Origin of the sequence: Cytobacillus massiliigabonensis, assembly GCF_900199725.1 — a bacterium.
Taxonomy (GTDB): Bacteria; Bacillota; Bacilli; order Bacillales; family Cytobacillaceae; genus Cytobacillus; species Cytobacillus massiliigabonensis.
Genome location: NZ_LT904904.1, coordinates 1 through 57,500, shown reverse-complemented (window position 1 = coordinate 57,500; position 57,500 = coordinate 1). Strand labels below are relative to the sequence as shown.

57 protein-coding genes and 2 rRNA genes (1 of these 59 running past the window's edge) are annotated in these 57,500 nt (G+C 38.7%); 57 read left to right on the top strand and 2 right to left on the bottom strand.

All coding sequences use genetic code 11. From position 1 onward, the window contains the following. Positions 1–1,502: ribosomal RNA gene (locus C1726_RS11665) — 23S ribosomal RNA — on the top strand (it extends 1,433 nt beyond the left edge of the window). 68 nt (positions 1,503–1,570) lie between these two features. After that, positions 1,571–1,687: ribosomal RNA gene (gene rrf / locus C1726_RS11660) — 5S ribosomal RNA — on the top strand. Positions 1,688–1,772: 85 nt separating this feature from the next. On the opposite strand, the gene C1726_RS11655 is transcribed toward rrf, so the two are convergent. Then, on the bottom strand, positions 1,773–1,976 hold the full coding sequence (locus C1726_RS11655) for a sigma factor G inhibitor Gin (RefSeq protein WP_102273332.1): 204 nt from the start codon (positions 1,974–1,976) through the stop codon (positions 1,773–1,775). 236 nt (positions 1,977–2,212) lie between these two features. On the opposite strand from C1726_RS11655, the gene C1726_RS11650 reads away from it, so the two are divergent. The 10 genes from C1726_RS11650 to rsmI all read left to right on the top strand — a co-directional run bounded on the left by C1726_RS11650 (position 2,213) and on the right by rsmI (position 9,441). Beyond that, positions 2,213–3,649: an aminotransferase class I/II-fold pyridoxal phosphate-dependent enzyme gene (locus C1726_RS11650; RefSeq protein ID WP_102273331.1), complete on the top strand. Its 1,437-nt coding sequence runs from the start codon at positions 2,213–2,215 to the stop codon at positions 3,647–3,649. A gap of 40 nt (positions 3,650–3,689) precedes the next feature. Further along, positions 3,690–4,346, top strand: a complete 657-nt coding sequence (gene tmk, locus C1726_RS11645) for a dTMP kinase (RefSeq protein ID WP_102273330.1) — start codon at positions 3,690–3,692, stop codon at positions 4,344–4,346. A gap of 129 nt (positions 4,347–4,475) precedes the next feature. After that, positions 4,476–4,805, top strand: coding sequence for a cyclic-di-AMP receptor (locus tag C1726_RS11640; RefSeq protein WP_053479333.1), 330 nt, complete (start codon positions 4,476–4,478; stop codon positions 4,803–4,805). 26 nt (positions 4,806–4,831) lie between these two features. Continuing rightward, entirely contained in the window at positions 4,832–5,272 is a 441-nt protein-coding gene (locus C1726_RS11635) for a YaaR family protein (protein ID WP_102273329.1), read from the top strand. A 12-nt stretch (positions 5,273–5,284) separates the two neighbouring features. Then, positions 5,285–6,292 (top strand): DNA polymerase III subunit delta', encoded by a 1,008-nt coding sequence (gene holB / locus C1726_RS11630; protein ID WP_102273328.1) that lies wholly within the window; start codon positions 5,285–5,287, stop codon positions 6,290–6,292. After that, positions 6,285–7,112 (top strand): PSP1 domain-containing protein, encoded by an 828-nt coding sequence (locus C1726_RS11625; RefSeq protein WP_102273327.1) that lies wholly within the window; start codon positions 6,285–6,287, stop codon positions 7,110–7,112. The genes holB and C1726_RS11625 overlap by 8 nt, the downstream gene beginning before the upstream one ends. A 13-nt stretch (positions 7,113–7,125) precedes the next feature. Next, positions 7,126–7,500 carry a DNA replication initiation control protein YabA gene (yabA, locus tag C1726_RS11620; protein WP_102273326.1) on the top strand — a complete coding sequence of 125 codons (375 nt, stop codon included), beginning with the start codon at positions 7,126–7,128 and terminating at the stop codon, positions 7,498–7,500. A 67-nt stretch (positions 7,501–7,567) separates the two neighbouring features. Next, the gene (locus tag C1726_RS11615; RefSeq protein WP_102273325.1) at positions 7,568–8,308 is read left to right on the top strand and encodes a tRNA1(Val) (adenine(37)-N6)-methyltransferase; all 741 of its coding nucleotides are present in this window, start codon (positions 7,568–7,570) and stop codon (positions 8,306–8,308) included. Beyond that, entirely contained in the window at positions 8,298–8,585 is a 288-nt protein-coding gene (locus tag C1726_RS11610; protein ID WP_102273324.1) for a GIY-YIG nuclease family protein, read from the top strand. Before C1726_RS11615 ends, C1726_RS11610 begins: the two co-directional genes overlap by 11 nt. Next, positions 8,563–9,441 carry a 16S rRNA (cytidine(1402)-2'-O)-methyltransferase gene (gene rsmI / locus C1726_RS11605; protein ID WP_102273323.1) on the top strand — a complete coding sequence of 293 codons (879 nt, stop codon included), beginning with the start codon at positions 8,563–8,565 and terminating at the stop codon, positions 9,439–9,441. Before C1726_RS11610 ends, rsmI begins: the two co-directional genes overlap by 23 nt. Before the next feature lie 33 nt (positions 9,442–9,474). On the opposite strand, the gene C1726_RS11600 is transcribed toward rsmI, so the two are convergent. Further along, positions 9,475–9,756: an AbrB/MazE/SpoVT family DNA-binding domain-containing protein gene (locus tag C1726_RS11600; protein ID WP_102273322.1), complete on the bottom strand. Its 282-nt coding sequence runs from the start codon at positions 9,754–9,756 to the stop codon at positions 9,475–9,477. 625 nt (positions 9,757–10,381) lie between these two features. Here C1726_RS11600 and metG point away from each other — a divergent pair. The 45 genes from metG (at position 10,382) to lysS (ending at position 57,146) form a co-directional block, all read left to right on the top strand. After that, on the top strand, positions 10,382–12,343 hold the full coding sequence (gene metG / locus C1726_RS11595) for a methionine--tRNA ligase (RefSeq protein WP_268877051.1): 1,962 nt from the start codon (positions 10,382–10,384) through the stop codon (positions 12,341–12,343). Positions 12,344–12,591: 248 nt separating this feature from the next. Beyond that, on the top strand, positions 12,592–13,359 hold the full coding sequence (locus C1726_RS11590; RefSeq protein ID WP_102273320.1) for a TatD family hydrolase: 768 nt from the start codon (positions 12,592–12,594) through the stop codon (positions 13,357–13,359). A gap of 331 nt (positions 13,360–13,690) precedes the next feature. Continuing rightward, entirely contained in the window at positions 13,691–14,872 is a 1,182-nt protein-coding gene (locus C1726_RS11585) for a G5 and 3D domain-containing protein (protein ID WP_102273319.1), read from the top strand. 326 nt (positions 14,873–15,198) lie between these two features. Then, positions 15,199–15,759: a ribonuclease M5 gene (gene rnmV / locus C1726_RS11580; RefSeq protein ID WP_102273318.1), complete on the top strand. Its 561-nt coding sequence runs from the start codon at positions 15,199–15,201 to the stop codon at positions 15,757–15,759. After that, entirely contained in the window at positions 15,752–16,630 is an 879-nt protein-coding gene (rsmA, locus tag C1726_RS11575; RefSeq protein ID WP_102273317.1) for a 16S rRNA (adenine(1518)-N(6)/adenine(1519)-N(6))-dimethyltransferase RsmA, read from the top strand. The genes rnmV and rsmA overlap by 8 nt, the downstream gene beginning before the upstream one ends. Before the next feature lie 276 nt (positions 16,631–16,906). Further along, on the top strand, positions 16,907–17,791 hold the full coding sequence (yabG, locus tag C1726_RS11570; RefSeq protein WP_102273316.1) for a sporulation peptidase YabG: 885 nt from the start codon (positions 16,907–16,909) through the stop codon (positions 17,789–17,791). Positions 17,792–18,018: 227 nt separating this feature from the next. Beyond that, on the top strand, positions 18,019–18,282 hold the full coding sequence (gene veg, locus C1726_RS11565) for a biofilm formation stimulator Veg (RefSeq protein ID WP_053479348.1): 264 nt from the start codon (positions 18,019–18,021) through the stop codon (positions 18,280–18,282). A gap of 210 nt (positions 18,283–18,492) precedes the next feature. Further along, the gene (locus tag C1726_RS11560) at positions 18,493–18,669 is read left to right on the top strand and encodes a small, acid-soluble spore protein, alpha/beta type (protein ID WP_102275782.1); all 177 of its coding nucleotides are present in this window, start codon (positions 18,493–18,495) and stop codon (positions 18,667–18,669) included. A gap of 210 nt (positions 18,670–18,879) precedes the next feature. After that, positions 18,880–19,749 carry a 4-(cytidine 5'-diphospho)-2-C-methyl-D-erythritol kinase gene (ispE, locus tag C1726_RS11555; RefSeq protein ID WP_102273315.1) on the top strand — a complete coding sequence of 290 codons (870 nt, stop codon included), beginning with the start codon at positions 18,880–18,882 and terminating at the stop codon, positions 19,747–19,749. 58 nt (positions 19,750–19,807) lie between these two features. After that, the gene (purR, locus tag C1726_RS11550; RefSeq protein WP_102273314.1) at positions 19,808–20,650 is read left to right on the top strand and encodes a pur operon repressor; all 843 of its coding nucleotides are present in this window, start codon (positions 19,808–19,810) and stop codon (positions 20,648–20,650) included. Next, complete coding sequence (gene ridA, locus C1726_RS11545; RefSeq protein WP_102273313.1) at positions 20,647–21,021, top strand: 2-iminobutanoate/2-iminopropanoate deaminase; 375 nt, start codon at positions 20,647–20,649, stop codon at positions 21,019–21,021. Before purR ends, ridA begins: the two co-directional genes overlap by 4 nt. 286 nt (positions 21,022–21,307) lie before the next feature. Continuing rightward, on the top strand, positions 21,308–21,598 hold the full coding sequence (spoVG, locus tag C1726_RS11540) for a septation regulator SpoVG (RefSeq protein ID WP_053479353.1): 291 nt from the start codon (positions 21,308–21,310) through the stop codon (positions 21,596–21,598). A gap of 279 nt (positions 21,599–21,877) precedes the next feature. Continuing rightward, positions 21,878–23,251, top strand: coding sequence for a bifunctional UDP-N-acetylglucosamine diphosphorylase/glucosamine-1-phosphate N-acetyltransferase GlmU (gene glmU, locus C1726_RS11535; RefSeq protein ID WP_102273312.1), 1,374 nt, complete (start codon positions 21,878–21,880; stop codon positions 23,249–23,251). 16 nt (positions 23,252–23,267) lie between these two features. After that, the gene (locus C1726_RS11530; RefSeq protein WP_102273311.1) at positions 23,268–24,224 is read left to right on the top strand and encodes a ribose-phosphate diphosphokinase; all 957 of its coding nucleotides are present in this window, start codon (positions 23,268–23,270) and stop codon (positions 24,222–24,224) included. Between the two features lie 342 nt (positions 24,225–24,566). Continuing rightward, positions 24,567–25,202 (top strand): 50S ribosomal protein L25/general stress protein Ctc, encoded by a 636-nt coding sequence (locus C1726_RS11525; protein WP_102273310.1) that lies wholly within the window; start codon positions 24,567–24,569, stop codon positions 25,200–25,202. Between the two features lie 100 nt (positions 25,203–25,302). After that, positions 25,303–25,863 carry an aminoacyl-tRNA hydrolase gene (gene pth / locus C1726_RS11520; protein WP_102273309.1) on the top strand — a complete coding sequence of 187 codons (561 nt, stop codon included), beginning with the start codon at positions 25,303–25,305 and terminating at the stop codon, positions 25,861–25,863. A 147-nt stretch (positions 25,864–26,010) separates the two neighbouring features. Beyond that, complete coding sequence (locus C1726_RS11515) at positions 26,011–26,241, top strand: anti-sigma-F factor Fin family protein (protein WP_102273308.1); 231 nt, start codon at positions 26,011–26,013, stop codon at positions 26,239–26,241. A gap of 253 nt (positions 26,242–26,494) precedes the next feature. Then, on the top strand, positions 26,495–30,031 hold the full coding sequence (gene mfd / locus C1726_RS11510; protein WP_102273307.1) for a transcription-repair coupling factor: 3,537 nt from the start codon (positions 26,495–26,497) through the stop codon (positions 30,029–30,031). Between the two features lie 273 nt (positions 30,032–30,304). Continuing rightward, a complete protein-coding gene (gene spoVT, locus C1726_RS11505; protein ID WP_102273306.1) occupies positions 30,305–30,841 on the top strand; it encodes a stage V sporulation protein T in 537 nt (178 codons plus the stop codon). Between the two features lie 172 nt (positions 30,842–31,013). Beyond that, entirely contained in the window at positions 31,014–32,615 is a 1,602-nt protein-coding gene (locus C1726_RS11500; RefSeq protein WP_102273305.1) for a putative polysaccharide biosynthesis protein, read from the top strand. Between the two features lie 15 nt (positions 32,616–32,630). Next, the gene (yabN, locus tag C1726_RS11495; protein ID WP_102273304.1) at positions 32,631–34,088 is read left to right on the top strand and encodes a bifunctional methyltransferase/pyrophosphohydrolase YabN; all 1,458 of its coding nucleotides are present in this window, start codon (positions 32,631–32,633) and stop codon (positions 34,086–34,088) included. A 17-nt stretch (positions 34,089–34,105) separates the two neighbouring features. Beyond that, positions 34,106–34,372, top strand: coding sequence for an RNA-binding S4 domain-containing protein (locus tag C1726_RS11490; protein ID WP_102273303.1), 267 nt, complete (start codon positions 34,106–34,108; stop codon positions 34,370–34,372). Positions 34,373–34,717: 345 nt separating this feature from the next. Then, positions 34,718–35,023, top strand: a complete 306-nt coding sequence (gene yabP / locus C1726_RS11485; RefSeq protein ID WP_102273302.1) for a sporulation protein YabP — start codon at positions 34,718–34,720, stop codon at positions 35,021–35,023. Further along, positions 35,020–35,652 (top strand): spore cortex biosynthesis protein YabQ, encoded by a 633-nt coding sequence (gene yabQ / locus C1726_RS11480; protein ID WP_102273301.1) that lies wholly within the window; start codon positions 35,020–35,022, stop codon positions 35,650–35,652. The genes yabP and yabQ overlap by 4 nt, the downstream gene beginning before the upstream one ends. 13 nt (positions 35,653–35,665) lie before the next feature. After that, entirely contained in the window at positions 35,666–36,073 is a 408-nt protein-coding gene (locus tag C1726_RS11475) for an FtsB family cell division protein (RefSeq protein WP_102273300.1), read from the top strand. Between the two features lie 86 nt (positions 36,074–36,159). After that, the gene (locus C1726_RS11470) at positions 36,160–36,618 is read left to right on the top strand and encodes a S1 domain-containing RNA-binding protein (protein WP_053479367.1); all 459 of its coding nucleotides are present in this window, start codon (positions 36,160–36,162) and stop codon (positions 36,616–36,618) included. Positions 36,619–37,044: 426 nt separating this feature from the next. After that, a complete protein-coding gene (gene spoIIE / locus C1726_RS11465) occupies positions 37,045–39,531 on the top strand; it encodes a stage II sporulation protein E (protein ID WP_102273299.1) in 2,487 nt (828 codons plus the stop codon). A gap of 89 nt (positions 39,532–39,620) precedes the next feature. Further along, complete coding sequence (locus C1726_RS11460; protein WP_102273298.1) at positions 39,621–40,358, top strand: vWA domain-containing protein; 738 nt, start codon at positions 39,621–39,623, stop codon at positions 40,356–40,358. Further along, positions 40,327–41,310, top strand: a complete 984-nt coding sequence (locus C1726_RS11455; protein WP_102273297.1) for a serine/threonine protein kinase — start codon at positions 40,327–40,329, stop codon at positions 41,308–41,310. Before C1726_RS11460 ends, C1726_RS11455 begins: the two co-directional genes overlap by 32 nt. A gap of 75 nt (positions 41,311–41,385) precedes the next feature. Then, complete coding sequence (gene tilS / locus C1726_RS11450; protein WP_102273296.1) at positions 41,386–42,774, top strand: tRNA lysidine(34) synthetase TilS; 1,389 nt, start codon at positions 41,386–41,388, stop codon at positions 42,772–42,774. 22 nt (positions 42,775–42,796) lie between these two features. Further along, positions 42,797–43,342 (top strand): hypoxanthine phosphoribosyltransferase, encoded by a 546-nt coding sequence (gene hpt / locus C1726_RS11445; RefSeq protein WP_102273295.1) that lies wholly within the window; start codon positions 42,797–42,799, stop codon positions 43,340–43,342. Positions 43,343–43,488: 146 nt separating this feature from the next. Further along, complete coding sequence (gene ftsH, locus C1726_RS11440) at positions 43,489–45,465, top strand: ATP-dependent zinc metalloprotease FtsH (protein WP_102273294.1); 1,977 nt, start codon at positions 43,489–43,491, stop codon at positions 45,463–45,465. Between the two features lie 147 nt (positions 45,466–45,612). Then, positions 45,613–46,389, top strand: a complete 777-nt coding sequence (locus tag C1726_RS11435; protein ID WP_102273293.1) for a type III pantothenate kinase — start codon at positions 45,613–45,615, stop codon at positions 46,387–46,389. A 37-nt stretch (positions 46,390–46,426) separates the two neighbouring features. Then, entirely contained in the window at positions 46,427–47,305 is an 879-nt protein-coding gene (hslO, locus tag C1726_RS11430) for an Hsp33 family molecular chaperone HslO (protein ID WP_102273292.1), read from the top strand. 29 nt (positions 47,306–47,334) lie between these two features. Further along, positions 47,335–48,231 carry a peptidyl-prolyl cis-trans isomerase gene (locus C1726_RS11425; RefSeq protein ID WP_102273291.1) on the top strand — a complete coding sequence of 299 codons (897 nt, stop codon included), beginning with the start codon at positions 47,335–47,337 and terminating at the stop codon, positions 48,229–48,231. Between the two features lie 233 nt (positions 48,232–48,464). Further along, a complete protein-coding gene (gene cysK / locus C1726_RS11420) occupies positions 48,465–49,394 on the top strand; it encodes a cysteine synthase A (RefSeq protein WP_102273290.1) in 930 nt (309 codons plus the stop codon). 141 nt (positions 49,395–49,535) lie between these two features. Further along, complete coding sequence (locus C1726_RS11415; RefSeq protein ID WP_102273289.1) at positions 49,536–50,951, top strand: anthranilate synthase component I family protein; 1,416 nt, start codon at positions 49,536–49,538, stop codon at positions 50,949–50,951. Further along, positions 50,951–51,541 carry an aminodeoxychorismate/anthranilate synthase component II gene (gene pabA / locus C1726_RS11410; RefSeq protein WP_102273288.1) on the top strand — a complete coding sequence of 197 codons (591 nt, stop codon included), beginning with the start codon at positions 50,951–50,953 and terminating at the stop codon, positions 51,539–51,541. Before C1726_RS11415 ends, pabA begins: the two co-directional genes overlap by 1 nt. Before the next feature lie 7 nt (positions 51,542–51,548). Beyond that, the gene (gene pabC, locus C1726_RS11405; protein WP_102273287.1) at positions 51,549–52,406 is read left to right on the top strand and encodes an aminodeoxychorismate lyase; all 858 of its coding nucleotides are present in this window, start codon (positions 51,549–51,551) and stop codon (positions 52,404–52,406) included. Between the two features lie 16 nt (positions 52,407–52,422). Then, on the top strand, positions 52,423–53,256 hold the full coding sequence (folP, locus tag C1726_RS11400) for a dihydropteroate synthase (RefSeq protein WP_102273286.1): 834 nt from the start codon (positions 52,423–52,425) through the stop codon (positions 53,254–53,256). Continuing rightward, on the top strand, positions 53,249–53,611 hold the full coding sequence (gene folB / locus C1726_RS11395; RefSeq protein WP_102273285.1) for a dihydroneopterin aldolase: 363 nt from the start codon (positions 53,249–53,251) through the stop codon (positions 53,609–53,611). The genes folP and folB overlap by 8 nt, the downstream gene beginning before the upstream one ends. After that, the gene (folK, locus tag C1726_RS11390) at positions 53,611–54,138 is read left to right on the top strand and encodes a 2-amino-4-hydroxy-6-hydroxymethyldihydropteridine diphosphokinase (protein ID WP_102273284.1); all 528 of its coding nucleotides are present in this window, start codon (positions 53,611–53,613) and stop codon (positions 54,136–54,138) included. The genes folB and folK overlap by 1 nt, the downstream gene beginning before the upstream one ends. Further along, positions 54,090–54,308 (top strand): helix-turn-helix domain-containing protein, encoded by a 219-nt coding sequence (locus C1726_RS11385; protein ID WP_102273283.1) that lies wholly within the window; start codon positions 54,090–54,092, stop codon positions 54,306–54,308. The genes folK and C1726_RS11385 overlap by 49 nt, the downstream gene beginning before the upstream one ends. 131 nt (positions 54,309–54,439) lie before the next feature. After that, positions 54,440–55,441 (top strand): tRNA dihydrouridine synthase DusB, encoded by a 1,002-nt coding sequence (dusB, locus tag C1726_RS11380; RefSeq protein WP_102273282.1) that lies wholly within the window; start codon positions 54,440–54,442, stop codon positions 55,439–55,441. A 214-nt stretch (positions 55,442–55,655) separates the two neighbouring features. Further along, a complete protein-coding gene (gene lysS / locus C1726_RS11375; protein ID WP_268877017.1) occupies positions 55,656–57,146 on the top strand; it encodes a lysine--tRNA ligase in 1,491 nt (496 codons plus the stop codon). Positions 57,147–57,500 lie beyond the last annotated feature (354 nt).

Here is a 57,500-nt window from a genome sequence, read left to right as displayed (position 1 = left end):
GTTGATATTCCTGTACCACCAAACTCCGTTTGAGCAATGGGGGGACGCAGGAGGATAGGGTAAGCGCACTGCTGGATATGTGCGTCTAAGCAGTTAGGCTGCAAGCGAGGAAAATCCCGTTTGCGTGAAGGCTGAGCTGTGACAGCGAGGGAAATATAGTACCGAAGTTCCTGATTCCACACTGCCAAGAAAAGCCTCTAGCGAGGATAAGGTGCCCGTACCGCAAACCGACACAGGTAGGCGAGGAGAGAATCCTAAGGTGAGCGAGAGAACTCTCGTTAAGGAACTCGGCAAAATGACCCCGTAACTTCGGGAGAAGGGGTGCTCTTTGGGGTGTTAAAGCCTCGAAGAGCCGCAGTGAATAGGCCCAGGCGACTGTTTAGCAAAAACACAGGTCTCTGCGAAGCCGCAAGGCGAAGTATAGGGGCTGACGCCTGCCCGGTGCTGGAAGGTTAAGAGGAGGGGTTAGCTCACGCGAAGCTCTGAATTGAAGCCCCAGTAAACGGCGGCCGTAACTATAACGGTCCTAAGGTAGCGAAATTCCTTGTCGGGTAAGTTCCGACCCGCACGAAAGGCGTAACGATCTGGGCACTGTCTCAACGAGAGACTCGGTGAAATTATAGTACCTGTGAAGATGCAGGTTACCCGCGACAGGACGGAAAGACCCCGTGGAGCTTTACTGTAGCCTGATATTGAATTTCGGTACAGCTTGTACAGGATAGGTAGGAGCCTTGGAAGCCGGAGCGCCAGCTTCGGTGGAGGCATCGGTGGGATACTACCCTGGCTGTATTGAAATTCTAACCCATGCCCCTGATCGGGGCAGGAGACAGTGTCAGGTGGGCAGTTTGACTGGGGCGGTCGCCTCCTAAAAAGTAACGGAGGCGCCCAAAGGTTCCCTCAGAATGGTTGGAAATCATTCGAAGAGTGTAAAGGCATAAGGGAGCTTGACTGCGAGACCTACAAGTCGAGCAGGGACGAAAGTCGGGCTTAGTGATCCGGTGGTTCCGCATGGAAGGGCCATCGCTCAACGGATAAAAGCTACCCCGGGGATAACAGGCTTATCTCCCCCAAGAGTCCACATCGACGGGGAGGTTTGGCACCTCGATGTCGGCTCATCGCATCCTGGGGCTGTAGTCGGTCCCAAGGGTTGGGCTGTTCGCCCATTAAAGCGGTACGCGAGCTGGGTTCAGAACGTCGTGAGACAGTTCGGTCCCTATCCGTCGTGGGCGCAGGAAATTTGAGAGGAGCTGTCCTTAGTACGAGAGGACCGGGATGGACGCACCGCTGGTGTACCAGTTGTTCTGCCAAGAGCATCGCTGGGTAGCTATGTGCGGAAGGGATAAGTGCTGAAAGCATCTAAGCATGAAGCCCCCCTCGAGATGAGATTTCCCATAGCGTCAAGCTAGTAAGACCCCTGAAAGATGATCAGGTTGATAGGTTTGAGGTGGAAGCGTGGTGACACGTGGAGCTGACAAATACTAATCGGTCGAGGACTTAACCATAAATGATTACTCAACTTCTTCTTTAACATTATCTAGTTTTGAGGGAACAAACTCTCATCATAAATAGGTCTAGTGGCGATAGCGAGAAGGTCACACCCGTTCCCATCCCGAACACGGAAGTTAAGCTTCTCAGCGCCGATGGTAGTTAGGGGCTGTCCCCTTGTGAGAGTAGGACGTCGCTAGGCAAATGAAAAGAGCATCTTTATTGGTGCTCTTTTTATTTTTTATTAAAAATGATGGAAAAATAAAAAAGCCCCATAATGGAGCTGTTCAAGAAAAAATCTCTGGATTTGTTATTTTTTTTAATTGTTTTAAGAAATGTTTATATTTAGGATTGCTTGTATCTGTGGAAACTAAATCATTTTCGCAGTCTGTACAGATAAAAGAAGTGTATAGATGTATTCCTTTTCGTTTTGCTTGCTCGCAAATGACACACTCTTCCCCAATATGCTTCTTTGCCATTAGCATCCCCAACTACTCCACCTCCATACACCTAGTCTGTCCGATTCTTTATTATTGTATACAACCTTTTGAAAATTCAATTTTAAATTCCGTCTATAAACTATTGTATGATTTAAACTTAATTTGGTTGTATGTCTATTATGTAATTCTTTTATTGCATATTAATTTTAATAAATCCTGCAGTATCACTTTAAACGGCTATTTGGTAAAATAAATGGGACTCTAACAAAGATAAATGGTGATTAAAAATGAATCAAACAAGAATGCCTTTATTCGAAAAGTTAAAGAGGCATGCCGATCAAAATCCAGTGTCGTTTCATGTGCCTGGTCATAAATATGGAGAGCTCATTACAGGAGATATAGAAAGATACTATAAACAATTGCTTAGGCTTGACGCAACGGAGATTAATGGATTAGATGATTTGCATTCACCTGAAGGAATTATTAAAGAGGCAGAAGAACTTCTAACTCAATTATATGGAGTGAAAAAAAGCTTTTTCTTAGTAAATGGTTCGACGGTTGGAAACTTAGCAATGATCATGGCAGCAGTTAAGGAAAATGATACGGTTCTTGTGCAAAGAAACTGTCATAAATCCATTCTAAATGGGATCAACCTTGTAAAAGCCACTCCTATTTTTTTAGGTCCAGTTTTTGATGAGGATTGGGGGATTGCAGGAGGGGTGTCTGTAAGCATGGTTAAACAAGCGATAGAACTGTACCCCCATGCAAAGGCGCTCATACTTACGTATCCTAATTACTATGGAATGGTAAATAATTTAGATGAGATTATTAAAATTGCCCATTGCCATCACATTCCTGTTTTAATTGATGAAGCACATGGGGCTCATTTTATTGGGGGAGAATATTTTCCGCCTTCTGCCGTACAGCTGAATGCTGATATTGTTATTCAATCGGCACATAAAACATTGCCTGCAATGACAATGGGAGCGTATTTACATTTTAATAGTGATTTCCTTTCGCTAGTAAATGTAAGCAGTTTTCTTCAGATTTTACAATCTAGCAGCCCTTCCTATCCAATCATGGCTTCTTTAGATATTGCCAGAAACTACTTAGCCACATTTACAGCTAGAGATGCGAAGTCACTTCAGCAAAAGATAACTGAATTTCGAAATGGGCTACAGCAGCTAAAAGAAATTAGGGTGTTAACATATAAAGGGGGGATTGGTGACCCTTTAAAGGTAACAATTCAATCGACTACCTCGTTAAGCGGGTATGATCTCCAAAAATTATTTGAAAGTAAAGGGATATATACAGAAATGGCTGATCCTTCTAATGTTGTTTTTGTATTCCCATTATTAAAATATGAAATGGCATATCCAATAAGGGAAATCATTACGCGCTTGCAGTCTGCATTGAAATCGGCTGCTTATTACGAAATAGGTAAAGAAAAAGTTTCATGCGGTAAGCCTGGTATTTCCAGATTAGCATTAAATGCGGATGAACAAGCAAAAATAGAAAAAGTGAATATCCCGATAGAGGAAGCAATCGGAAAAATATGTGCCCAGTTAATTGTTCCATACCCACCTGGTATTCCCTTATTATTTCCTGGGGAAATAATAAGGGAGGAAGCAATCGAACAGATACAATTACTTAAAGCATCCGGGGCCAGATTTCAAGGTGATGAGATCTTACAAGATGGGAAACTAATTATTTACTCAACTTAGCACATTATTACTATAACTGAATCATCATGGGGGTTAACGAATGAATAAAGGAATTTTTATTACGGCAGAAGGACCGGAGGGAGCAGGAAAGACAACGGTGATTGGGATGATATCGCAAAAGCTTGAGGAAGAAGGATATCCGGTTCTCCTAACAAGAGAACCAGGGGGGATTGAAATTGCTGAGCAAATACGAAGGGTCATTCTAGATAAAAAAAATACTCAAATGGATGCCCGAACAGAAGCATTATTATATGCAGCTGCAAGGAGACAGCATCTAGTTGAGAAGGTTATCCCTGCTCTAGAAAAAGGATATATCGTGCTATGTGATCGATTTATTGATAGTTCCTTGGCCTATCAGGGCTATGCACGAGGGTTAGGAGTAGAAGAGGTGTTTTCCATTAACCGCTTTGCAATAGAAGATATGATGCCTCAGCTGACATTGTATTTTGATATTAAACCAGAGATTGGACTTGAAAGAATTAATAAGCATAAGAATCGGGAAGTTAATCGTCTTGATTTAGAGGATCTTGAATTTCACCATAAGGTTCGAGAAGGATATGCTATGTTATTGAATGAATATCCGAAGCGAATGGTTAAAATAAATGCGTCTCAGCCAGTTGAATCAGTTTTGAAGGAAGCAGAAGGGAGAATAAAAGAGATTATTCAGCTAGAAAGTAACAAGTACCTTAAAGAATAGACTTTAAGGCTTTTTTTCTAGTCCAATAAAATTCCCATTTATCTACAATGAATAAAATATGTTTGTTCCCTTATTAATTGGTATAATGTAGATAGGAATAATCATTGAAAAATGAAGGGGGCTGAAAATATGAAACTTATATTAGCGGTTATTCAAGATCAAGACAGCAATAAATTATTAAAAGCATTGGTGGATCATAACTTTCGTGCGACTAAATTAGCAAGTACAGGCGGTTTCCTTAAGTCAGGAAATACAACTTTCATGATAGGCACAGAGGATATACGTGTTGATAAAGCATTGCAAATAATAAAAGAAAATTGTCAGTCAAGAGACCAGCTAGTTGCCCCAATCTCCCCAATGGGAGGGAATGCAGATTCGTATGTACCATATCCAGTAGAAGTGGAGGTTGGCGGTGCAACCGTATTTGTATTGCCAATTGAAAATTTTCTCCAGTTTTAGATGAATGGATATCGTGGAGGATTATAATGAAAATTAATCAAGAACTTCGTTTGAATTTGGATAAAGCTAGACCTGAACAAAAACATTTAGTCAGTAGTGGTGCTAAGTTTTCTGGTTTAGTTCAAAAACAAGATCAAAAAATGCAAAATATGCAGCTTCAGCAGCTGCTAAAGGATATTAATTTAGCTGGAGACCGGCTTGGACGTTCAAGAACTTTTAAAGATTTAGCTAAATTTAAAACGTTAGTGAAACGATTTGTGAAAGAAGCCGTTGATTATGGGATGGAGTTAAAGCAATCCCACAGCTGGAATCAATTTGGTCAGGGAAGATCATTACGTGTTGTTGAAACAATTGATGATAAGCTAGTAGAGTTAACAGAGGAAGTTATGAAAAAAGAAGAATCTTCTATAGATATATTAGGGAAAATCGGTGAAATAAAAGGGCTTTTGATCAATATATATACGTAAGTGGTGATGAATTTGGCAAAAACATGGGAACAACTTCAAGAAATTCAGCCTGTCGTTTTGAAAATGTTTAAAAATAGTATACTAAAAGGGCGGCTTGCTCATGCCTATTTATTTGAAGGAATGAAGGGGACTGGAAAACGTGAGGGGAGTACGCTCTTGGCCAAAAGTGTATTTTGCCAATCCCCTGTAGAAGGTTATATCCCATGTGAAACCTGCCTAAACTGTAAAAGAATCAACAATGGTAACCATCCAGATGTACATGTTGTTGAGCCGGATGGCCAATCAATCAAGAAAACTCAGATTCAATCTCTGCAAGAGGAGTTTTCAAAAACAGGGGTTGAATCGAACAAGAAGTTATATATGATTGTACATGCGGACCGAATGACGATAAATGCAGCAAACAGTTTATTAAAATTTCTCGAAGAGCCACATCCTCACACCATTGCCATTTTGATGACAGAACAGTCTCAACAAATACTCCCTACTATTCTTTCTCGCTGCCAAACTATTTCATTTAAGGCTCTTTCTTCTTATCAAATGATTGAAACGCTTACATCAAATGGAGTAGATCGATTTACGGCGCCAATACTTGCCCAGATTACCAATAATTTAGATGAAGCACTCGAATATAGTCGAAATGATTGGTTTGTACAAGCGCAAAAAATAGTGTTAAAATTACATGAAGTGCTTAAAAAAAACCCGCTTGAAGCAATGGTAACCCTTCAGGAGGAATGGTTTTTACACTTTAAAGAGAAAGAACAAATGGATTATGGTTTAGATCTATTATTACTTATTTTTAAGGATTTATTATATATTCAATTAGGCAAACACGATCAAGCTGTTTTTCAAAACGAAAAAATCCGCTTTGAGCAGTTTGCCTTGCAATCCTCGAGCAGGCGTATATCGGAACAGATGACAGCCATTTTAGAAGCAAAAAGGAAATTGCAAGCAAATATGAATCCGCAGCTGCTAATGGAACAGCTTGTATTGAAATTGCAGGAGGGGTCTTCATTTGTATGATGTAGTAGGAGTCCGCTTTAAAAAAGCGGGTAAGATATATTATTTTGATCCCGGCGGGTTAATGATTATAAAGGATGACTTTGTAATTGTTGAAACCGTTCGAGGAGTGGAATATGGGAGGGTAGTGGTAGCCCCGAAAAAGGTTGATGAGCATGATGTTGTTCTTCCATTAAAAAAAGTCCTTCGAATTGCGGATCAAAAGGATCGAATGATTGTTGAAGAAAATAAACAAGCAGCAAAGGAAGCCTATGAGGTTTGCTGTGAAAAGGTAAGTACGCATCAGCTTGATATGAAACTAGTTGATGTTGAATATACATTCGATCGCAATAAGGTGATATTTTTCTTTACTGCTGACGGAAGAGTAGATTTTCGTGAATTAGTAAAGGATTTAGCAGCCATTTTCCGGACAAGGATTGAATTACGCCAAATTGGAGTAAGAGATGAAGCAAAAATGCTCGGGGGAATTGGTCCATGCGGAAGAATGCTATGCTGCTCCACTTTTTTAGGTGACTTTGACCCCGTATCAATTAAGATGGCGAAGGATCAAAATCTATCATTAAACCCAACCAAAATCTCAGGACTATGCGGAAGACTAATGTGCTGCTTAAAATATGAGAATGATGAATATGAGGCGGCTAAAGAGCAACTGCCAGATGTAGGTGAATGGATCGAAACACCGGATGGACCAGGAAAAGTAGTTGGTTTAAATATTCTTGAAAGAGTGCTTCAGGTTGATGTAACCTCACAGGAGCGAGTGCTAGAATACACACATGATGAAATATTAAAACAGGATGCTGTATCAGTTCAATCCACAGATTAACGAGGTGGAACACGTGGATAAAAAAGAAATCTTTGACTCAGTAAGTAGTATGGAAGCCCAAATCGGACATTTATATCAGCAGCTTGGTGAGTTAAAGCAGCATTTGGCAGAAATACTTGAAGAGAATAATTCTTTAAAACTGGAAAATAATCATCTAAGACAACATTTAGAATTACACACTGAAAAGGTAGAAAAGCCGAACGAAAAAAACAAATTAGCGACTGCAAAGGCAGAGTCAGCAGCGGAAAAACTGATTGATATAGGGGAAGGCTATGATAACCTTGCCCGTTTATACCAAGAAGGCTTCCATATTTGTAATCTTCATTTTGGAAGCCCCCGAAAAGAAGGGGACTGTTTGTTTTGTTTATCCTTTCTTAATAAGAAATAATGATGATGGCCTTCCTATAAAAGGAAGGCTATTTTTAAAGAATAGAAATAAATTTGGAGGAAAGTGAATGGATTTTTTACAAGGAGATGAACGCCTAGATTATTTGTTGGCAGAGGATTTGAGAATCATTCAAAGCCCATCAGTCTTCTCTTTCTCACTTGATGCTGTATTATTATCAAGATTTGTTTATGTACCTATTCAAAAGGGAAGCATAATTGATCTATGCAGCGGAAATGGTGTGATTCCACTATTTTTAAGTGCAAGAACAAAAGGAGCAATAACGGGTGTTGAAATTCAAGAGAGATTATACGATATGGCGAAAAGGAGCATAGAGTATAATAATCTTCAAGAACGTATACAAATGATTCATGGGGATATAAAAGAAATGCCTAAGGAATTAGGGTATGGGAAGTTTGATGTTGTTACTTGCAATCCTCCATATTTCCCCACTCCCTCCGCGGAGGAAAGAAACGAGAATGAGCATCTAGCTATTGCAAGGCATGAAATCTTATGTACATTAGAGGATGCAATTCAAGTTTCAAGTCAGTTAGTAAGACAGGGAGGGAAAGTGGCGTTTGTCCATCGCCCTTCAAGATTTCTCGATATCGTGACTTTAATGAGAAAATATAGACTGGAGCCAAAAAAAATTCAATTTGTCCATCCGAAGCAAGGAAAAGAAGCAAACACATTGCTAGTTGAAGCAACAAAAGATGGCAATCCTGATTTAAAAATATTGCAGCCGCTTATTGTATATAATGAAGAAAATGAATATACCCCAGAGTTGAAGGAAATTTTATATGGAAAATAGTCATCATTATTTTTACGTATTGCACTGTAAAGACAATAGTCTATATGCGGGTTATACAAATAATTTAGATAGACGAGTAAAGCTCCATAATGAAGGCAAGGGTGCCAAGTATACGAGAGGAAGAGGACCGGTAAAGCTGGTCTTCTCAAAATCATATGATAATAAAAGTGAGGCACTAAAGGCAGAATATGAATTTAAGCAATGGTCTAGGAAAAAGAAAGAAGACTTTCTAGTAAAGGAATCAGGTGGAATATATGTGGCAGCAAAAGAGCTTTAATAATGAAGGGCAAAAAGGAATATTGTATTTGGTTCCGACCCCAATTGGCAATCTGGAAGATATGAGCTTCCGTGCAATTAGAATAATGAAAGAATCCGATTATATTGCTGCAGAGGATACGAGAAATACGAAGAAGCTTTGCAATTACTTTGAGATTGATACGCCTATTCTTAGTTATCATGAGCATAACAAGGAAGTGAGCGGGCAGAAACTGTTGGAAAAACTAGCGGCTGGTGCGAAGATTGCTCTTGTGAGCGATGCAGGAATGCCAACGATCTCAGATCCGGGTTTTGAACTCGTTGCAGCAGCGACGGCTGAACAATTAACGGTTGTTCCTCTCCCAGGTGCAAATGCTGCATTGACCGCACTGATTGCATCTGGTCTAAATCCGCAGCCATTCTATTTTTATGGTTTTTTAAATAGGCAAAAGAAGATCAAGAGACAGGAGCTTGAAAAGCTTGCTAAATTTACGGCAACTACCATTCTGTATGAGGCACCGCATCGCTTAAAAGAAACGCTTGCACTGATTGATGAACAGATGGGTGATAGAAGAATTGTTCTTTGCCGCGAATTAACGAAGAAATATGAAGAGTTTATTAGAGGGACGGTAAAAGAGGCATTGAATTGGGCAATAAATGAAGAAGTACGGGGAGAGTTCTGCTTAATCATCGAAGGTTCTTCAGAAGAAGAAAGCGAGGATAAAGATATATGGTGGGGAGAAATGTCGATTGAGGCTCATGTTACTCACTATATAACCGTTAATGGAATGACTAGCAAGGATGCTATTAAGCAAACGGCTAGTGACCGTAATATGAGTAAAAGAGATGTCTACAATAAATATCATATTAAAGAGTAAAAAAGCTTCTCAAATTTTGAGAAGCTTTTTTTATTATACTAATTCAAATCTGTTTTGAATTTCTTTTAATAATTGCTCTGCACCTTCACGGCTAACAATTAACTTGCCATTAGCTAAGGTAATATTATCATCTGAAACTTCTCCAGTTACTTGGCATGTCATGTTTGGCTTGTACTTTTTAAGGATAATTCTTTCATCATCTACATAAATTTCAAGTGCATCCTTCTCAGCAATATCTAATGTACGTCTTAATTCAATAGGAATAACCACACGTCCAAGTTCATCAACTTTACGAACAATACCTGTAGATTTCATTTAATATTCTCCTCCCGAAATATATGATTCTATTTTTTCTATTTATCATTGATTCGTCATAATTCGACAAAATTCATTGTACCTCAATAATACCAGCCATTCCAAAAAACGTCAATTATTTTATTTTTATTTTGTTTGCCAAATTTATCCTATCACTTCATCGCTTGATATAATTAGGTTTCTTATGTATTTTGAAATAATTTACAGGGGTTAAATGGAAGTTTGATTAACAGTTTACGAAATGTGAAATAAATATTATTCGACAAAATTCTAATGCGAATTTTCGACATATACTATAGTATTCGTAGAGAAGTATAGTTTTATAGGGATAGTTAATAAGGTTTTGATACAAATAATAATTGCGAATTTATATAAAAATATACTTGCCGTGATTTGTATGGCATAATATGTGCATTTTGTTGCACAAATGCTAATTTTTAGGTATATTTTGATGATATAAGAGGTAAAGATGACGAATATAGAAACGTGTATCTCTATGCGTTAATTATCGATATCTTGAATATTTCATTCACGTCTTGATTTGATCGATTTTAATATGGAGAAATATTACTTTTAATGAGAGAGTTGATATTAAATCCAGAGTTTAAGCTTTTATAGGGAGGGAATTTTCATGGAGGAACAAGCAAAAACCTTTTATTTAACTACACCAATTTACTACCCAAGCGGAAATTTACATATAGGTCATGCCTATACGACAGTTGCTGGAGATGCAATGGCTCGCTATAAACGCCTGCGTGGCTTTGATGTTATGTATCTTACAGGAACAGATGAACACGGTCAAAAGATTCAGGAAAAAGCAGAGGAAAAGGGTGTTACACCACAGCAATATGTAGATGAAATTGTCGAGGGAATCCAGGAGCTTTGGAAAAAACTCGATATTTCCTATGATGACTTTATCCGTACAACACAAACTAGACACAAGGAAGTTGTTGAAAAGATTTTTGCCCAATTAGTAGAACAGGGTGATATTTACTTAGGGGAATATGAAGGATGGTATTGTACACCATGTGAATCCTTTTTCACTGAACGTCAGCTTGAAAATGGGAATTGCCCAGATTGCGGAAGACCTGTAAATAAAGTGAAAGAGGAGTCGTATTTCTTCAAGGTAAGTAAATATGCTGACAGATTGCTTCAATATTATGAAGAAAACCCTTCGTTCATTCAGCCTGAATCCCGCAAAAATGAAATGATCAATAACTTCATTAAACCAGGATTAGAAGATCTTGCCGTTTCAAGAACAACCTTTGACTGGGGAGTAAAGGTTCCTGAAAATCCAAAGCATGTCATTTATGTATGGATAGATGCATTATCCAATTACATTACTGCACTGGGATATGGCACAGAGAATGATTCTAAGTATAAAAAATATTGGCCGGCAGATGTCCATTTAGTTGGGAAAGAAATTATTCGTTTCCATACGATTTATTGGCCAATAATGTTGATGGCGCTAGATCTTCCACTTCCTAAAAAGGTGTTTGGGCATGGCTGGCTATTAATGAAAGATGGCAAAATGTCCAAATCAAAAGGGAATGTCGTTGATCCTGTTACATTAATTGACCGGTATGGATTAGATGCTTTGCGTTATTATTTATTGCGCGAGGTTCCTTTCGGGTCTGATGGCGTATTTACACCAGAAGGGTTTGTTGAAAGAATTAATTTTGACCTTGCAAATGATTTAGGAAACTTATTGAATCGAACATTAGCAATGGTTGATAAGTATTTTGATGGTGTGATCCCATCTTATAAAGGTTCGACTGGTGAGTTTGATCAACAATTGCTTCAAGTAAATAAAGAGACAGCAGCTAAATATGAAGAAGCAATGGAAAATATGGAGTTTTCAGTTGCACTTACAGCAGTATGGCAATTAGTAAGCAAGACGAACAAATATATTGACGAAACACAGCCTTGGGCTTTAGCAAAAGATCAATCCCACAAAGAAGAGTTAGGCAATGTAATGGTTCATTTGGCAGAATCTTTAAGAAGAATCGCTATTCTATTGCAGCCATTTTTGACAAGAACGCCAAAGGAAATTTTCACCCAGTTAAATATAAATGAAGAAGGTTTAACTTCTTGGGAGAGCCTTGATTCGTTTGGTTTAATTCCAGAAGGAACAAAGATTGCCAAGGGAGATCCAATATTCCCTCGTCTTGATTTAAAGGAAGAAGTAGAGTATATAAAAACAAAGATGCAAGGCGCTGCTCCGAAAGTTGAAGAAGTGAAAGAAGAAGTAAAACCGGATAGTGAAGAAATAACAATTGATGACTTTATGAAAGTGGATTTACGGGTAGCTGAAGTCATTCATGCGGAAGCAGTGAAGAAGGCAGATAAGCTGCTTAAGCTTCAATTAGACTTAGGATATGAAAAACGCCAAGTCGTTTCAGGGATAGCTAAGTTCTATAAACCTGAAGATTTAGTTGGAAGAAAAGTGGTTTGTGTAACAAATTTAAAGCCTGTTAAGCTTCGCGGAGAACTTTCCGAGGGAATGATTTTAGCAGGAAGCAAGGATGGAGAATTATCACTGGCAACGATTGCAGAGTCACTTCCTTTAGGATCTAGGGTAAAATAGCAAAAGTGAATAACATAGAAATGTTTCACGTGTAACATTTTACGTCGAACATTTCTATGTTTTTGTTTTATCAAATAGCTTTATGGTTGGCTGCTTGTTGGAATACTAAGAAAGAAACACTGTAATTTACTATTTTCACATAGCTTCAATCAAATTAAAGTGTTATATCAGAGAAGGTATATTATTTTTGTTAAATAAATGATAAAAATGTAATAAAAAAATAATTTTTGATAAGAAGGAGTATTTTGATGTTATTTGACACACATGTGCATTTGAATGCAGATCAATATAAAGAAGATTTAGAAGAAGTAATAAATAGGGCATTAAACGAGGGTATTTCTCAAATGGTTGTAGTTGGATTTGACCGTCCAACGATTGAAAGAGCAATGGAATTAGTGGAAAAATATGATTTTCTTTATGCAAGTGTTGGGTGGCATCCTGTTGATGCTATTGATATGAAGGATGAAGATCTTCTTTGGATCGAGGAGCTTGCAAGTCATCCGAAAGTAGTAGCAATTGGAGAAATGGGATTGGATTATTATTGGGACAAGTCCCCAAAGGATGTTCAAAAAGAGGTGTTTAGAAGACAGATTCAGTTAGCTAAAAGGGTTAAATTACCAATTATTATACATAATCGGGATGCAACGGCAGATATTGTAGAGATTCTAAAGGAGGAAGAGGCTAAAGAAGTTGGAGGAATCATGCATTGTTTCAGCGGGAGTCCAGAGACTGCAAAAGAATGTGTGGAGATGAATTTTTACATTTCCCTGGGAGGACCTGTTACTTTTAAAAATGCAAAAAAACCAAAGGAAGTTGCTGAAGCAATCCCATTAGAAAAATTACTTATTGAGACTGATTGCCCTTATTTAGCTCCTCATCCATATCGAGGCAAGAGAAATGAGCCTAGTTATGTAAAGTTAGTTGCAGAACAGATTGCAGAAATAAAAGGAATCTCATTTGAAGAAGTAGCAGAAGCTACAACTGCAAATGCCAAAAAAATATTCGGCATAAACTGATAAGGAATATTGTCGTTTTTTTAGAAAGCTTGTCCTAATTTTTTCTATTTCTAAGAAGTTCTACATTTCCTTCTCCTTTCATAGGATAACCATGTCGATAAGTCTCTCTTTCCTTTCTTTTGAAGTTTTTGCATAATAGGGAATAAGTTTGAGAGGGGGCTGGTTATTCTACTTGGAAAGAAAGATTACGGCTAAATTGTTCAACCATTGTCTGTCTCCTTTGTGTAACATTTGTAATTGATGTCTAAATGCCAAGGAGTTGACAGCAAGCTCGATAGTCTATATAATCACTCCGAGAGAAAAGGAGGCGTTTTTCATCGTATTCAAAAACATGAAAAACCTGTTATCCAAGTCTTTGAGTAAAAAGAAAATAGCAATTATTGCTGCTAGCTTTCTAGTTTTTGCTGCAGCTTTTGGCTTCTTAATCTTTGAAACTACTAAGAAAACGGTAGCATTAACATTAGATGGGGAAGAAAAAAATATTAAAACTCATGCGGCAACGATAGGCGAGTTATTCGCTGAGCTAGAAATTTCTTTACACTCAGAAGATTATGTGTATCCTGCAAAGGATACGAAGGTGGAAAACAATTTAGAAGTTGTTTGGAAGCCAGCTAAACAGGTTCACATTGTAAAAGACAACGAGAAAAAAACGATTTGGACAGTATCCGAAACAGTTGAAGAGCTTTTGAATGAACAGAAGATTGCCTTATCTGAACATGATAAAGTTCAACCAAATCTCGAGGACAAAATTAAAGATCAGTTAAAGATAGAAATAGATAAAGCATTTCCGATCACATTAATGGATGGCGGAAATAAGAAACAGGTATGGTCAACTTCGACTACGGTCGCTGACTTTTTATCGCAACAGGGGATTACACTAGGAAAGTTAGATCGTGTTGAACCGAAAACAGAAGAAAAAGTCAAAGAAAATGACATTATTCATGTCATTCGAGTAGAAAAGGTCACCGATGTAGTGGAAGAACCAATCAAGTTTGCTGTTGTTACGAAGAAGGACAGCAGCATGAAAAAAGGCACAGAGAAAGTTGTTACACAAGGGAAAGAAGGTCTTCTAAGCAAGGAGTTTGAAGTTGTCTTAGAAAACGGCAAAGAAGTTTCCAGAAAATTAATTAGTGAGAAAAAGGTCAGAGAAAAGACAGATAAAGTAGTTGCTGTAGGATCAAAGACAGTCAATTATGTTGTGTCCCGTGGCAACGAATCGGGCGGCAAAGAAATATATGTCTCATCAACGGCATATACAGCGAACTGCAATGGCTGCTCAGGAAATACCGCAACAGGCATTAACTTGAGAGCTAATCCGAACGTAAAGGTGATTGCAGTGGACCCTAGAGTCATTCCATTAGGCACGAAGGTATATGTTGAGGGCTACGGATATGCTGTAGCTGCTGATACTGGATCCGCGATCAAAGGAAACAAAATTGATGTATTCTTCTCATCTAAAGCTGAAGCTTACCGTTGGGGCCGTAAGACAGTTAAAATTAGAATACTAAATTAATATTATTATTCACAATGCAGGGGGTTTTAAAACCTCTGCATTTTTTGTTTTTTTCCATTCTGGGATTTTTCATATATAATAAAAGTCATTATTTAATGTTCATCTATATAGACGATTTACATTACAAAAATGTTTCAAGTTTTTATCAAATATTTTATTTAAAGTTAAGATAGATAACTTTGGAATTAGAGAATTGTCTAGCTGCAGCGCTCTCGAGGTCATAAGCCAAACAGTCTAGAAGGTTAAAGTGCAACCTTCCAGCCAGTTCGTCTTATGCTTGTCGGGGGTGAACAAGGCGCTTACGCTTTTCGTCTTAAGGAGGAAATATGAAAGTTAAAGAAATTATTGTTGTCGAAGGAAAAGATGACACAACTGCAATTAAGAGAGCAATAGATGCAGACACGATAGAAACAAATGGGTCAGCCATTAATCTTGAAACAATTGAAAAGATAAAGCTTGCACAAGAAACGAGAGGGGTTATTGTCTTAACGGATCCAGACTATCCAGGACAAAAAATACGCAATACAATTAAAGAACAGGTTCCAGGCTGTAAGCATGCTTTTATCGAAAAGGAAGACGCTATTCATAAGCACGGAAAAGGTGTTGGTGTGGAACATGCATCCCCTGAAACGATCCGGAGAGCCCTTCAGGCTGCCCACGTGATGCGGGAAGAGACCGTGGAGGAGATTACCCAAGAGGATTTAATAACAGCAGGTCTTATTGGTGGAGAGGGAGCAAGAGAGCGCAGAGAAAAGCTCGGGAAGCTCCTGAAAATTGGCTTTGCAAATGGAAAACAGCTGCATAAAAGATTAATGATGTTCCAGATTAGTAAGGATTCATTTGCTGCTGCTATTCAAGTTATACGTCAGGAGGAAGACAATGCATAAAGATATTGCTACACCCATTAGAACCAGGGATATTCTTGAAAAATACGGCTTTTCTTTTAAGAAAAGCCTAGGACAAAACTTTTTAATTGATACAAATGTTTTAAATCGAATCGTTGATCATGCAGATCTAACGGAGGATTCAGCAGCGATTGAGATTGGACCGGGAATTGGGGCATTAACAGAACAGCTTGCCAGAAGAAGCAAAAAAGTGGTTGCGTTTGAAATTGATCAGCGTCTGCTGCCAATATTAGAAGAAACATTAGCTCCATATCCAAATACAAAGGTCATACATGAAGACATATTGAAAGCGGATGTAAAAGGGGTTATTGAAAAGGAACTAGGTGAAATAACAGATTTAATGGTTGTGGCGAATCTCCCTTATTATGTAACAACGCCAATCATTATGAAGCTGCTTGAAGAAAAGCTGCCGATTCGAGGGATTGTTTGTATGCTCCAAAAGGAAGTGGCTGATCGAATAGCTGCAAAGCCAGGAACAAAGGATTACGGCTCCCTTTCGATTGCCATCCAATATTATACAGAGGCTGAAACAGTAATGATTGTTCCTAAAACTGTTTTTGTTCCTCAGCCAAATGTGGACTCAGCAGTCATCCGATTAACGAAAAGGAAGGAACCAGCTGTATCAGTAATGAATGAAAGTTTCTTTTTCCAATTAATAAGAATAAGCTTTGCACAAAGGAGAAAAACATTACTGAATAACCTTACGAATGGGCTGCCTGATGGAAAGCAGAAGAAGGAAGAGATTCTTTCTGCATTGGAACTAGCGGATATTGATCCAGGAAGAAGAGGAGAAACTTTATCAATTGATGAATTCGCCCGTTTAAGTGATCATCTTTCTCCGAGCTTTGCATAAGGTCTGCAGATTGCAGGCCTTTTTTGAATTGTCTAGCGCAAGCGTCCTATCACTTCTTAAACTTCAGATCCCCTCCTTGCGATAAATCCACATCAATTCGCTATCGCTAACTGTGTTTCCTTTATCTCAGTTGGAGCCCCTATAGTTTGTATGGCGATGATTAAGGCGCCTCCGCTATTCTAACGCACATGTTTATGGACGTATGCATATTTTATGAAAAGAATATTATTCGATAGATCGCTCTTTATATGTATAGGGCTAAATGGAGTGACAACAGTGAGCATAAACATCATGGATATTGTCGGAAGAGTCTCTTATCAATGTGATATTATGTTTCGGGTGATTGATATACGAGAGCAAGAAGGCAAGAAAATTGCTATTTTATATGGGGAAGATATTAGGCTAGTTGCGGACGCTCCACTTGAGGATTTACTCGCAGTTAGCCAGTCGATGAGAGAAAAGAAGGCGAAGGAAATCTACACAAGAGAAGAACAATCTCTTCAACTATTTCAGCAGGATGTAGATTTGCTTAAGCAGAGACAAGAGTATGAGGCAACAGATGGGTACAACAAAGCTTACAATTATTTTCAGATTCCGGGAAGAGTGCTGCATTTAGATGGTGACCCCGCCTATTTGGAAAAATGCTTGTCCTTATATGAAAAAATCGGCGTTCCTGTAACAGGTATCCATTGTAATGAAAAGGAAATGCCAGTCAAAATTGGGCAATTAATTGATTACTACAGGCCAGATATTTTGGTTATTACAGGGCATGATTCATATTCAAAGGCAAAGGGGAAAAAAGCAGATATTAATGCATATAGGCATTCAAAACATTTTGTTCAAACGGTCAGAGAGGCAAGGAAAAAGGTCCCTCATTTAGATCAGCTCGTCATTTTTGCAGGTGCTTGTCAGTCACACTTCGAATCCATTATTCATGCGGGAGCAAACTTTGCAAGCTCACCTTATCGGGTTAACATCCATGCACTTGATCCAGTTTATATTGTAGCAAAAATCAGTTTTACTCCCTTTATGGAGCGAATCAATGTTTGGGACGTCTTAAGGAATACATTAACGGGAGAAAAAGGATTAGGGGGAATAGAGACAAGAGGGGTGCTGAGAACAGGCATGCCTTATAATAGAGAACAAATTACTGAATCATGATTTTAAGCCGTTCTGCATAAAACGGTTTATTTTTTTTTGCATGAAGAGAATGTTAAGTAAACTTACATATTTCCCTATGTATAAGGGCAACCTATAAATGTTGAAAAATAGAAGAAATTGCGGATTAAAATATATTGACAATCTTTTTTATTTCCTGTTATAATTTATATTTTTAATTTGACTCCATTGTGTCAACGTGATATACTTAACATAGTGAGGTGGACCGAATGGGAAAAACATTAAATGATATCAAAAAGGCTCTTGATTCAAACCTTGGGAAAAGACTTTTGCTCAAGGCCAATGGCGGACGGAGAAAGACGATTGAGCGTTCAGGTGTTTTGGCTGAAACGTACCCATCCGTATTTGTTATTGAGTTAGATCAGGAAGAAAATGCGTTTGAACGCGTATCTTACAGCTATGCAGATGTCTTAACAGAAACGGTTCAAATTACATTCTACGAAGATACAACAGGACAAGTTGCTTTAAATTAATAGATGTTTTTGCTTCACAAAGAGCCGCTGAAATCAGCGGCTTTTTTATTTGGTCTTTTAAATAATAGGACACATTTATGTGAATAAAGATATTTAGCAAAAAAGCTTTCGTTGACCGGAGTGGAAGTTAACCTCTGTCAACTATATCTTTCATGAAAAAGAAAATTTGTTCCATACTAAACATACACAGTGTGGAAGGGGATGTTAATCATAGGCAGAAGAAGAGGGGTTATGTCTGAAGGGTTTAAAGAGGAGCTTGCGAAGGAATTAGGCTTTTATGATACCGTCCAAAAAGAGGGGTGGGGCGGCATAACAGCCAGAGATGCAGGAAATATGGTCAAAAGAGCAGTTGAGATTGCACAGCAAAGTCTTCTGAAAAACCAGTAATCTTTTTAATGGCTTTTTCGTTTGCTTAATTATTAACTAATTTGAAAACACTGTGTAAAACCGGGGTTATACGCCTCGGTTTTTTGTTTTGAAAATTCTGTGAAACAAATAATTTGTGACGAAAGTTAGATCAGAGGTCTTACTTTTGTTGTTTTGTGGTAAAATAGGACAAAAAATGGAGTCGTTGAAATATATAAAGTAGGTGGAAATGTGAAGCTTTTGGTGAAGGCACCGGCGAAGATCAATTTATCATTAGATGTTTTACATAAACGGGAAGATGGCTATCATGAAGTTGAGATGATAATGACAACAATTGACTTAGCGGACCGCCTAGAATTAACTTTATTAGAACAAAATGAAATAAAAATTATATCACATAATCGATTTGTACCGGATGATCAGCGGAATTTAGCCTACCAGGCTGCTCTCCTTTTAAAAGAACGATTTCATGTGAAAAGCGGAGTAGAGATTGCCATTGAAAAAACGATTCCAGTAGCAGCAGGCCTTGCGGGCGGCAGCAGTGATGCTGCTGCTGTATTAAGAGGGCTTAACAAGCTTTGGGAACTTGGACTATCTGCTGATCAGCTTGCTGAAATAGGTGCAGAGATTGGATCAGATGTCTCCTTCTGTGTGTATGGGGGAACTGCCCTTGCAACTGGCCGCGGAGAAGTAATAACGAAACTCCCGGCTGCTCCGACTTGCTGGGTCGTATTGGCAAAGCCATTTATAGGCGTTTCAACAGCAGATGTGTATCGAAGGCTTAATATAAATGGGATTCACCATCCGAAAACAAAAGAAATGATTCGTGCGATTGAACAGGGAGATTATGAGGGTGTTTGCGGACATGTTGGCAATGTTCTTGAAGATGTAACATTTGCTCTGCATCCTGAAGTTGCTCAAATTAAAGAGCAAATGAAGCGTTTCGGAGCGGATGCAGTATTGATGAGCGGCAGTGGGCCGACTGTGTTTGGGCTTGTTCATCATGATTCAAGAATGCAACGGATTTATAATGGGCTAAGAGGTTTTTGTGATCAAGTTTTTGCGGTTAGAATGCTTGGTGAAAGACATATGCTTGATTAAATCCGGATAATAATGATATATTATCGATAAAATATTCGGATTTATTGGGGGTCCTATGATGAAATTTCGTCGAAGTGAACGTTTAATTGACATGACGAATTATTTACTAGAGCATCCACACCAATTAGTTTCTTTAACATTCTTTTCAGAAAGATATGGATCAGCCAAGTCTTCCATTAGCGAAGATTTAGCTATTATTAAGGAGACATTTGAACAAAGGCACATTGGTACTTTACAAACAGTGCCTGGTGCTGCAGGCGGGGTACGGTTCCATGTAAAGGTGTCGGATGAAGAGGCTAGGTCATTTATTAAAGAGCTTTGTGAGTTAATTGCCAGTCCTGAAAGGCTATTGCCCGGCGGATATTTATATATGACAGACATATTAGGTGACCCAACCATTGTCCAGCGGGCAGGCCGTTTGTTTGCTTCTGCTTTTGCTGATACAAAGATTGATGTAGTTATGACAGTTGCTACAAAAGGAATTCCTTTAGCCTACGCAGTGGCAAATTATTTAAATGTTCCTGTCGTCATCGTTAGAAGGGATAGTAAGGTGACAGAAGGCTCAACTGTAAGCATCAATTATGTATCAGGCTCTGCCAAACGTATTCAAACAATGCTGCTTTCCAAGAGAAGCCTTGAAGAAGGTTCAAGGGTTTTGATTGTTGACGATTTTATGAAGGCAGGCGGGACAGTCAATGGGATGGTTAGTATGCTGGAAGAGTTTAAGGCATATGTTGCCGGAATTGCCGTTTTAGTTGAAGCAGAGAAAGCGGAAAAGAGGCTCGTAGATGAATATCTATCCCTTGTTAGGCTTTCAGATGTTGATGTAAAAGAGAAAAAAATCAATGTAGGTGAAGGTAATTACTTCAAAAGATCTTTAGAAGGGGGAAAATCAGTATGAAAGCGATTCAAACAAACATGGCTCCAGCAGCAATTGGTCCTTATTCACAAGGAATTATAGTAAATAATTTGTTTTATAGTTCTGGACAAATTCCGCTTACGGCTGAAGGTATAATGGTTGAAGGTGATGTAAAGGCTCAAACTCATCAAGTATTTAAAAACCTCAAGGCAGTACTTGAAGAGGCTGGAGCTTCCTTAGATACAGTTGTAAAAGCAACGGTGTTTATTCAAAGTATGAATGATTTCGCTGCTATTAATGAAGTATATGGAGAATACTTTCATACCCATAAGCCAGCTCGTTCTTGTGTAGAGGTGGCTAAACTTCCTAAGGATGCATTAGTTGAAATTGAAGTGATTGCTCTAGTTAAATAAATTGCTGGTCTAAAAACAAGCTTAATTTATCAGATAAGCTTGTTTTTTCTTTTATTAGCTAAAGGTGTATGGTTTTTATAGGACGAATTATTTATAAATTAAAATATTTTTGTATATTATTACAAGAAACTAGTCATAATGAATGAGGGAATATAAGGGAAAATATGACATCTTGCTCTTTCAACTGAATAATTCGAAAATTTTTTTCGACTTAAAGAAGGAGAAACAAGAATTATGTTGAATTTATACACTAGGTTTGTATCTTCTCGTAAAGGTGGTGAACAGGATGGAAGTAACTGACGTAAGATTACGCCGTGTTAATACAGATGGTCGGATGAGGGCTATTGCATCCATTACTTTAGATCATGAATTTGTTGTTCACGATATTCGAGTGATTGATGGGAATAACGGTCTATTTGTTGCGATGCCAAGCAAGCGTACTCCAGATGGTGAATTTAGAGATATCGCTCACCCGATTAACTCCGGAACTAGAGGCAAAATCCAGGAAGCTGTATTATCAGAATACCACCGTTTAGGTGAATTAGAAGTTGAATTCGAAGAAGCTGGAGCTTCCTAAACAAATAAACATCAAGGGCCTACTTCCAAAGTATGGCTCTTTTTATTGGCTCTTTTTTTAAAAGATAAAATTCACTTCTCTCCTTTTCTATCAATACCCCCTTTTGTTTCCATCTAAACCTGCCCTCTTGAAAAATGTTCATTAAATTGACAAATATAAGTAGTTTTTTTCCTTCCTTGAAATAGATGCTTAATTAAGATATATTTTTAATGGATAAAAAGGATATCATTGTGATGGCTTTTCGAGTTAAAGATATATTTTGGAATGGAGGCTGCGTTTATGTCTAATCGTTATGCGGTTATATTAGCCGCGGGCCAAGGGACAAGAATGAAATCAAAACTTTATAAAGTCCTTCATCCCGTTTGCGGTAAACCAATGGTTCAACATGTAGTTGATCAAGTTTCAAAGCTTAATATAGAGGAAATAGTTACCATTATCGGGCATGGAGCGGAACAGGTTCAGACACAGCTTGGTGATAGCATATTGTATGCCTTGCAGAAAGAGCAGCTGGGAACAGCTCATGCTGTTATGCAAGCAAAGGATATACTAGGAGAAAAAGAAGGAGTAACGATTGTTGTATGCGGTGATACACCGCTGATTAAACATGAAACAATGGAAGCACTCCTTAACCACCATGAAAAGACAAAGGCAAAGGCTACGGTCCTAACTGTATTAGCGGATGATCCTTCTGGGTATGGTCGCATTGTTCGCGGTGAAAATGGGCATGTAGAAAAAATTGTTGAACACAAAGATGCAACAGAAACAGAACGAGAAATTCAGGAAATTAATTCAGGAACCTATTGTTTTGACAATAAGGCATTATTTAGTGCGCTAAATCGAGTAAGCAATGATAATGTACAAGGTGAATACTATCTTCCTGATGTGATTGAAATATTAAAAGGTGATCAAGAAATCGTTACGGCCTATCAAACGGAAGATTTCGAAGAAACACTTGGTGTGAATGATCGTTTAGCACTTTCCGATGCAGAGAAATTTATGAAAAAACGGATCAATGAATTTCATATGAAAAATGGTGTGACAATTATTGACCCATTAAATACATATATCGGTCCAGATGTTATAATTGGAATGGATACAATATTATACCCAGGAACAATCCTTTCTGGAAATACGATAATTGGCTCTGATTGTGTGATTGGTCCACATAGTGAAATTGCTGATTGTGAAGTAGGAGATCATACAGTTATACGTCAATCCGCTGCATTTAATAGTCGAATAGGAAATGATGTGCAAATTGGACCATTTGCTCATATTCGTCCAAAATCTGAAATTCACGGCAATGTAAAGATCGGCAACTTTGTTGAGGTGAAAAAGGCTATCTTTGGTGAAGGAAGCAAAGCTTCACATCTAAGTTATATTGGTGATGCTGAGGTTGGCAGAGATGTGAATATTGGCTGTGGTACAATAACTGTTAATTACGATGGGAAAAATAAATTTTTGACAAAAATCGAGGATGGCGTTTTTGTTGGCTGTAATTCCAATCTTGTAGCACCTGTAACGATTGGCAAGAACGCCTACGTAGCAGCTGGTTCTACAATCACAGAAGATGTACCTGGGGAAGCGTTGTCAATTGCGAGAGCGCGTCAAGTGAATAAAGAGAATTATGCAGAGAAACTGAACAGAAAGAAATAATCGATGGAGGCTCAACATGTCTAATCAATATTTAGATCCTAATTTAAAGGTTTTTAGTCTTAACTCAAACCGCGGCTTAGCACAGGAAATTGCAAGTGTAATTGGAGTGGAATTAGGGAAGTGCTCAGTACAGCGTTTTAGCGATGGAGAAATTCAGATCAACATTGAAGAAAGTATTCGCGGTTGTGATGTATATGTAATTCAATCAACAAGCTCTCCAGTAAATGAGCACTTAATGGAACTTTTAATTATGATCGATGCTTTAAAACGCGCTTCTGCTAAAACAATTAATATTGTTATGCCGTATTATGGATATGCTCGTCAAGACAGAAAAGCAAGAGCACGTGAACCTATTACTGCTAAATTAGCAGCTAATCTTCTTGAAACTGCTGGAGCAACTCGTGTGATTACTCTTGATTTACATGCACCTCAAATTCAAGGATTCTTCGATATTCCAATTGATCACTTAATGGGTGTGCCAATTTTATCAGAGTACTTTAAGAAAAAGGCAATGGATGGAGATGTTGTCATTGTATCTCCTGACCATGGCGGAGTAACACGTGCACGTAAAATGGCAGAGCGCCTAAAGGCTCCGATTGCGATCATTGATAAGCGCCGTCCAAAGCCAAATGTTGCTGAAGTGATGAATATCGTAGGTAATATTGATGGAAAAGTGGCGATTCTAATCGATGATATCATCGATACAGCTGGAACGATTACCCTTGCTGCCAATGCGCTAATCGAAAATGGGGCATCAGAAGTATATGCATGTTGTACACATCCAGTATTATCAGGCCCTGCAATTGAAAGAATTCAGAATTCAAATATTAAAGAATTAGTGGTTACAAATTCAATTGCTCTCCCTGAAGAAAAGAAAATTGATAAAATTGTTGAGCTATCTGTAGCACCTTTAATTGGAGAAGCGATCATTCGCGTTCATGAAGAGCAATCAGTAAGCACGCTTTTCGATTAATAGAAAGAAAAGCGTAAGTGCCTTGCTTAGCGTCGTATGGACTGGACCGCTCCGACGAGACAAAAGAACACACGAAGAGTGATAGCGATTCGATGTTGACTTATCGTTGAAGGGGGCGGAAAGTCCAATAGGCGCTATGCGCTGGAGCTAGACAGTTCTCCGCTCGATAAATGTAATACTTTCTTATCCGATAAAAATCAGCAGGCCTGCATAAGTGTAAGCCTGCTATTATTGCATCTTTTGATGTCTCTGATTTTGAACTTGAAGGTTTAGTTTTCCTCATTTTAGGGCATTTTTTATATAGAGTGTCTTAGATTATAAAATGAGGAAGGGGATCAATTGATGACAACTGTATTGCAAGCACAGGAGAGAAAAGAATTTCGAGGATCTGCTTTAACTCGTATACGCCAGGATGGAAATATTCCAGCTGTATTCTATGGAGCAAAATTGGACAGCAAGTCTATTTATGTAAGCGAAGCTGATTTTACTAAGGTCATTCGGAAAGTAGGAAGAAATGGCGTTATTTCATTAGAATTGGATGGGAACAAACATAATGTAGTATTAAGTGATTATCAGGCAGACCCGATTAAACATGAAGTAATCCATGTTGACTTTCTTGCAGTGGATATGTCGAAGGAAATAACAGCCAATGTGCGAATCAATCTAGTTGGAGATGCACCAGGAGTTAAAGATGGCGGTGTGATGCAGCAAGCTATGCATGAGCTTACTGTTACTGCAACGCCTGATAACATTCCTCAATCGGTTGATATCGATGTTTCGAATCTCCAAGTAAATGAAACACTTACCATTGCTGATATTCAAACGAATAGCGGTTATACAATAACTGATGGCGACGAGGAAGTTGTTGCCTCCATCCTTCCTCCTAGACAGGAAGCAGAAATAAATAGCGGCGAAGAACAAGAGCCTGGAACTCCTGATAATGAGGAAGGCAGAGAAACGAAAAGCAGTGAAGAATAAAGGCTAGAAGGGATAAAGCCTTGCCCGATAAGAAGGGACTGGCCTGAAATAATTGGTCAGCCCCTTCTTTTTAGGCAATATATATAAAGATGGTGGGAAAATGAAACTAATTGTTGGACTAGGAAACCCAGGAAAGCAGTATGAAAAGACAAGGCACAATATTGGGTTCGAGGTAATCGATGCACTTTCTGATCGATTGAATATTCCGCTAAACCAGGCAAAATTTCAAGGAGTCTACGGTGTTGGTCATGTACATGGGGAAAAAGTATACTTGTTAAAGCCTCTTACCTATATGAATTTATCAGGGGAATCTATTGCAGCTCTAATGGACTATTTTCAAATAGAAGATGAGGAGCTTGTTGTTATTTATGATGATTTAGATTTGCCAGTAGGGAAAATTAGATTGAGGCAAAAGGGCAGTGCGGGCGGTCACAATGGAATAAAATCAACCATCGCCCATTTAGGAACACAGGAGTTTAACAGAATAAGAGTAGGAATTGACAGACCCCCTAGCGGAATGAAAGTTCCAGACTATGTATTAGGGAGATTTACGAATGAGGAGCAGGAAGTATTGGCTGGGGTTATTTTAAAATGCGCAAATGCCTGTGAGGATTGGATATCCAAGCCATTTCTACATATCATGAATGAATATAATCAGTAATCCATCATATTTTTTTATTAGTATCATAAAATAATATATCTTTAAATTTAAGAATGCTACTGTATGCTAACTGTACCCCTAATGAATAAGTTCATACCAATGCGTTCATACTAATAGTATTGAACTGTTTGGCAGGGAGGGACAGGCATGGCTATACATTATCATTGCCGTCATTGTGGAGTGAAAATAGGAACAATTGAAAATACAGCGATAAACACGGACTCTCTAGGATTTCATCTACTAAATCATTCTGAAAGGCAGGAAATGATTTCATATGATCAGTCAGGGGATCTTCAAGTAAAAGCAATTTGCGAAGATTGCCATGAACTGTTAGAGCGCAATCCTGATTTTCACGAACATGACTTCTTGATTCAATAATAGGCTTTGGACGATCATCCAAAGCGTTTTTCTATTTCTAATTATTGTGAATTGTTGGTGAAAGCGGACTGACAAGCCGATTGCGAGTTTCAGTATGATAAAGTATACCATTTTTAATTGGGATAGCTGTCTAGCTGCAGCGGCTAGACCCTCGAGTCATAAGCCAATCCGTCAAGAAGGTTAAAGAACAACCTTCCAGTCGTCTTGTCTTATGCTTGTCGGGTCTGACCACATTTCAGATTGGAGGGTAGCCATGATAGGGCTTAAACATATGATAAGTCAGCAAGATGATGTAAAGTCCGTCTTGTCTGGTATAAAAGAAGGACTAAGGGAGCAGCTAATATCTGGCTTATCCGGTTCTGCACGTACACTTTTTCTTGCCTCTGTTTATGAACAGACACGAAAGCCGATGCTTATTGTTACACATAATCTGCTTCAGGCACAGAAATTATATGAGGATATTGTTAATTTAGCAGGGGAATCGGAAGTATTTTTATATCCAGCTAATGAGTTAATCGCTGCAGAAATTAGCATTGCAAGCCCAGAATTAAAGGCACAGCGAATAGAAGTATTAAACTATTGGAGCAAGAGTAAAAATGGAATATTAATTGCTCCGATGGCAGGATTGAGGAAAATTCTCCCGCCTGCATCCCTTTGGAAGGCTTGCCAATTAACATTAAAGGTAGGCGATGAACTTCTTGAAGATCAATTCCTTCAATTTGTTCAAATGGGATATACACGGGTTGGAATGGTCTCATCCCCAGGTGAATTCAGTGTAAGAGGCGGGATTATTGATATTTATCCTTTAACAGAGACAGACCCTATTCGGATTGAATTATTTGATACAGAAGTAGATTCGATCCGTTCTTTTTCACTGGAGGATCAGCGTTCAAAAGAGAAACTATCAGAAGTGACAATTGGACCTGCAACAGAATATCCTTTGCGGGCTGATCATTTTAGTAAAATTATCGAAAAACTAGAAAAAGGTTTAGGATCAAGTCTTAAAAAGTTAAAAGATGAAAAAGCAAAGACACAGCTAGCACAAAATATTAGCTTTGAATTAGAACAATTAAAAACGGGCAGTAAGCCTGACCAACTATTCAAGTATCTATCCTTTGCATATGAGGAAAGAAATAGTTTAGTAGACTACCTTCCTGAGAATGGCCTTATTGTTATTGATGAAATTAGTCGTGTCCAAGAGATGAATGACTCTTTGGAGAAGGAAGAAGCGGAATGGTATACAAGCCTATTAGGTGAAGGTCAAATTATCCATGATGTAAAAATTTCTCATGACTTAAAAGGGTTTTTAAATAAGAAGAAGCAGCCAGTTATATACTTGTCTTTATTTTTAAGACATGTACCGAATACGAGTCCTGAAAATATTATTAATGTAACATGCAAGCAAATGCAGAATTTCCATGGGCAGATGAATGTGTTAAAAGGTGAACTGGAACGCTGGAAAAAAGCGAACTATACGGTAATTTTATTAGGTCCTGGAGAAGAGCGGGTAAAGAAGCTCCAAAGGGTATTAGAAGAATATGAAATTGACACGCTGTTCGTTGATGAAAAACAGCCTCTTCTCTTAGGGAAGGTTCAAATCTCAGAAGGAAATCTTCATACGGGATTTGAACTGCCGATTCAAAAGCTTGCCGTGATTACGGAAGAAGAGCTTTTCAATAAACGGACAAAAAAACAGCCCCGTCGCCAAAAACTTTCAAATGCTGAACGAATCAAGAGCTATTCAGAATTAAAAGTCGGTGATTATGTTGTCCATGTAAATCATGGGATTGGGAAATATTTGGGGATTGAAACGTTAGTAATTAATGGCGTTCATAAAGATTATCTTCATATACGCTACCAGGGCAGTGATAAGCTTTATGTTCCAGTCGAGCAAATTGATCTTATTCAAAAATATGTTGGTTCAGAGGCGAAAGAGCCAAAAATATATAAATTAGGCGGAAATGACTGGAAGCGGGTTAAAAAGAAAGTTGAATCCTCTGTTCAAGATATTGCAGATGATCTAATTAAACTTTACGCGGAACGAGAAGCCTCGAAAGGACATGCTTTTAGCCCGGATGGAGAGATGCAGCGTGAATTTGAATCGGCATTCGCCTACCAAGAAACAGAGGACCAGCTTCGCTCGATCCATGAGATTAAACGCGATATGGAGAGAGAGCGGCCGATGGACCGGTTGCTTTGCGGGGATGTCGGTTATGGAAAAACAGAGGTGGCCATCCGTGCCGCTTTTAAAGCAATTGCGGATGGCAAGCAGGTGGCGATTCTTGTACCCACTACTATTCTTGCTCAGCAGCATTATGAAACTATGCGTGAAAGGTTTCAAGATTTTCCGATTGAAATTGGTCTCTTGAGCCGTTTTCGGTCAAGAAAGCAGCAAACAGAAACGATTAAGGGGCTAAAGTCTGGTGCTGTTGACGTTGTTGTTGGTACGCATCGTATTTTATCAAAGGATATTTCCTACCGGGATTTAGGTCTATTAATCGTTGATGAAGAGCAGCGCTTTGGTGTGACACATAAAGAAAAGATTAAACAGCTAAAGACGAATGTTGATGTATTGACGCTTACTGCAACGCCAATTCCGAGGACTCTTCATATGTCTATGCTTGGTGTACGCGATTTGTCGGTTATTGAGACACCTCCTGAAAATCGTTTTCCGATTCAAACATATGTCATGGAATATAATGGCGGGATCGTCCGAGAAGCAATAGAAAGAGAACTTGCGAGAGATGGACAGGTGTATTTTCTCTATAACAGAGTTGAGGATATTGAGAGAAAAGCTGAAGAAATTTCTATGCTTGTACCAGATGCGAAGGTGACCTATGCACATGGGAAAATGACAGAAAATGAGCTTGAATCTGTTATGCTGAGCTTTCTGGCAGGAGAATTTGATGTTCTTGTGAGTACAACAATTATTGAAACAGGTGTTGACATTCCGAATGTGAATACATTAATCGTTCATGATGCTGATAAAATGGGACTTTCACAACTTTATCAGCTGAGAGGAAGGGTTGGCCGTTCGAACCGGGTAGCCTATGCTTATTTCACTTATCGGAAAGATAAAGTATTAACGGAAGTGGCAGAAAAACGGCTTCAAGCGATAAAGGAATTTACAGAGCTTGGATCCGGATTTAAGATTGCCATGCGTGATTTATCGATAAGGGGAGCAGGAAACCTGTTAGGGGCTGAACAGCATGGCTTCATTGATTCAGTTGGATTTGATTTATATTCGCAAATGTTAAAAGAAGCTATTGAGGATCGAAAAGGCAATTTGAATGAAGAGGTTAAGCCGCGAACAGAAGTAGACCTTGAAGTGGATGCCTACCTTCCTGATGCTTATATTAATGATGGCCATCAAAAGATTGAAATGTATAAACGATTTAGAGGAGTTTCTTCACTGGAAGACCTAGAAGAATTAAATGAAGAAATGCTTGATCGATTTGGTGAATATCCAGATGAAGTATCTTATCTATTCCAAATGACTGAGATGAAGGTTTATGGAGAAATGACTGGAATTGAAGTGATTAAGCAAACTAAAAATGAAGTTTTAATTCTTTTATCTGAAAAAGCTAGCTCGCGAATTGATGGTCAGAAAATCTTTGAAGTCACAAGTAAATATGGACGAACAGTTGGTCTTGGAATGGACGGGAAAAAACTTAAGGCTGTTCTTTATATTAAAGGGATGAAAACTAGCGAGTGGCTGAATATTGCCTTTGAAATTGTCCGTGGTCTTTATGAATCAAGAAAAGAGGAGCAGAGTCAAACAACTTCATAGAAGATGTTTGACTTGCTTAGGATGAGGGTATTTCATAAGTGAAACTGCTTGTAATGTTTAACCATATTTGGTTAACCCCAACTGCATGAGAAAAAAATAATTGAATGTGTATATAACTTTCCAGATGAAAGATACTAAGTTCAAACATGGCGATGCATTCATTTTCTCCCAATTAAAGCATTGCTAAATGAAAAGCAGATGCGTCTTAAGTTTAGACAGCTGACTAGCGCAGTCGCTTTTCGAAATCATCAGATGAAAGTGAGGCAACATTAGATGAAAGCAACTGGCATTGTTCGTCGAATCGATGATTTAGGTCGTGTAGTTATTCCTAAGGAAATACGCAGAACATTACGTATTCGCGAAGGAGATCCTCTTGAAATTTTTGTAGACCGTGATGGAGAAGTCATTCTAAAGAAATATTCACCAATCAGTGAGCTTAGTGACTTTGCTAAGGAGTATGCAGAAGCATTGTATGACAGCCTTGGCAATCCCGTATTAATTTGTGACAGGGATACGTTTATTGCTGTTGCAGGCGGTTCAAAGAAGGATTATTTAAATAAAAATATTAGTGAACTTGTTGAGAAAACCATGGAGGACCGCAGTTCGGTTATTATGAATCAGTCAGGTAATATCTCCTTGGTTGAAGGAAATTCAGAGGATTTAACCGCTTATACAATTGGCCCTATCATTGCGAATGGAGATCCAATTGGTGCAGTAATTATTTATGCAAAAGATGGTTCCTTAGGTGATGTAGAACAGAAAGCAGTGGAAACTGCTGCGAGCTTCTTAGCAAGACAAATGGAATCTTAAGAAGTGCGCCAGCCTTCTAGAATTTGCAAAAGAATATACTTGAAAAAGGGGTAGCGATATGCTGCCTTTTTTCTTTGTCTTAAGCTTGTCGGGGGTGAACAAGGCACCTCCGCTTTTCTATGTTATAATACTTCTGAATTATTGCTGATTGTGTTTTGGGAGGAGTTGGGCTATGAGGCCCGAAAAAGATTCTAGAGATCTCTTTAAAGGAGCACTCATTTTAACGATTGCTGCTTTAATTACAAAAGTATTAAGTGCGATGTATCGCGTACCATTTCAAAATATAGTTGGAGATGTTGGATTTTATATTTATCAGCAGGTGTACCCATTCTATGGTGTTGCATTAGTATTAGCGACGAATGGGTTTCCGGTTATTATCTCTAAGCTTTATGCAGAGCAGGCAGTAAAGCAGGGAAAGAATGGCATACATCGTTTATTTGCCATTTCTGCAGTTGTTTTAATGGCAATTGGTTTTTCCGGCTTTTCGATTCTTTACTGGGGAGCTGAATGGCTTGCAGCCTTAATGGGAGATCAAGGGCTTGCGCAATTGCTGCAAATGATATCGTTTGTCTTTCTGATTTTTCCGATTGTATCCGTCCTCAGAGGGTATTTTCAAGGAACTGGCAATATGATTCCGACCGCAGTTTCTCAGGTTGCCGAACAGTTTGTTCGTGTTCTTACCATTTTGCTAGCTGCCTGGATTCTGACAAAAAAAGAGTACAGCTTATACATAGTTGGAAGTGGAGCCGTTCTTGGCTCAATAACCGGTGGAATAACAGCTGTACTGGTATTGAGCATATTTTATTGGACTAGAAGAAAACGAACATTCCTCTCGATTGAAAAAATAAATTGGAGAGAAAGCGGAAAAATTGCTAACGCGCTTCTGTTTCAAGGTTTTGCTGTTTGTATCAGCAGCATGCTTCTCGTTTTTATTCAAATGGCTGATTCATTGAACCTATATTCCATCCTTCACTCTTCCGGATTTACGAGTGAAGGGGCAAAGGGATTGAAAGGAATTTATGACAGGGGACAGCCATTAATACAGCTTGGGACGGTTGTTGCAACTTCTATGTCGTTATCTCTCGTTCCGATGATAACGAGTGAAAAGCTGAGAGAGCAAGTGGAATATATGCATGATAAAATTCGCCTTGCCCTTCAAATTGGTTTATTCATTGGGGTTGGTGCAACATTTGGCTTATGGAGTATTATTAAACCTACTAATCAAATGCTATTTGAAAATAGTGAGGGTTCTGAAGTGCTTGGAGTATTATGTTTGCTGATTTTATTTACCTCCATAATTATTACTGCAACCGCTATTCTTCAGGGTTTAGGCAATTTCCTATTCCCTGCTTGTATTATTCTCGGCGGATTTGGAGTCAAATATGGTTTGAATATGGTTCTTGTCCCGTTCTTTGATACGATGGGAGCGGCAATTGCTTCCATTATCACGTTATGTATGGTGATGTTCTTATTGTTATATAGGCTTCGAATAGTATTAAAAACGTCGATTTTAAGCATACGATTTATCCTTGTTGTAAGTGCAGCAGCACTTGCCATGACGTTTGTTTTAAAGCTTTATTTATATACAACAGGTCTATTCCCAACCTTTGATCATGATCGTCTGTTTGCAGGCTTTCAGGCAGTAAGTGCTGTAATTATAGGAGCAATCGTATATTTATGGATTGTTATAAAGGGAAGGACTTTTAAAGAGGAGGAACTTGCCATGCTGCCTTTTGGAAGCAAGCTATTGTTTTTCCTGCCAAAAAAGAAATAGGAGTTGAAGAAGCAGATGAAAAAAATTCGTATACTCGGGCTTGGCGCAGGAGATTTGGATCAGCTTCCACTTGGTGTGTATCGGGCATTAAAGAGCGCGGACCCACTTTTTTTGCGTACAAAGGAGCATCCAGTTGTAAATGAACTAGAAAAAGAGGGGTTGAGTTTTACATCTTTTGATTCTGTTTATGAAAGCCATGATCAATTTCAAGCAGTATATGAGGAGATTTGTCATAAGCTTCTTGATGAAGCGCTATCTAATGGAAATATCATCTATGCAGTGCCAGGTCATCCGCTTGTGGCTGAACAAACTGTACAGCTTTTACTCGAACAAGCACCTGGAAAAGGTGTGGATATAGAAATTGGCGGCGGTCAAAGCTTTCTTGATGCCCTATTCCAAGCATTAAAAATTGACCCTATCGATGGCTTTCAGCTTCTCGATGGTACAAGCCTGAAGAAGGATGAAATCGAAGTGAAACAGCATGTAATGATTGGTCAGGTATATGATCAATTTGTTGCTTCAGAAGTAAAGCTTACACTTATGGATATCCTCCCGTATGACTATGAAATATATATTGTGACTGCTGCAGGCAGCCAATTCGAACGGATTCAAAAGGTTCCGTTGTATGAACTTGACCGTGAAGTAGAATTAAATAATTTAACGTCCGTATACATCCCGCCAGTCAAGGATGAAGCTATTTTATATAAAAGGTTTTCCAAGCTCCGTCATATTATTGCTGAATTGCGTGGACCTAATGGCTGTCCATGGGATAAAAAGCAAACGCATGAATCTTTAAAGAAGTATGTAATCGAAGAGGCGTATGAACTTATTGAAGCGATAAATGAAGAGGATACTGATCATATGATTGAAGAGCTTGGCGATGTTCTTCTTCAAGTCCTCCTGCATGCACAAATTGGCGAGGATGAAGGGTTATTCTCAATAGATGATGTCGTTGAAGGTCTGTCTGAAAAAATGATTCGCCGTCATCCGCATGTATTTGGTCAAACAACAGCGGAAACCGAAGAAGATGTTTTGAAGAATTGGGAGGCTATTAAACAAGAAGAAAAGGGGATAGAAGAAGAATCACTCCTTGATCAAGTAGGGAAGTCCCTTCCGAATTTAATGGCAGCTGCGGAAATTCAGAGGAAAGCGGCGAAAGTTGGCTTTGACTGGGAGGAAGTAGGACCAGCTTGGGAGAAAGTAAAAGAAGAGATTCGTGAATTCGAATTAGAAGCAGCGAATAGCAGCGAAAAAATGGCAAATGAATTTGGTGATATTCTCTTTGCCTTTGTTAATATCGCCAGGTTTTACAAAATTGATCCTGAAGAGGCACTATATGAGACAAATCAAAAATTTAGACGCCGCTTTTCATATGTGGAAAAAAAGGTAAAGGAAAGCGGAAAGCCCTTTGGAGATTTCCAATTAGAGCAGCTTGACCAATTTTGGGATGAAGCAAAAGAAAAAGGTCTATAAATAGAGGAGTGGTATGCATGAGATTAGATAAATTTTTAAAAGTATCACGGTTAATCAAAAGAAGAACGCTAGCGAAAGAAGTGTCTGATCAGGGGCGTATTTTAGTTAATGGCGGGCAAGCAAAAGCAAGTACTACCGTGAAAGTTGGAGATGAATTAGTTGTTCGCTTTGGTCAAAAATTAGTGACTGTAAAAATCGATCGTATACAGGAAACAACAAGAAAAGAAGATGCTGCTGAAATGTACACGATAATAAAAGAAGAGAAGGTAGAATCGGAAGGCTAAGCAGGCACCTCCGCATTACATGATGTCCAGCTGCGGCGGCAAGGGGCTCGAGGTCATAAGCCAACTCGTCAAGAAGGTTAAAAAACAACCTTCCTGCCGATTTGTCTTATGCTTGTCGCCCCTGGTCAAGCCCCCTCCGCATTACATGATGTCCAGCTGCGGCTCCTAGCCCCTCGAGGTCATAAGCCAATCCGGTTAGAAGGTTAAAGAACAACCTTCTACCCGGCTCGTCTTATGCTTGTCGGGGCTAAACAGTCGCCTCCGCATTTCATTGTTCTATTCTATCCTTTTCATTCATAAACATGTACAAAAAGCTTGTACTTTGTGAATGTGAGGGATGAATGAATGAGTCAATTTTATGAGACAAATTCAACAACGAAAACAAATGTTCAGGAACATGATGTCATCATGCGAAGCAGAAGGCTGTTAGACATTACTGGGGTAAAGCAGGTTGAAAGCTTTGACAATGAAGAGTTTCTGTTAGATACAGTTATGGGTTTTCTAGCAATAAAGGGCCAGAATCTGCAAATGAAGAATTTAGATGTAGATAAGGGAGTTGTCTCGATTAAGGGGAAAATCTTTGATCTCGTCTATCTGGATGATCAGCATGGAGATAAGGCTAAAGGATTCTTTAGCAAGCTATTCCGATGACATTAACAACTCAATTCATTACCATGCTGGCTATGGTTGGCATGGGTTGTGTATTTGGCGCTGCCCTTGATACATATAATCGATTTTTAAAGCGGACAGAGCGGAATCGCCTGATCGTTTTTATAAATGATATCCTTTTTTGGATTGTACAAGGGTTAGCGATTTTTTACATTTTGTTTTTAGCCAATAAGGGTGAATTAAGAGGATATATATTCCTTGCCCTTTTATGCGGATTTGCGGCCTACCAAAGTTTATTTAAGGGAGTCTATCTCCGATTACTAGAAATCCTTATTTCAATGGTTATCAATTTTTACCGCTTTTTGTTGAAATTATTTCATTTTGTTATTTATAAGCCGATTCGCACATTAATTGTTGCGATTATTTCTTTATTTATTTTATTAGGAAAGGGTCTTTTATCACTGTTAAAAGCAGTGCTAAAACTAGTATTATTTATATTGAAACTCATTTTACTGCCTGTAAAGTGGCTTTTTTTGCTAATTTGGAAACTTTTGCCGAAACATATTAAAAAAACAGTCGATAAGATATATAATAGATTGGCAGGAATTTTTAAACAAATAAAGAATTTCTTCTTTAAGTGGATTTCTAGATGGAATAAAAATAAAAAGTAAGGGAGGGTGCGAAGTGAGTGCCATCAAGAAAAGAAATGTAGCCAAAATACAGACAAGCTATGCAAAACAGCAAGAAGTAGCCGAGATTAATGTAAATATGAAAAGAAAACGTCTATTCAGAAGGTTAACCGTGTTTTTTTTAGGAGCAGCCGCCATTTTAGTTTTCATGATCTCTACACTCGTTTCGCAATCCTCTGTTCTTGATGAAAAGAGAGCAGAAAAAAAGAAGCTTGATCAGGATTTAGCCTTGCTAAAGAAACAAGAAGTGATGTTAGAAGAAGAAATCGTAAAATTAAATGATGATGAATACATTTCTAAGCTTGCCAGGAAAGATTATTTCCTTTCCGAAAATGGGGAAGTCATTTTTAATATCCCCGAGAATAAGGAAAACGAGGACAAAAAGGGAAAATCAACTAAGTAGACCTTGTATTGAACTCTTTTTTCATATTCTGTATAATATATAGTAAGTATGATTTTTTATATAACTCAAGGAGGCAATATCTTTTTATGTCAATCGAAGTGGGCAGCAAGTTACAGGGTAAGGTAACAGGAATTACAAATTTCGGAGCGTTTGTGGAGTTACCGGAAGGCTCAACAGGTCTGGTACACATTAGTGAAGTTGCAGACAATTATGTAAAGGATATTAATGAGCATCTTAAGGTCGGTGACCAAGTTGAGGTTAAAGTCATTAATGTCGAAAAGGATGGAAAGATCGGTTTATCCATTAAAAAAGCTAAAGACCGGCCTGAAAGAACAGAGCGTCCTGAAAGAGGCGACAGAAGAGAGTCAAGGGGACATTCACATTCTCAACGTCCACGTCAAGGCAGATCAAATGATAATCGTCCTTCCCGAGAAAACTTTGAATCTAAAATGGCTCGTTTCTTAAAGGATAGTGAAGATCGTTTATCATCTTTAAAACGCAATACTGAATCAAAACGTGGGGGAAGAGGCGCTAGACGAGGGTAACTTGCTGCTTAATTGATATACATTTTATATAGCAGGGTTTATCGTTTATTATTCCCATAGGCAAAAGACAAGTCTGACACAGACTTGTCTTTTTTTTATCTAAAAAGCTCCATCAAATATTAATGAAATTCAAGCTGATGAATTTTTTATAGGATTATGTCGCATGGGAAATATTCGTTCGTCAATCTTTTTAGTATAAAGGCAAATGAGATATTTGATTTTGCAGCTTCTTCGTTTTTATGCCTTTAAAGAAGGGGAAAATGAATTGGCATGTGTCAATCATTTGATTATTTTTGTTTACTTATTAGATATTTCAGGGAAATAAGTCGAACGAAAAAACAAGGCATGTCCACCATTTTGACAAACTTCTTTCCATTTCAAACTTATAATGATGTGCAACGATAAAAAGTGGGGAGTGTAGTTAAAATGGCAAATAGTGTAGAAAGGAATGTAGTCCATCCGCTTGGAGAAGTGAATTTTACTAAACCTAAATGGGAACTTACTAAAGGATTAAATAAATTTCAGCAAATGTGTGAGACTATCTTTCTTAAAAAGGGCTATCTCCTTTTATTAATCGGATTTTTACTTGGTAGAGCGCTGATTTTAGCCCAGCTGACACCTTTTAGCCTTCCTTTCTTCGCGGCAGTATATTTTTTAAGAAAGGAAAAGGCGCCGATTGCTCTTATAGGATTAATTGCTGGAGCTGCAACCATCTCTATTTCTAATGCTGTAACTTCATTTGGAATTAGTTTTTTATTCTTAATTGCCTATCGAATAGCAAAAAAATGGCTCGCTAATGAGTTAAAGGCCTTGCCGTTTTTTGTGTTTTTTACAATCGCAGCAGGAAAACTATTGGAAGACTTTATACGAATGAAACAGCTGACACTTTTCGATGGAATGATGGCTGGTGTTGAAGCAAGCTTAGGCTTTATTCTCACACTCATTTTTGTTCAAAGTCTACCGTTATTGTCTGTTAACAAGCGAAAGCAATCGTTGAAGATAGAGGAAATTGTTTGTTTAATTATTATGCTTGCTACTGTTATGACTGGAACGATTGGCTGGACGGTTTATGGGCTTTCTATTGAGCATATTCTGTCTAGATACTTAGTGTTATTGTTTGCGTTAGTTGCCGGAGCGACAGTGGGCTCTACAGTAGGCGTCGTAACAGGTCTAATATTTAGTCTTGCCAATATAACAAGCTTCTACCATATGAGTCTGCTAGCTTTTGCAGGTCTGCTTGGTGGTTTATTAAAAGATGGGAGAAAGATAGGTGTGTCTGCAGGACTTTTAATTGCCACCCTTTTAATTGGGATGTATGGCGAAGGAGGCGGCACTCTTTATAAAACGTTATTAGAGACAGCGGCAGCTATTTTCTTGTTTATTTTTACACCTCAAGCCTTATTAACAAAGCTTGCAAAGCATATTCCAGGTACGGCAGAACATGCTGCAGAACAGCAGCAATATATGCGCAAAATGCGCGATGTTACTGCACAGAGAGTCGCACAGTTCTCAAACGTATTTCAGGCCCTTTCAAAAAGCTTTTCATCACATGATGAGCCTTCGGAATGGGAAGAGGATGAGGGAGCAAGAGAAATCGATTATTTTTTAAGCAATGTTACAGAAAAACATTGTCAAATGTGTTTTAAGAAAGACTTTTGCTGGACAAGAAACTTTGATACAACTTATGACTACATGAAAGAGATTATGACTGAAATGGACTATAATCATGGCGATCTATCACCAAAACTTTCGAGAGAATGGGATAAATATTGTAATCGGGCAAAAAAAGTGACTGATACAATCCAGCAGGAGCTCACTTTCTATCATGCAAATCAGAAGTTAAAAAAACAGGTAAAAGAGAGCAGAAGATTAGTAGCTGAACAATTACTTGGTGTATCAGAGGTGATGGGTGATTTTGCAAAGGAAATTCAAAGGGAACGAGAAAATCATCATAAGCAGGAAGAACTGATTTTAGAAGCTTTACAGGAGTTTGGTATCCAAATAGAACAAGTGGAAATTTATAGCTTAGAACAGAGAAATGTAGATATTGATATGACCATTCCATACTGCAACGGGCATGGGGAATGTGAGAAATTGATAGCACCGATGCTGTCCGATATTCTTGGAGAATCGATTGTTGTAAGTTCAGAGGATTGCTCGGCATATCCTAATGGTTTTTGCCATGTAACTTTCCGTTCTGCTAAAGCCTATACCGTTGAAAGTGCGGTTGCCCATGCGGCAAAAGATGGCGGATTTCTTTCTGGAGACAGTTATTCAACGATGGAGCTTGGCTGTGGAAAATATGCTATCGCTATTAGTGATGGAATGGGGAACGGAGAACGGGCACATGTAGAAAGTAAAGAAACACTTCAGCTGCTTCAAAAGATTTTGCAATCAGGGATAGAAGAAAAGGTGGCCATAAAGTCGGTAAATTCTGTATTATCATTGCGCACAACTGATGAAATTTTTTCAACATTAGATTTGGCGATGATTGACCTCCAAAATGCGGGGGCTGAATTTCTGAAGATTGGATCGACACCAAGCTTTATTAAGAGAGGGAACAAGGTAATAAAAATACAGGCAAGCAACCTTCCAATGGGGATTATTCAAGAGTTTGAAGTAGATGTTGTTAGTGAGCAGCTTAAAGCAGGGGATTTATTAATTATGATGAGTGATGGGATTTTTGAGGGGCCAAAGCATGTAGAAAATTTCGATTTATGGATGAAAAGAAAAATCCTGGAATTGAAAACAGAGGATCCGCAGGCGGTAGCTGATCTGATTATGGAGGAAGTTATTCGATCAAGATCCGGGTTTATTGAGGATGATATGACAGTTATTGTTGCAAAGATTAAACATAATACACCAAAATGGACAAGCATTCCTGTTAATAAAATAAGAAAAATGGCTAACTAGTTAATTTAACCCAATATCAGATAATATATGTATATTTCCCTTCTTGCCGGTCGAAAATGGAAACAACGATGGTATAGGAGGGGCGTTTCATGAAAACGGGAACTTTGAAGCAGATTTTATTAATTACGGACGGCTGCTCGAATCAAGGAGAGGATCCAATTGCGATGGCCGCGCTGGCAAAAGAGCAAGGGATTACGGTGAATGTCATTGGTGTGATGGAACATGATGTCATCGATGAAAAGGGAATGAATGAGATTGAGGGCATCGCGATGTCAGGCGGAGGCGTCAGTCAGGTTGTTTATGCAAAACAGTTGTCGCAAACCGTTCAAATGGTTACGAGAAAGGCAATGACACAAACATTGCAAGGGGTAGTGAATCGTGAGCTGCAGCAAATTCTTGGCAGCAGCAAAAAAGTCGAGGACCTTCCGCCGGATCAAAGAGGAGAAGTGATGGAGGTTGTCGATGAGCTTGGGGAAACCGTTGAGCTGGAAGTGCTTATATTAGTGGATATGAGCGCGAGTATGAAGGAGAAACTTCCAACTGTAAAGGAAGCGCTGCTGGACCTATCCTTAAGTTTAAATGCCCGTTCAGGCGATAATCATTTTAGCGTTTTTGTCTTTCCAGCTAGAAAGAAAGAAGTTGAGAAGGTGCTGGACTGGACTCCGAATCTTGGCTCGCTCACAAGTGTGTTTGGCAAATTAACAACTGGCGGAATTACGCCAACCGGTCCAGCCATTCGTGAGGCATTAAGTTATTTTAAGAAAAAACGATCATTAAGGAGTTTGTTCTCTCGTGATGATGAATCATTCTTTGAAGAATCAGTTTAATGTAAAATCAGGAACACTAATAGAAGGAAAATGGCACCGTAATCAATATAAAATTATCAGGGAATTAGGATTTGGGGCTAACGGTATCGTCTATTTAGCGCAATTTCGCAATCAGCCAGTTGCGCTGAAAATGAGCGATAACGGCATGTCCATAACTAGTGAAGTGAATGTTCTAAAATCCTTTGCAAAGGTCCAAGGGTCTGCCCTCGGGCCTTCTTTGCTTGATGTTGATGACTGGCAGCAAAGGGGCGGGCAAATTTCCTTTTATGTCATGGAATATATCCAAGGTCCAGATTTATTAACCTTTATTCAGCAAAATGGGCAAGTATGGACAGAGGTGCTTATTTTACAGCTTTTAAATGATTTGCATACGCTTCATCAAAATGGCTGGGTGTTCGGTGACCTGAAGCCCGATAACTTGATTGTAACAGGACCGCCTGCGCGTATACGCTGTATTGATGTCGGTGGAACGACTATTCAAGGAAGGGCAATTAAGGAGTTTACAGAATTCTTTGATCGGGGGTATTGGGGACTTGGATCAAGGAAGGCTGATCCGGGCTACGATCTTTTTGCAGTTGCCATGATTCTTATTAATATCTCTTACCCAAAGCGGTTTAATAAAACGTCGGGTGATCTGAAACAGCTGGAGGCCATGATTAAGGGAAAAGATGAACTCAAAAAATATGAAAGCACCTTATTGCATGCCTTAAAAGGGAATTTTTCAAGTGCGAAGGAAATGAGGTCAGCGATGCTGCAGCTTAATCAGCCCCAGTCCGATCATAAAACACGCCATCCCCAGAGAAAACAGACTCAAACAAGGCAATCAATTAGAAGGGTAAGCGGGCAGAATTATACTAGAAAAAGGAATCGAAGCGGTCTATTTGAAACCATTTTAATTTTTATTATTATTTCTCTTCTCTACCTTTTCTATATTTATGGTCAATTAACGTAAAAATTAGTTATATATGCTATGCTCAAAGAAGACTATATTTAGACATGATATTTTTTTATGATAAGGAAGAAGAATATGCTGGATGCAAAGGTTAAAGCTTTTTTACAGCGAAAAGATATTGATTTAAACAATAAGAGACTTTTAATTGGAGTATCAGGCGGCCCTGACTCGCTAGCTCTGCTTCATTATTTCTGGAGAAAGAAACAATCATTCAATCTTTCCATTGTTGCTGCACACGTGGATCATATGTTTAGAGGGGAAGAATCTTTTGCTGAAGCACAATTTGTTCAGCAATTTTGTGAGGAAAGGAATATTCCCTTTGAAATGACGAGAATAGATGTTCCTGAATATATTGAAGAGACTGGCAAAAGCGCTCAGGCAGCATCTAGGGAATGCAGATACCAATTTTATGAACAAATGATGGAAAAACATCATTCCGACTACCTTGCTCTCGGTCACCATGGAGATGATCAGGTTGAAACAATTCTTATGCGCTTAACTAGAGGAAGTTCAGGGGATGCGAGAGCGGGGATCGCTTTTGCTAGACCGTTTGGAAAAGGGTATATCCTCCGGCCTTTTTTATGCTTGAATCGATTGGAAATTGAAGAATATTGCACAAGTAATCAACTTAATCCTCGCAGAGATCCAAGCAATGAAAAAGGATTGTATAGCCGGAATCGGTTTCGGAAGGAAGTCATGCCCTTTTTAAAAAAGGAAAATCCTCATGTTCATGTGCATTTTCAGCGTTTTAGCGAAGAAATTCAAAGTGATGAAGCTTTTTTGCAGGAATTAACGATCCAAAAAATGAATAAAGTAATGGAAAAGAAGACAACTGGGGAAATAATAATAAATATTAAAGAATTTCTAGCAATGCCAATGCCTTTACAAAGAAGAGGGATTCAACTAATATTAAACTATCTTTATAAGGAAAAACCTACATCTTTATCTGCCTTACATATTGAGAATGTTTTTGCATTAATGAACAGTCCCCACCCATCCGGAACACTTCATTTCCCAAACGGTTTGAAAGTTGTGCGTTCATACGAGAAATGTCAATTTCTTTTTCGTCTTCAACCAATACAATCCTATCGTTTTGAAATGAATAAACCTGGAAAAATTGAATTACCTAATGGCAGCAGTATGATGCTCGAATTTACAAGCTATCCTGAAGGTTCTATTCAAGCAAATTCCCTTCTTATACAGCGGGATGAATCCTTGCTTCCTCTTGTTATTAGAACGAGGAAGGATGGAGACCGCATGACATTGAAAGGAATGCAAGGGTCGAAGAAGGTAAAAGATATTTTTATCGATAATAAAGTGCCTTTGCAAGAGAGAAGTTCATGGCCAATTGTTACAGACAGAAATGGTCAAATCTTGTGGGTGCCAGGATTAAAAAAATCTCATTCTTCAATTGGGCAGCAGTCGAATGCTAACTTTATTCTTTTAACTTACATAAGGCAATGATTCTTCTAGGAGGCACGCTAAAATGAAAAATGATATCGAGAAAATTTTAATAACAGAGGAAGAGATTCAAGAAAAGATTAAGGCTCTTGCTGCAGAGCTAACTGAGGAGTATAAAGATACCTTCCCCCTCGCTATTGGCGTTTTAAAGGGTGCTATGCCATTTATGGGTGATTTGTTAAAACGAATTGATACGTATCTTGAAATGGACTTTATGGATGTATCCAGTTATGGAAAGTCAACTGTTTCCTCAGGTGAGGTTAAAATTGTTAAAGATCTTGATACATCTGTAGAAGGCAGAGATATCTTAATTATTGAAGATATCATTGATAGTGGTTTGACTTTAAGCTATTTAGTTGAACTATTCCGTTATCGCAAGGCAAAATCAATCAAAATTGTAACATTACTGGACAAACCAACTGGACGTAAGGCAAATATTAAAGCAGATTATGTTGGATTTATTGTTCCTGATGAGTTTGTTGTTGGGTATGGTCTTGATTATGCTGAGAAATACAGAAACCTCCCATATATTGGCGTGCTAAAGCCTGAAGTATATAGTGATAATAATTAAGTCAATAATTATAAGAAGAAACATCCAAGAATGATCCTTTCTACAAAAAGAAGTGAACCAGTTTTGTCAAGTGCAAATCCTTGTATTGGCACGATTTTCTATGATACTATACATTATAGTTTGTTTACCGTGGGAGGAGGTAAAGGATGAATCGGATCTTCCGGAATACCATCTTTTATTTATTAATATTTTTGGTAATTATCGGCGTCGTTAGTTTCTTTAATGGGAACAATGAGCCAACGAAACAAGTATCTTATGATGAATTTGTTACTCATTTAGAAAATGGTGACATTAAATCCATTACGATGCAGCCTGAGAGAGGCGTATATGAGGTAAGAGGTCAGCTTGAAGGCAGTAAAGAAGGAGCGGAATTTATTACTTATGTTGTAAACAGTGATAATATTCTAGACCGTATTGATGCACTTGCTGCACAAAACGCTAAAGTGGATTTTCAGCCAGCTAAAGAAACAAGCGGCTGGGTAACATTCTTTACTTCAATTATCCCTTTCATCATTATCTTTATTTTGTTCTTCTTCTTATTAAACCAAGCACAGGGCGGTGGAAGCCGTGTGATGAACTTTGGTAAAAGTAAGGCGAAACTATATGATGATAGTAAAAAGAAGGTCCGCTTTAAAGATGTAGCAGGAGCGGATGAAGAAAAGCAAGAGCTAGTTGAAGTGGTTGAATTTTTGAAAGACCCTAGAAAGTTTGCAGAACTAGGAGCAAGAATTCCGAAAGGTGTCCTTCTTGTAGGACCTCCAGGGACGGGTAAAACTTTACTTGCGCGTGCTGCAGCTGGTGAGGCTGGTGTCCCATTCTTCTCTATTAGTGGTTCGGACTTCGTTGAAATGTTTGTCGGTGTCGGTGCATCACGTGTTCGTGATTTATTTGAAAATGCGAAGAAAAATGCACCATGTATTATATTTATTGATGAAATTGATGCGGTTGGACGCCAGCGTGGCGCTGGACTAGGCGGCGGTCACGATGAACGTGAACAAACGCTTAACCAATTGCTTGTTGAAATGGATGGATTTGGCGCCAATGAAGGAATTATCATTGTTGCTGCGACAAACCGTCCAGATATTCTAGACCCAGCATTGCTTCGTCCAGGACGTTTTGACCGTCAAATTACGGTAGATCGTCCAGATGTCGTAGGACGTGAAGCGGTACTTAAAGTACATGCTCGCAATAAGCCTTTAGATGAGGGAATTAATTTAAAAGCTATTGCACAGCGTACCCCAGGATTTTCTGGTGCTGATTTAGAAAACTTATTGAATGAGGCAGCACTTGTTGCAGCCCGCCGGGATAAGAAAAAAATTGATATGACCGATATTGATGAAGCAACAGACCGCGTAATTGCAGGTCCAGCGAAGAAAAGCCGTGTTATCTCTAAAAAAGAAAGAAATATTGTTGCCTTCCATGAAGCTGGTCATACGGTTATTGGTGTAGTCCTTGAAGAAGCAGAAATGGTTCATAAAGTAACGATTGTCCCTCGTGGGCAAGCAGGCGGATATGCCGTTATGCTACCTAAAGAAGATCGCTTCTTTATGACTAAACCAGAGCTTCTAGATAAAATTGTCGGCTTACTTGGCGGTCGTGTAGCAGAGGAAATTGTGTTCGGTGAAGTGAGTACTGGTGCCCATAATGACTTCCAGCGTGCTACAGGCATTGCCCGTAGAATGGTAACAGAATTTGGAATGAGTGATAAGCTTGGTCCATTACAATTTGGTCAATCCCAGGGTGGTCAGGTTTTCTTAGGAAGAGATTTCAATAACGATCAGAATTACTCTGATGCAATTGCTTATGAAATTGATCTGGAAATTCAGCGTATTATTAAGGATTGTTATGCAAAGGCGAAAAAGGTCCTTACTGAAAATCGCGATAAGTTAGACTTAATTGCTAATACGCTGCTAGAAGTAGAAACGCTTGATGCAGAACAAATTAAACATTTAATTGATCATGGCACTTTACCTGATCGTTCTGTTAAATCAGAGGAAAATACTTCTGGAGACGTTAAGGTGAACATAAACGTGAATAAAGAAGAACTTCCTGAAAAAACGACAGAGGCAAAAGAAGATACAGCTCCTACTGCAGAAGAAACGAAGGACGATAAGAAAGAATAATGAAAAAAGCGCTCTTATTCGAGCGCTTTTTTTGTGCGAAAATTCACTTCATGTTAATTCCGATTACACGTTGCAAACCGAGTTATGTTATGATGTGTTCAGTGAAAAATATTGTCGAATTTAACTTTAAAAAAAGTGGTGAGAAGATTGATATTCGTATTTGATATAGGGAATACAAATATGGTTCTCGGTGTTTATGATGGAGACGTATTGAAATACCATTGGAGAATTGAAACGAACCGAAATAAAACAGAAGATGAATATGGCATGCTGATTAAGTCACTGTTTGATCATGTGGAGTTAAAATTTGCTGATATAGATGGAATTATTATTTCTTCGGTTGTCCCACCAATAATGAATGCACTTGAAAGAATGTGTCATAAATACTTTCATATAAAACCGCTGATCGTGGGCCCTGGTATGAAAACGGGGTTAAATATTAAATATGAGAACCCTAGGGAAGTTGGAGCAGACCGCATTGTGAATGCAATTGCAGCCATTCACGATTATGGCAGTCCGCTTATTATTGTTGATTTCGGAACAGCGACTACTTATTGTTACGTTAATGAACATAAACAATATATGGGCGGTGCGATTGCTCCAGGAATTGGTATTTCAACCGAGGCCCTATATTCAAGAGCTGCCAAGCTGCCGAGAATTGAAATTGCACGGCCTGATGATATTATTGGGAAGAACACGGTAGCTGCGATGCAGGCTGGTATCCTATTTGGCTATGTAGGACAAGTAGAAGGAATTGTTAAGAGAATGAAGGACCAGGCAAAGGGAAATCCTACCGTTATCGCAACCGGTGGATTAGCTAGCTTAATTGCAAAGGAATCGACGATTATCGATATTGTTGATCCATTTTTAACTTTGAAAGGTCTTCAAATTATCTATAAGCGTAATATGGAGACATTAAAATAACAGACAACATGAATGGACAAATGAAAGGAGTTTACAAATGAGCGATTATTTAATTAAAGCACTTGCTTATAATGGACAAGTACGGGCGTATGCTGTTCGGACAACGGAAACAGTTGGGGAGGCTCAGCGCCGTCATCAAACATGGCCAACAGCTTCTGCGGCATTAGGAAGAGCAATGTCGGCTGGTGTCATGATGGGTGCCATGCTTAAAGGCGAGGAAAAGATAACCATTAAAATCGAAGGCGGCGGCCCGATTGGTCCTATTCTAGTAGTTAGTAATTCAAAGGGTGAGGTTAGAGGATACGTAACAAACCCGCAAACTCATTTTGACTTAAATGAACAAGGAAAACTGGATGTTCGCCGTGCGGTAGGGACATCAGGTACATTAACTGTTGTTAAAGATATCGGAATGAGAGAGCATTTTACCGGTCAGGTTCCAATTGTATCAGGTGAATTAGGAGAGGATTTTACCTATTATTTTGTTACTTCAGAACAAACTCCATCTTCTGTGGGTGTTGGAGTGCTTGTAAATCCTGACAATACGATTCTTGCTGCAGGCGGGTTTATTTTGCAGCTTATGCCGGGAACAGATGATGAAACGATTACAGATATTGAAAATCGCTTAAAACAGATTCCGCCTGTATCTAAATTAATTCAGCAAGGGCTGTCACCAGAGGAACTTTTAAATGAGTTATTAGGAAAGGAAAATGTGAAGGTCCTTGAGAAGTTGCCTGTGGCTTTCACGTGTACATGCTCAAAGGAAAGATTTGCAGATGCGATTACTAGTCTTGGGAAAGAGGAAATCCAGGATATGATCGATACAGACGGCAAAGCAGAGGCGCAATGTCACTTCTGTAATGAGTTGTACCATTATTCAAAGGAAGAATTAGAAGAGTTAAAGCAAGAGGCAAAGTAAAAAGGTAAAGTTTTTAGGGGGAGGACAATGTGAAGAGGGAGAGGTTAAAGAGAGAGATACTTTGGATTGTGATAGCTGGACTCATTTTGCTGAACTGCTTGACCGTAGCATTTTTCATTTCTAAAGGTGGTACAGGAAATAGTGAGGTTGTTGCAAAGGTAGGAAAGGAAAAGATCACACGGCAAGATTGGCTAAATGAGATGGAATCAAGATATGGAAAAGAAATATTAAGTGAGCTAGTTGACCAAAAGATTATTGAAAATGCCGGGAAAAAGTATGGAATAAAAATTTCCAACCAAGCGGTTGAACGGGAACTAATGGTTATTAAAACAATGTATGGATCCTCTGGCGGTTACCAGTCCGCTGATGAGGAAAAAATGCGTGAGCAAATAAAAAGCAACCTGATGCTTGAAGAAATCTTAACAAAGGATGTTAAAGTATCAGATAAAGAAATGAAGAGTTATTACGAGCAAAATAAAAAACAGTTTCATTTGCCTGACTCCTATCATATTTCTAAAATTGTTGTCAAAACAAAAAAAGAGGCTGATCAAACATTGAAGGAATTGGAGCAAGGCTCCAGCTTTGCTGTACTAGCAATGGAGCGCTCAATCGATGAATTTACGGCTAACCTTGGCGGTGATGCTGGCTATGTAAATAAGGATAGCGAACGTTATTCAAAGGACTTCCTTCAAACAATTGAAAAGCTAAAGCCGGAAAAATGGAGTAAACCAATAAAGCTTGAGGATAGCTATGCGATTGTTATGCTCCATGAGGAAGTTAAAGGCAAGAACTATAAATATAAGGATGTAAAAGATCAAATTAGAAGGCAAATTGCATTAGAGCAAATGGAGATCCCTGTTTCTGCGAAGCCGCTATGGAATGAAACAGATATTGAATGGTTTTATGGAGAACTTGAAGCACAATAGGAAAATGAATGAAACACGGACCAAGTCCGTGTTTTTTCCTTCCGCTTTGTACGGCGACGATCAAGGTGCTTCCGCTTTTCTTAGTATGTAAGGGCAGGTTCATGAAGATTAGGCAAAAGTATGAAATATAATTGAAAATTTAATTTTTTATTGCAAAACAATTGACTTTATAGGCTTTACTTGGTAAGTTTTAATTAAACCAATAAAAATACTCGGAATAAGAGGTGGGGCAAGTGGTACGTATAGCAAATTCGATTGCAGAATTAGTAGGCCAGACTCCAATTGTGAAACTTAATCGCATCGTTGATGAGAACAGTGCAGATGTGTTTGTTAAATTAGAATATATGAATCCTGGGAGCAGTGTGAAAGATCGTATTGCTCTTGCGATGATTGAAGCGGCAGAAGAAAGTGGAGAATTAAAAGAAGGAGCAACCATCATTGAGCCGACAAGCGGGAATACAGGAATTGGCCTGGCGATGATTGCTGCTGCAAAAGGGTATAAGGCGATATTAGTTATGCCTGATACAATGAGTATGGAACGCCGTAATCTCCTTCGTGCTTATGGAGCAGAGCTTGTTTTAACACCAGGAGCGGAAGGAATGAATGGTGCGATTCGCAAGGCGGGAGAGCTTGCAAATGAGCATGGCTATTTCATGCCTCAGCAATTCCAAAATCCTGCTAACCCAGAAATTCATAGGAAAACAACTGGAAAAGAAATTACCGAACAGCTGGGTGACCAGCTAGATGCATTTATATCAGGAATTGGAACTGGCGGTACAATAACTGGAGCTGGTGAAGTTCTTCGTGAAACATATGAGAATATTAAAATTTATGCGGTAGAACCAACTGATTCTCCAGTTTTATCGGGAGGAAAGCCTGGTCCGCATAAAATTCAAGGAATTGGTGCAGGATTTGTCCCAGATACTCTTAATACAGAAATTTATGATGAAGTCATTCAAGTTACAAATGATGATTCATTTGAGTATGCTCGCCGTGCTGCAAAAGAAGAAGGGATTCTTGGGGGCATTTCATCAGGGGCAGCTATTTATGCTGCATTAAAGATCGCGAAGGAGCTTGGAAAGGGCAAGAAGGTGCTTGCAATCCTTCCAAGTAATGGGGAACGCTATTTAAGCACACCATTGTACCAATTTGAAACGGAATAATATGCAGAAAGCAATGGTCATTTTTGACTGTTGCTTTTTTATTTTGCAATTACGCATTTGTTTAAATTTTTTAAATTAAAATGAAAGAGAGTCGTTCTTCATGTATGATGAAAAAAGAGAATACATAGGGGTGACCTTCTAATGAAAAAATACTATATACATGCCAAAAAAATTCCTTTCAATGATAGTCAACTTTTTCAGCAATACCGCCAAATTTCCTTAGAGAAAGAGCATCATATTTTATTGGAAAGCGGGCGCGGCGGACGCTTCAGCATAGCAGCTTTTGATCCTGAAACTGTTTTAATCGGTAAAAATTCAAGATTAGAAGTCATACATAAGAGTGGCAAACAAACCCTTGAAGGAAATCCGCTGCACTTGCTTAAAGACTGGCTCAGCCAATATGAAGTGGATAGGCATGAGGAGTTCCCTGATTTTCAAGGAGGCGCAATCGGTTTAATTAGCTATGATTATGGGCGTTATATTGAAAATCTGCCGAAAGCAGCAAAAGATGATCTGCAAATGCCTGACATTCATTTTTTAGTTTTTAAAGAATGGTTTGTATACGATCATAAGGATGAAGTCTTGTGGCTTATGTTTCTATACGATGAGTCAGAGGATAGGGAAGAATTAGAGAGTAAGGCAGAAGAATGGAAGAGGCAATGGCAAAATGGATATTCTTCTCCTCTAAAGTCAAAAAAGACTGCTGAAATAAACAGGCAAAAGGATGTCTCTATGAGTGAAGAGGTGTTTATTCAGGCTGTTCAGCGTGTTCAGCATTACATTTCACAGGGGGATGTTTTCCAGGTGAACTTATCTGTCCGTCAAAGCCAGCCGATTTCACTATCGGCAATAGATGTTTATGAACAGCTTCGAGTGTTAAATCCCTCTCCCTATATGGGATATATCCATACACCCGAGTATCAGCTTGTCAGTGGATCACCAGAGTTATTGATTAAGAAAAAAGGCAGAGAGGTTAGCACTCGGCCAATCGCGGGAACAAGGTCACGCGGAAGAAATGAATCAGAAGATCTGGAACTGGCTAGTGAGTTAATTGAAAATGACAAAGAACGGGCAGAGCATGTGATGCTCGTTGATTTGGAAAGAAATGATCTTGGACGTGTTTGCGCATATGGGACTGTTCAAGTGGATGAGTTTATGGTGATTGAAAAATACTCTCATGTTATGCATATCGTTTCAAATGTAAGAGGAGAACTAGCGGATGGCAAAGATGGGTTTGACTTAATTGATGCTGTGTTCCCTGGAGGAACGATTACAGGGGCACCGAAGGTAAGAACAATGGAAATTATCGAGGAGCTGGAACCTGTTACGAGAGGGCCATATACAGGCTCATTTGGATGGATTAATTTTAACGGAGATCTTGAACTGAATATAATTATTCGGACAATGCTTGTGAAAGATGGACTTGCTCATGTTCAGGCTGGTGCAGGTGTTGTTATTGATTCAAATCCCCAAAATGAATATAAAGAGTCATTAAAAAAGGCAATTGCTTTATGGAAGGCTAAAGAAATGGCTGAACAGGAAAAAGGTGATGAATAATGATCTTTATGCTAGATAACTATGATTCATTTACATATAACCTCGTTCAATATCTAGGTGAACTAGGTGAGGAATTAGTTGTTAAAAGAAATGATGAAACGTCAATCGAAGAAATTCGTGAATTAAGTCCAAAGTTTTTAATGGTTTCTCCTGGTCCTTGCAGTCCGAATGAAGCAGGGATTAGTCTCGAAGCTATTAAGGCATTTGCTGGTCACATTCCGATTTTCGGGGTATGTCTTGGTCACCAATCAATTGCCCAAGTTTTTGGGGGAGAGGTAGTTCAAGCAGAGAGATTAATGCATGGGAAGACATCTGATATGCACCATGATGGGAGAACGATCTTCCAGGGCTTGCCAAACCCTTTCCCGGCAACGAGGTATCATTCCTTAATCGTCAGGAAGGAAACATTGCCTTCTTGTTTCGAAGTATCTGCATGGACGGCTGAAGGTGAAATTATGGCTATTCGCCATAAAGAACTGCCTATAGAAGGTGTACAGTTTCATCCGGAATCGATTATGACAACAGCAGGAAAGGATTTGCTCAAGAACTTCCTGAGACATTATTCAAAAATGGAAAGTACTAAGGAATGATAGAGCTATGTATATATACTTGAATGGCAAAATAGTTCAGAAGGAAAAAGCTGTAATTTCGCCTTTTGACCATGGATATTTATACGGATTGGGTCTTTTTGAAACATTTAGAGTTTATGAGGGGCACCCTTTTTTGTTGGATGATCATTTGGAACGGCTAAATCATAGTCTAGAAGTGTTAAACATGAATGTTTCTTATTCAAGGGAAGAGATACTGCGCGCGCTTCGCCCGCTTTTAGCAAAAAATCATTTAACTGATGCCTACATTCGTGTAAATGTATCAGCTGGCATAGGGGAAATCGGACTGCAGTCGGATCCTTATCTTCATCCTAATTTGATTATTTTTGCTAAGCCTCTTCCTCCTGCAATGAACAGACAGGAAAAAAAGGCTGTTATACTAACTTTGAATCGAAATACCCCTGAAGGTGTCGAGCGATTAAAGTCACACCATTTTTTAAATAATATTTTAGCAAAAAGGGAAATAGGGGATATGCCTGACTGTGAAGGGATCTTTCTAACAAAAGAAGGGTTTTTGGCAGAAGGAATTGTCTCAAATTTATTTTGGCTAAAAGAGAATGTTTTGTACACGCCAGCGATTGAAACGGGCATTTTAAATGGTGTTACAAGGAAATTTATTATGAAGTTAGCCCAAAGGAAAGGAATAGCTGTTGAAGAAGGTCTCTATTATGTGGCTGATGCAAAAAAGGCAGATGAGGTTTTCATTACGAATTCCATCCAGGAAATTGTTCCGATCTCTTTATTTGATGAGAGTGAGATGCCAGGGAATAACGGCAGCTTTGTGCAAGATCTTCAAAAGCAATATAAGAACCTTAGCGGGTACTTATGGAGCAGGAATGAGTGGTAAAAGGAGGCAAAGACACATGTCTACGATTATTCAATGTGGCCCTTATTCATTGGATTACAAAAAGAAGACACTAATTATGGGGATTTTAAATATTACGCCTGATTCTTTTTCCGATGGGGGCAAGTATAATCACTTGGAGCAAGCGGTGGAACGGGCTATGCAAATGGTACAGGATGGGGCAGATATTATTGATATTGGAGGAGAATCTACCAGGCCTGGATTTATTAAAGTATCTGCTAAAGAAGAAATTGAGCGGGTCATTCCGATTATTCGGGCGGTTTCAGAAGCAGTAAATGTACCTATCTCAATTGATACATATAAGGCAGAAGTGGCAATGGAAGCAATAAAGGCAGGAGCTCATATCATAAATGATATTTGGGGTGCGAAAGCGGATAAGGATATGCCTAGGATTGCTGCTGAACTCCAAGTTCCAATTGTGTTAATGCATAATCGTACAAACCAAGATTACTCCGCCTTTTACCGCGATGTGGTTAACGATCTGTATGAAAGCATCTCACTAGTGAAGCGAGCGGGAGTCAAGGATGAGAATATTATATTAGACCCGGGAATTGGCTTTGCTAAAGACTTGAATTATAATCTAGAAATGATGAGAGACTTGGACAAGCTTGTATCCCTTGGATATCCTGTTTTGCTTGGAACTTCTAGGAAATCTATGATTGGCGGGGTGTTAGATTTGCCGGTTGATGAGCGGATGGAAGGTACTGGGGCTACCGTTTGTTACGGAATTCAGAAGGGATGTCACATTATGAGAATACATGATGTGAAAGAAATGGCTCGAATGGCTAAAATGATGGATGCACTAGTTGATAAGGGAGTTTATCATGGATAAAATTATTTTAAATAAGATGGCTTTTTATGGATATCATGGAGTTTTCCCTGAGGAAACCCGTCTAGGACAAAGGTTTATGGTTGATTTAACTGTAGAAACAAATTTAAGAAAAGCTGGAGAAACGGATCAGCTGGAGTACTCGGTTAATTACGGTGAAATATTTCAAGTGTGCAAACAGATTGTTGAAGGAAAACCATATAAGCTTGTTGAAGCGGTTGCTGAAAAGATTGCCGGGGAAATGCTTTCCCGATATCAGTCTATTTCCCAAGTGACAGTAAGGGTGATTAAACCAGATCCGCCTATTCCAGGACATTATGAATCAGTTGCAGTAGAAGTAACAAGGAGCAGGATCTAATGAATAATGAGGCTTATATTGCTCTAGGTTCCAATATTGGAGACCGTTCCAAGCATTTAATGCAAGCGATCGAGGAGCTGAACGCTCTTCCAGAAGTGAAGGTAGTAAATACCTCATCCATTTATGAAACGGATCCAGTTGGGTATGAAGATCAAGACCAATTTTTAAATATGGTTATACATGTAAAAACAGGATTAAACCCAATTCAATTATTGGAAGCATGCCTGGCTATCGAAAAGGAACTTGGGAGAAAAAGGGATATTCGCTGGGGTCCTCGAACGATAGACCTTGACATTTTACTGTATAATCAAGAAAATATTAAGACAGAGAAGTTATTAGTTCCTCATCCTCGGATGCAAGAGAGAGCTTTTGTTATCATCCCTCTACTTGAGATTCAGTCTGGCATCAAGCTTCCGACGATGGAAAAGCCTCTTCAAGCATGTTTAGAGGATATACCTGATAGAGAGGGAGTTCGGATATGGAAGCGGAAAAATGGGGAAGACGTATTCGCGCTTTTCGTAAACTAAAAGGCTTTACACAGGAAAGCTTTGCCAAGGAGCTTGGTGTATCAGTATCGATATTAGGAGAGATTGAAAGAGGGAACAGAATGCCTGCTGCAAACTTTTTAGAGAGGGTTGCTTATATGCTAAATATTACCGTTGAAGATCTAGCACCCCCAGAGGAAAGTAGAGAATAGGTATCTTTTAAAATTAGAGATTAATTATATGGTTAGATAGATGTAAACTGCTGCGCCTTGGGATGAATGACTAGTGTTATACTTGTCGCCCTAATCAAGGCGCTTTTGTATTTTGAATTAGGAGGTTTGGTATGTTTAAGATTGGCGATATAGAATTAAAAAATCGCGTCGTACTAGCGCCAATGGCAGGAGTTTGCAATTCAGCATTTCGGCTTACTGTCAAAGAATTTGGTGCTGGATTAGTATGTGCGGAAATGGTCAGCGATAAAGGAATCATTTTAAAAAACGAAAAAACAATGAATATGCTTTATATTGATGAAAGAGAAAAGCCGCTAAGCTTGCAAATTTTTGGCGGTGAGAAAGAGACACTGGTTGATGCGGCGAGATTTGTTGATAAAAATACAAACGCAGACATTATCGATATTAATATGGGCTGTCCTGTTCCGAAAATCACTAAATGTGATGCAGGAGCAAAATGGCTGCTTGATCCCGATAAAATTTATGAAATGGTTTCAGCTGTAACAGATGCAGTTGAGAAACCAGTTACCGTTAAAATGCGTATGGGATGGGATGAAGACCATATTTATGCTGTTCGAAATGCACAGGCAGTTGAACGTGCGGGAGGAAAGGCAATTGCACTTCACGGACGTACACGCGTACAAATGTACGAAGGAAAGGCAAATTGGGATATTATTCGTGAAGTGAAGCAGAACATCAGTATTCCGTTAATCGGAAATGGTGATGTACAAACGCCTCAAGATGCAAAACGTATGCTTGATGAAACAGGCTGTGATGGTGTCATGATTGGGAGAGCTGCATTAGGGAATCCGTGGATGATTTACCGTACCGTAAAATATCTTGAAACAGGCGAATTAATGGGTGAGCCGAGCGTGCGGGAGAAAATTAATGTCTGCATCCTTCATTTAGATCGTTTAATTGCATTAAAAAACGAGTATATTGCAGTTCGCGAAATGCGTAAGCATGCTGCTTGGTACTTGAAAGGGATTCGAGGAAATGCAAAAGTGCGTAACGGTATTAATGAATGTCATACAAGAGAAGATCTTGTTACATTATTAAATGTGCTTGTAATAGAAGCCGAGGAAAAAGAACAGAGTCAAATTCAAGCGGGATAACCAATTGTGATGTTTGACTTTGAGATTTTCTTTATCTATAATACGTTTGAATGAACAAGAACTGCCAGTGACCTGCTGGCAGTTTTTATTCTATTTATTCATATTATTGATGTCTGTCTGGTCCACATTGTGTAGAATAATAGAAGTGAGAAATCTTTTATTGTGCATATAAGCTTTACATAAAAAGATTTACAAAATAATGGAGATGATACAAGTGAGTCAGAGTCATGAAGAATTAAATGACCAATTAATCGTGAGAAGGGAAAAAATGACTAGCCTGAGAGAAAAGGGCTTAGATCCATTTGGCAAACGTTTTGACCGTTCTCATCAATCTAAGGAACTAATCGAGAAATATGAAGCACTTGAAAAAGAAGAGATCGAAGAGAAGAATATAACGGTTTCTCTTGCTGGTCGTATCATGACCAAGCGCGGAAAAGGAAAAGCGGGTTTTGCGCATATCCAGGATTTATCTGGACAAATTCAAATTTATGTTCGTAAAGATGCTATCGGTGATGAAAAATATGAAATTTTCGAATCGGTAGATCTAGGAGATATCGTGGGTGTTTCAGGGATTCTTTTTAAAACAAAAGTAGGAGAACTTTCTGTAAAGGTTCAGGAATTTGAACTTTTAACGAAAGCCTTGCGTCCACTTCCTGATAAATTCCACGGCTTGAAGGATGTTGAACAGCGATATCGTCAGCGGTATTTAGATCTAATCATGAGTGAGGAAAGCAAAAAGACATTTGTTGACCGCAGTCGTATCATCCAATCCATGCGCCGTTACCTAGATAGCCAAGGGTATTTAGAAGTGGAAACACCGATGATGCACTCAATTGCTGGAGGAGCTTCAGCCCGTCCGTTTATTACACATCACAATGCTCTTGATATGGAGCTGTACATGCGTATTGCAATTGAACTTCATTTGAAGCGCTTGATTGTAGGCGGTTTAGAGAAGGTGTATGAAATTGGCCGTGTTTTCCGTAATGAAGGTGTTTCAACACGCCATAATCCAGAATTTACGATGATTGAATTATATGAAGCGTATGCTGACTATCGTGATATTATGAGTTTAACCGAAAACCTAATCGCGCATATTGCACAGGAAGTACTGGGAACGACTACGGTACAATACGGTGAATATGAAGTAGATTTAAAACCAGAGTGGAAAAGACTTCATATGGTAGATGCGATTAAGGAATATACAGGGGTAGATTTCTGGAAAGAGATGAGCAAGGAAGAAGCGCAGCAATTGGCGAAAGAGCATGGAGTGGAAATTACTGAGCATATGCTTTATGGTCATATTGTAAACGAGTTTTTCGAGCAAAAAGTTGAAGAAAAATTGATTCAGCCAACATTCATTTTTGGACACCCTGTTGAAATTTCTCCACTTGCAAAGAAAAATGATGAAGATCCTCGGTTTACAGATCGCTTCGAGCTATTTATCGTTGCTCGTGAGCATGCAAATGCATTTACAGAACTTAATGATCCTATTGATCAAAGACAACGCTTTGAAGCGCAGCTGAAAGAACGTGAGCAGGGTAATGATGAAGCGCATATGATGGATGATGATTTTATTGAAGCATTAGAATATGGAATGCCTCCAACGGGTGGACTTGGTATTGGCATCGATCGCCTTGTTATGCTTTTAACAAATTCTCCTTCTATTAGAGATGTTTTATTATTCCCGTTAATGCGTCATCGTTAAATAAAATTAGAGGTAAAGCATGTTGTGTCATGTGCTTTACCTTTTTTGTATTTCAATAAATTATATGAATATTTTTTCTTTAAAATCTAAAGATAAATATTGAAAAAACATATTGCATCCATATTAATATGGTGGTATATTAATATCTGTTGTTGCGAGACAATAGCTTTTGAAAAAAGAATTTTAAAAAGTTGTTGACTTAAACAAACAAGATGTGATAGTATTTAAAAGTCGCCTTGAGTGACGAAGAAATAAAAATATTGCTCTTTGAAAACTGAACGAACAAAAACGTCAACGTTTATTATTTTTAGTCTTTTATCAAAAAGACATTTATGAGCTAATCAACTCACAATT

Bases quoted from the DNA above. Each gene is read 5' to 3' on its own strand.
- C1726_RS11415 (WP_102273289.1), top strand. From the start codon at position 49,536: ATGAAAAAATACTATATACATGCCAAAAAAATTCCTTTCAATGATAGT.
- C1726_RS11455 (WP_102273297.1), top strand. From the start codon at position 40,327: ATGATGAATCATTCTTTGAAGAATCAGTTTAATGTAAAATCAGGAACA.
- glmU (WP_102273312.1), top strand. From the start codon at position 21,878: ATGTCTAATCGTTATGCGGTTATATTAGCCGCGGGCCAAGGGACAAGA.
- C1726_RS11600 (WP_102273322.1), bottom strand. From the start codon at position 9,756: ATGAAATCTACAGGTATTGTTCGTAAAGTTGATGAACTTGGACGTGTG.
- C1726_RS11525 (WP_102273310.1), top strand. From the start codon at position 24,567: ATGACAACTGTATTGCAAGCACAGGAGAGAAAAGAATTTCGAGGATCT.
- pabA (WP_102273288.1), top strand. From the start codon at position 50,951: ATGATCTTTATGCTAGATAACTATGATTCATTTACATATAACCTCGTT.
- C1726_RS11585 (WP_102273319.1), top strand. From the start codon at position 13,691: ATGAAAAACCTGTTATCCAAGTCTTTGAGTAAAAAGAAAATAGCAATT.
- rnmV (WP_102273318.1), top strand. From the start codon at position 15,199: ATGAAAGTTAAAGAAATTATTGTTGTCGAAGGAAAAGATGACACAACT.
- tilS (WP_102273296.1), top strand. From the start codon at position 41,386: ATGCTGGATGCAAAGGTTAAAGCTTTTTTACAGCGAAAAGATATTGAT.
- spoVG (WP_053479353.1), top strand. From the start codon at position 21,308: ATGGAAGTAACTGACGTAAGATTACGCCGTGTTAATACAGATGGTCGG.
- C1726_RS11635 (WP_102273329.1), top strand. From the start codon at position 4,832: ATGAAAATTAATCAAGAACTTCGTTTGAATTTGGATAAAGCTAGACCT.
- C1726_RS11500 (WP_102273305.1), top strand. From the start codon at position 31,014: ATGAGGCCCGAAAAAGATTCTAGAGATCTCTTTAAAGGAGCACTCATT.
- ftsH (WP_102273294.1), top strand. From the start codon at position 43,489: ATGAATCGGATCTTCCGGAATACCATCTTTTATTTATTAATATTTTTG.
- tmk (WP_102273330.1), top strand. From the start codon at position 3,690: ATGAATAAAGGAATTTTTATTACGGCAGAAGGACCGGAGGGAGCAGGA.
- purR (WP_102273314.1), top strand. From the start codon at position 19,808: ATGAAATTTCGTCGAAGTGAACGTTTAATTGACATGACGAATTATTTA.
- dusB (WP_102273282.1), top strand. From the start codon at position 54,440: ATGTTTAAGATTGGCGATATAGAATTAAAAAATCGCGTCGTACTAGCG.
- veg (WP_053479348.1), top strand. From the start codon at position 18,019: ATGGGAAAAACATTAAATGATATCAAAAAGGCTCTTGATTCAAACCTT.
- folP (WP_102273286.1), top strand. From the start codon at position 52,423: ATGTCTACGATTATTCAATGTGGCCCTTATTCATTGGATTACAAAAAG.
- folB (WP_102273285.1), top strand. From the start codon at position 53,249: ATGGATAAAATTATTTTAAATAAGATGGCTTTTTATGGATATCATGGA.
- C1726_RS11590 (WP_102273320.1), top strand. From the start codon at position 12,592: ATGTTATTTGACACACATGTGCATTTGAATGCAGATCAATATAAAGAA.
- C1726_RS11490 (WP_102273303.1), top strand. From the start codon at position 34,106: ATGAGATTAGATAAATTTTTAAAAGTATCACGGTTAATCAAAAGAAGA.
- folK (WP_102273284.1), top strand. From the start codon at position 53,611: ATGAATAATGAGGCTTATATTGCTCTAGGTTCCAATATTGGAGACCGT.
- mfd (WP_102273307.1), top strand. From the start codon at position 26,495: ATGATAGGGCTTAAACATATGATAAGTCAGCAAGATGATGTAAAGTCC.
- rsmI (WP_102273323.1), top strand. From the start codon at position 8,563: ATGTGGCAGCAAAAGAGCTTTAATAATGAAGGGCAAAAAGGAATATTG.
- ridA (WP_102273313.1), top strand. From the start codon at position 20,647: ATGAAAGCGATTCAAACAAACATGGCTCCAGCAGCAATTGGTCCTTAT.
- pth (WP_102273309.1), top strand. From the start codon at position 25,303: ATGAAACTAATTGTTGGACTAGGAAACCCAGGAAAGCAGTATGAAAAG.
- spoIIE (WP_102273299.1), top strand. From the start codon at position 37,045: ATGGCAAATAGTGTAGAAAGGAATGTAGTCCATCCGCTTGGAGAAGTG.
- spoVT (WP_102273306.1), top strand. From the start codon at position 30,305: ATGAAAGCAACTGGCATTGTTCGTCGAATCGATGATTTAGGTCGTGTA.
- C1726_RS11460 (WP_102273298.1), top strand. From the start codon at position 39,621: ATGAAAACGGGAACTTTGAAGCAGATTTTATTAATTACGGACGGCTGC.
- C1726_RS11470 (WP_053479367.1), top strand. From the start codon at position 36,160: ATGTCAATCGAAGTGGGCAGCAAGTTACAGGGTAAGGTAACAGGAATT.
- C1726_RS11615 (WP_102273325.1), top strand. From the start codon at position 7,568: ATGGATTTTTTACAAGGAGATGAACGCCTAGATTATTTGTTGGCAGAG.
- pabC (WP_102273287.1), top strand. From the start codon at position 51,549: ATGTATATATACTTGAATGGCAAAATAGTTCAGAAGGAAAAAGCTGTA.
- C1726_RS11530 (WP_102273311.1), top strand. From the start codon at position 23,268: ATGTCTAATCAATATTTAGATCCTAATTTAAAGGTTTTTAGTCTTAAC.
- yabP (WP_102273302.1), top strand. From the start codon at position 34,718: ATGAGTCAATTTTATGAGACAAATTCAACAACGAAAACAAATGTTCAG.
- hslO (WP_102273292.1), top strand. From the start codon at position 46,427: ATGAGCGATTATTTAATTAAAGCACTTGCTTATAATGGACAAGTACGG.
- yabN (WP_102273304.1), top strand. From the start codon at position 32,631: ATGAAAAAAATTCGTATACTCGGGCTTGGCGCAGGAGATTTGGATCAG.
- rsmA (WP_102273317.1), top strand. From the start codon at position 15,752: ATGCATAAAGATATTGCTACACCCATTAGAACCAGGGATATTCTTGAA.
- C1726_RS11650 (WP_102273331.1), top strand. From the start codon at position 2,213: ATGAATCAAACAAGAATGCCTTTATTCGAAAAGTTAAAGAGGCATGCC.
- C1726_RS11610 (WP_102273324.1), top strand. From the start codon at position 8,298: ATGGAAAATAGTCATCATTATTTTTACGTATTGCACTGTAAAGACAAT.
- C1726_RS11640 (WP_053479333.1), top strand. From the start codon at position 4,476: ATGAAACTTATATTAGCGGTTATTCAAGATCAAGACAGCAATAAATTA.
- C1726_RS11385 (WP_102273283.1), top strand. From the start codon at position 54,090: ATGGAAGCGGAAAAATGGGGAAGACGTATTCGCGCTTTTCGTAAACTA.
- yabQ (WP_102273301.1), top strand. From the start codon at position 35,020: ATGACATTAACAACTCAATTCATTACCATGCTGGCTATGGTTGGCATG.
- C1726_RS11515 (WP_102273308.1), top strand. From the start codon at position 26,011: ATGGCTATACATTATCATTGCCGTCATTGTGGAGTGAAAATAGGAACA.
- hpt (WP_102273295.1), top strand. From the start codon at position 42,797: ATGAAAAATGATATCGAGAAAATTTTAATAACAGAGGAAGAGATTCAA.